Origin of the sequence: Kitasatospora sp. NPDC057940 (assembly GCF_042887425.1) — a bacterium.
Classification (GTDB): Bacteria; Actinomycetota; Actinomycetes; order Streptomycetales; family Streptomycetaceae; genus Kitasatospora.
Window position 1 is genome coordinate 108368 of record NZ_JBHVPH010000017.1, and the last position, 56927, is coordinate 165294.

The following is a 56927-nucleotide window of genomic DNA, read 5'->3' on the forward strand; positions in this document are numbered from 1 at the left end:
TGAAGGCGGTCCATTCGGCCTGGTCGAAGGCGAGGTGGGGGCGGTTCGGGTTCTTGTCGTCACCGAGCCAGACGTCGCCGTTGTCGAAGCGCGCGATGATTACGCAGCTGCCGTTATCGTCAGCGGAGAAAGGGGACTTGATCCAGGCGGCATCAGTCGACTTGTGGTCGTAAGGGTTGTGATTCTCGCTCACGTCAGCTCTTCCAACCTGCGCTCAAGGGCGGTGATGGTGTCCTCGGGTGACAACGCGCAGCGCTCAACACGGCCAATGGCCCGCTCGGCTCGTCGTACGTCGCGTCCCGTTCTACGCGGGAGCATACCGCCGACTGCTTCGATGAAGACGAATCCCCCTTCTGGATCTCCAGGGAAGCGCATCAGCACCACGCCTGATGCCAGAATTCCAGGCCTGCCAGCACTGAGTGGCACCATGCGGACGGTCACGTTCGGGTACTGAGTCACTTTGATGACGTGCCGGATCTGATCAGCCAGAACCCTCTGATCTCCGGCCACCAGCAGGGCGACCTCTCCGAAGTACGCCTCGAAGTTGAGCGGGTGGCTGTCGGTGAGCCTGCGCTGGCGACGAATCCTGACCTCTGTGGCGGCCTCAATCTGTTCGTCATTGGGGGCGCTGAGGCTGGCCGCGATCATCTCGGTTGCGTAGCCCTCGGTTTGAAGCAACCCGGGGAACGCGGCAGGGAAGTATTCGGAAATGTGCGAGGCGTCGGCTTCGAGGTCAAGGTACTCCGCGAAGGCTGAGGTGATGCTGTCGGCAAAGTCCAGTCCGCGCCACCAGCGCCTTGCAGGGCCGTCGCTGAGCAGGCTCTCGAAGTCCTCGCGTTCTCGCCCCTCGATGCGGTAGTGATCGAGCAGCGTCTTCAAATCGGCCGCGCTGATCTGCTGGTGGGCACGCTCGATTCTGCTGAGGCGAGCGGCGTTCCAGCCCTTCAGGCCCTCTGTGACCTCGGTCAAGGTCTTGTTGTTGTACAGCCTCCAGTTGCGCAGCTCGTCGCCGAGGCGGATCTGCCTGATCGCTGACAAGTCCTTGCTCAAGTGGCGCCCCTCCCTCTGAGTTTGGGTCCAGTCTCGCCATGATGCGCGGGCGACTCAACCCGTTTCAAGATCCACGGATTTGTGATTGCGTTCGGGTTGCGAGTTCGATTTGATGTCGGCCACACTCACCGTGACCGCACGAACACGCCACTGAAGGTGTGGGGTGACTCATGTCCACCTTGCGTAACCCGGTCCTCCGAACCTGGGAGACCACCCTCACCGAGCACGAAACCTCGGTCCGTACCGCCCGCCGCCTGGTCCGTGACCAGCTCACTTCCTGGGGCTGGGTCGGTGACCCGGTCGACGACCTCGTCCTCATCGCCTCCGAGTTCGTGACCAACGCCGTCGTCCACGCCTGTCACGGCGACGGCGAAGTCCGGCTCTACCTCCAGGAGTTCGACGGCGAATGCCGCCTCGAAGTCTGGGACCCCCGCGGCGACCTCCCGCTCCTGGAGCGGCGGCCGGGCCGTCTCAACGAGTGCGGCCGCGGGATCGAACTCGCCCGCCGGCTCGCCGTCGACTTCGGGGTGATCGCGCGGTGCGGCACGGGCAAGCGCGTCTGGGCGCGCGTCCTCCGTGCCGCGAACAGCAACGTTCCCTCGCCCGAAAGTTGAGCGTCATCAAGCTCGCCACCACGGCCGCGATCACCGCCGCCAGCCTCGCCCTCGCCTGCTTCGCCGCGGACCTCGTTCCGCCGCGCGAGCCGGCCACCGCCGACGTCGTCTGGTGGACCACCCTGGCCGCCGCCCTGATGACCGGCATCAACCGCCACAGCGACAACTCCGACGACGACAACGACTGAACCGAGGCCGCTCACCCCATGACGACCATGCACCCCGCCGCCATCGCCTTCCGCGACCCGGCGGCCCTCCGCGCCCGCTGCGACATCGGCAACGTCCGCAGAGTCCACGGCGAGCTCGACTACGAGAACGGGGCCGTCGTCCCCGCCGGCGACTGGTCCCCGCTCCCCGAGGACCACCCCGAGCGCTACGCGCCGGGCCCCTTCACCAAGGACAGCGGCCTGATCGAGTTCTTCCGCCTCCCCGGGACCGTCACCGACGTCCACACCGTCGCCGCGCTCGTCGACCTCCTCGGTGATCCGCTGCACGTCGCCCTCGAACCGGCCGAGGACCCGCCCGGCGAGCTGGTCACCCACCGGTTGCCCGAGAACGGCCGGTGCCTCGGCCTGCATGTCGACAACCACCAGAACCTGCCGTACCCGGACCGCGACACCGCCCGCCGCCGCCTCTGCGTCAACCTCGGTCCCGGCAGCCGCTACCTCCTGCTCGCGGACACCGACATCAAGTCCATCTGCCGTACCGTCCACGACCGTTACGAGACCCACTGCCCCCACACCGACGACCTGCGGATGTTCGTCGCCCTGCGCAGACCGCTCAAGGTGCTGCGGGTCCGCATCGACCCGGGGGAGGGCTGGCTCGCCCCGACCGCCGTGCTGCCGTACGACGAGTCGACGGAAGGTGCGGAAGGTGCGGAAGGTCGGGCCCGGTGGTCGACCACCGCGTCCTGGCTCGGCCACTGGGGGCGCGACCTCTTCGACCCGCTGATCTGATCGTGCGCCGATCACTCTCCGCACACACCCCGATCGGCGGGGCGGGCGCGGGCCGCGCCGTTGCGCACTTTGGAGCGCGGCAGGTCTGAGGGGCGCGCAAGAGGTGCCACGCGCCTTTGTTCGCGCCCCTTCATGGTCGAGATCCCTCGCGTGCCCGGCCTCGACGATCCGGGGCTGCCGGCGACTATCTGACCGCGCGTTCGGGCAGGCTCGGGCGGACACCGATCGAAGGAGGCCGTGATGGCCGCAGTGCACGAATCCGTACTCGACGCGATCGGCGGGACGCCGCTGTTCCGCCTCGCCCGGCTCGGCGCCGGGCTGCCCGCGCCGATCTACGCCAAGGCCGAGTTCCTCAACATCGGCGGCAGCGTCAAGGACCGCGCCGCGCTGTCCATGGTGCTGGCCGCCGAGCGGGACGGCCTGCTGCGGCCGGGCGGGACGATCGTCGAGGCGACCTCCGGCAACACCGGCATCGGGCTGGCCATCGTCGGGCGGCAGCGCGGCTACCGGGTGATCGCCGGGGTGTCCGACAAGTCGGCGCCCGAGAAGTCCGACATCCTGCGGGCGTACGGCGCCGAGGTGGTGCTCGCTCCGACGGCCGTGCCCGCCGAGGACCCGGCGCACCTGTTCAACGTCGTGCAGCGGCTGGTGGAGGAGATCCCCGGCGCCTGGCTCGCCAACCAGTACGACAACCTGGCCAATCCTGACGCCCATGTGCGCTCCACCGGCCCCGAGATCTGGGAGCAGACCGGTGGCCGGGTCACCCACTTCGTCGCGGGCGTCGGCACCGGCGGGACCGTCACCGGCACCGGCGGGTACCTCCAGCAGGTGTCCGGCGGCTCGGTGACCGTGATCGGCGCGGACCCGGAGTCCTCGATGTACGGCGGCGGGGACGGCAGCCCGTGGTTCGTCGAGAGCATCGGGCACTTCCTCCACCCCGGCACCGTCGAGGACCGCTGGCCGCAGGCCTACCGCTCGGAGGTGGTGGACGCCTTCGAGTGCATCCCCGACCGCGAATCGCTGCTGACGGCCCGTCGGCTCGCCCGCGAGGAGGGCATCCTGGCCGGGCCCTCCTCGGGCACGGCGGTGGCGGCGGCGCTGCGGGTGGCGCGGGGGCTCGGGCCGGACGACCTGGTGGTGGTGCTGCTGCCGGACTCCGGGCGGTCCTACCTGTCCAAGGTGCACAGCGACGACTGGATGCGGCAGTGGGGCTTCCTGGAGTCGGAGTCGGAGTCGGAGGCGGGGTCGGAGGCGGCGGACGGTCTTCGGCCGCTGCTCGCCGGGGCCGGCCCGCTGGTCGCGGTCGACGCCGGTGCGACGGTCGGCGAGGCGCTGGAGGCGCTGCGCGCCGTGCCCGGCGGGGTGGCGCCGGTGGTGCTGGCGCGGGCGGCGAGGCCGTACGGGGTGAGCGCGACGGAGGTGGTCGGCTCGGTGTCGCGGGCGGTGCTGGAGGCGGCGCTCGCGGACGGCGGCGCCAAGCCCGGCGATCCGTTGGGTGATTCGTCGGGAGATTCGCCGGGTGGTCCGTCGGGCGCGCTGGTCGGGCCGGCGCTGCCGGCGGTGGGCGTCGGGCAGTCGCCGACCGAGGCGCGGGCGGCGCTGGGGGGCGCGCACGAGGCCGTGTCGGTGCTGGTCGACGGGCGGGCGGTGGCGGTGCTGTCGCGGGCGCGGCTTGAGGACGCGGTCGGCTAGCGGGGCCGGTCAGCGGGCTCGGCGGTTTCAGCGGGCCCAGCGGTTTCAGCGGGGCGTCGGCGTGGCCAGGATGGCCGTGATCACCCGGTCCAGCGAGCGGTCGAAGGCGGCGTCCGGATCGGAGGGCGGTCCGGACGCCGCGAACGCCTGGGCCAGGTGCGGGTATTCGCCGCTCATGGCGGCCCGGGTGAGGTAACCGACCAGCTCCGCCTGCCACTTGGCGCCCGAGGCCGCCGTCTGCTCGTACTGGGCGTACTGGCAGACGAAGCCGTTGAACAGGGCCATGGCCTCCATCCGGGCGCCGCCGTCCAGGCCGGTGGAGGCCGTGACGGCGAGGAAGTGGTCGGTGTAGCGCAGGGCGTTGGGGCCGATGCCCGGGCGGGCGAGCACCAGGGCCGGCAGCCAGGGGTGGCGGCGGAAGATGGCGAGTTGCTGGCGGGCGAGCGCCGCCAGGTCGGCGCGGACGTCGCCGCTCGGCGCGGCCGGCAGCTCGTACTCGGCGGTGACGGCGTCGAGCATGAGGTCGAGCAGGTGCTCCTTCTTCGGCACGTAGTTGTAGAGCGACATGGTGCCCGCCCCGAGGGCGGCCGCGACCCGGCGCATGGAGGCGGCGTCCAGGCCCTCCGCGTCGGCGATCTCGACGGCCGCGGCGGCGATGGACGTCCGGCTGTGGGCCGGTTTCGGTCCGCGGCCGGTGCGTTCGGGGCGCAGCCAGATCAGTTCGGGCGCCTCGGGGGCGGCCGGGCGCTCGCTGTTGCTGGGGGGTTCGTTGGACGGCACTGGATGATCACCTCGCCCCCATCTTAGATACGTACGACGTACGTAGTAGCATCTGACCCACGCTTCTACGTACGCTGTACCTAGAGAAGGGGCAGAGCCATGTCCGACACCGCCCGACCCGCCATCGAGATGGCAGGCGTGGAGAAACGATTCGGGACCACCGAGGCCCTCCGCGGCCTCGACCTCGCCGTCCCCGCCGGCACCGTCTGCGGGTTGCTCGGCCCCAACGGCGCCGGCAAGACCACCGCCGTCCGCGTCCTCGCCACCCTCGTCGCCCCCGACCGGGGCACCGCCCGCGTCGCCGGACACGACGTCGCCACCGCCGCCGAGGACGTCCGCCGGGCCATCGGCCTCGCCGGGCAGTACGCCGCCGTCGACGAGGGCATCACCGGGCGCGACAACCTCCACCTGTTCGGCCGGCTGCACCGCCTCGGCGCCCGCCGCGCCCGCGCCCGCGCCGACGAACTGCTCGAACGCTACGGCCTCACCGAGGCCGGCGACCGGCTCGTGCGCACCTACTCCGGCGGCATGCGCCGACGCCTCGACCTCATCGCCAGCCTGGTCACCAGCCCCCCGGTGCTCTTCCTCGACGAGCCCACCACCGGGCTCGACCCGCGCAGCCGCCAGGAAATCTGGGACACCGTCAAGGAGTTGGCCGACGGCGGCACCACCGTGCTGCTCACCACCCAGTACCTGGAGGAGGCCGACCGGCTCGCCGACGACATCGTCGTCGTCGATCACGGCGCCGCCATCGCCACCGGCCCACCGGCCCGGCTCAAGGCCGCGATCGGCAGCCAGCTGTCCGTCACCCTCGCCGACCCGGCCCAACTCGCCGCCGCCGCCGTGGTGCTGTCCACCCTCTCGGGCGGCGAAGCGCAGGTGGACGCGGCCGAACGGACCGTGACGGTGCTGACCCGGCCCGGCGTCTCCGTCCTGCTGCCCTCGCTGGTACGGGAGTTGGACACCGTCGGGATCACCGCCGAGGACGCCGCCGTACGGGCCCCCTCGCTGGACGACGTGTTCCTCGCGCTCACCCGCGAATCCGCCGAGAACCCGAGGAGGGCCGCCTGATGGCCGCCATGTACGCCCCCGCGCCGATGCCGTCCCGCCCCGCGCCGACACCGTCCCGACCGGCCCGGCTGGCCGTCGACACCTGGACGTCGATGCTCCGCATCCTCCTCAACTACCGCCACTCGCCGGGCCTGTTGGCCGCCTCGCTGGGCGTCCCGGTGATCATGGTGGTGGTCTTCGGGTACGTCTTCGGCAGCGCCATGCGGATCCCGGGCGGCGGCGACTACCGCGAGTTCCTGATGCCCGGACTGTTCGCCATGGTCGCCACCAACGGCGTCATGGTGACCATGGTCGGCGCCGCCCGCGACGTCGGCCGCGGCATCACCGACCGGCTGCGCTCCATGCCGGTCTCCCGCACCGGACTGCTGCTCGGGCAGACCCTCGCCGACCTGCTGGTCAGCGTCGTCGTCCTGACCCTCCTCGCGCTCGTCGGCCTCGCCGCCGGCTGGCGCGTGCGCGAGGGCGCCGGTGCCGCGGCGGGCGCATTCGCCCTGCTGCTGCTCTTCCGCTTCGTGATGACCTGGGTCGGCACCTGCCTCGGCCTGGCCATCGGCAAGGAGGACGCCGCCGGCCAACTCTCCGTCGCGGTCTTCCCGATCGCGATGGTCACCAACGCGTACGTCCCCACCGGCGGCATGCCCGGGTGGCTGCGGGTCGTCGCCGACTGGAACCCGGTCAGCGCCGTCGTCCAGGCCTGCCGCGAACTCTTCGGCAACCCCTCCGCGGCCGGCGACGCCTGGCCCATGCAGCACGCCCTCCTCGTCGCGCTGCTCTGGAGCGGTCTGCTGCTCGCGCTCTGTGTGCCGCTCGCCGTACGGAAGTTCGCCACGCACGGGCGCTGAGCGGGGCGGTCGGACGTTCGTCCGCCAGTTCGCCCGCCAGTCCGTCCGTCCGCCTGTTTCGTCTGACGGAATGTGCTGGACACCGACGCCGGTACGGCCGAAGGTGGGCGCCATGGAGTACACCCACCTCGGCCGCACCGGCCTGACCGTCTCCCGACTCTGCCTGGGCACCATGAACTTCGGCCCCCACACCGAGGAGTCCGAGGCCCACCGCATCATGGACACCGCCCACGAGCGGGGCATCAACTTCTTCGACACCGCCAACGCCTACGGCCGCGACAGTGAGGGCAACCTCAGGGGCCGGACCGAGGAGATCATCGGCCGCTGGTTCGCCCAGGGCGGCGGCCGCCGCGAACGCACCGTCCTCGCCACCAAGGTGTACGGGCCGATGGGCGACTGGCCCAACGAGGGCAAGCTCTCCGCCCTCGGCATCCGCCGCGCCGTCGAGGCCAGCCTGCGGCGCCTGAACACCGACCACATCGACCTGTACCAGATGCACCACATCGACCGGGACACGCCCTGGGAGGAGATCTGGCAGGCGATGGAGGTCCTGGTCACCCAGGGCAAGATCATCTACGTCGGCTCCAGCAACTTCGCCGGCTGGCACCTCGCCCAGGCCCAGGAGGCCGCCCGCTCCCGCCACTTCCTCGGCCTGGTGAGCGAGCAGTCCCTCTACAACCTCCTCGACCGCACCATCGAACTGGAGGTCATCCCCGCCCTCCAGCACTACGGCCTCGGCCTGCTGCCCTGGTCCCCGCTGCGCAGCGGCCTCCTCGGCGGCATCCTCCGCAAGGAACGCGAAGGCACCCGCGTCCGCGGCGCCCTGCCCCAGACCGACGCACTCCTCGCCACCCACCGCGACCGCCTCCAGGCCTACGAGGACCTCGCCGCCGACCTCGGCACCGAGCCCGCCGACCTCGCCCTCGCCTGGCTCCTCACCCGCCCCGCCGTCACCGCCCCCATCATCGGCCCCCGCACCCCCGCCCACCTCGACGCCGCCGTCGCCGCCCTCGACCTGAAGCTCGACCAGAAGACCCTCGACCGCCTCGACGAACTCTTCCCCGGCCACCAGCCCGCCCCGGAGGACTACGCCTGGTAGCCGCGCCCGGGCGCTGTCCTGCCCCGGCGGTACGACCGGGGCAGGACAGCGGGGCGGGGGCGACCCCGGGGCCGTCTCAGGGAGCGGGCGAGGCGGCCGCAGGTCCGGGCGCGGTGGTCGCGGTGGTCACGCGAGGTCCTTCCAATCGAGCCCCGGGAGCGGGGGAGCGATCACCGAAGGCGACAAGTCGTCCTCATAGATGGGGAGTTCGTCGATACCGAGGGTGCTGAGCAGCCCGACGGTGGGCACCCGGTAGCGGCGTCCGGTGCGGACCACCGGACAGGGGAAGGCATCGCGATGGACGAGGCTGTAAGCGGTGCCCAGGCACATCCCGAAGGCACGGGCGGCGGTTCGCAGGTCGACGGCCAGCGGGAGGCCGAACAGTTCGGGGAAGGTGAGCGGACCTTCGGCGTGGACGGTCATCGACCCGCCCCCGCCGAACGGAGGGAGAGCGTCCCGAGCCGCGGTCCGCGGTGGGGCCGACGGGTGCGCTGGACCACCTCGCGCAGGCCGAGGTGGTCGGCGAGTTCGCTGAGCCGCGCACCCTCGACCGCCGAGCGAGAGGTGAGGCGCAGCGGCGCGGCCAGGCCGCCCGGTGGCGGGATCGTGAGATCCCGGAAGTCCTCGGTCGACCCCGAGGTGCGGGCGTCGGCCACCGCGACGATGTCCTCGACCGGTCGCCCACCCGAGGCCGAGCGGCGGGCGAAGTCCCATCCCCGGCGGCCCGCGGCTTCGAGCAGTCGCGGGCCGACATCGGGATCGTCCGGGGAGACTTCGGCCAGCCGTTCGACCAGGGCGAGCATGGCCTCGGACTCGACATCGCGCCGGTCCGCGCCCAGACGGGCCGAAGTCTGGCGGGCGACCCGCTGAATCCGAGGCAGGGCGAGCCACACCACGGCCTCGACCCACCCGGTGACCTCCGTCGAGCCGATCGCAGCGGCCAACGAGTCGTGTTGGGCGAGTGCGACGGCACGACGCCAGACCTCGGAGCGCAGCGCCTCGTCCCCCGGGCGCTCGTACAATCCTGCGCGGGCCTGCGGCAGGTCGAGGTGGACGGCCGTTCCGCCGAGCTCGACCGGGAGGACGTCCGGCCGCAGATGGGCGGCGGTGGTCACCCGCTGGTGGATGACGTCGAGCACGCTGTTGTACGTGATCAGAGCCATGGGTCGGTTTCTCCAGCCGAACGGTGCGGGTCGAGGAGGTTGTCGGAGGGGGTGGGGATGTGCGGCCCCGCCCGGTGGGTGAGTTCCTTGCCGGGCTTGCCGGGCTTGCCGGGCATGCCCGGCGGCTTGGTGAGGCCCTTCAGCTCGACGCAGTGCAGGCCGGAGATCGGCGGCAGGGGTCGATTGACGATGTCGGGCAGTGGCCGGGGTTCGGGCATGGCGGCCTCCTGGAACGTACGGTCCGGGCGCGTCGACCGGGCGGTCGAGCTGATGACCAGGAGTCTGCGGCCCGGCGGCGAGAATTAGGGGGCCGGAGGCCTCTTGACGATGTGGGGTGTGCCACAGCTTCATTCGTGGACGATCCAAAGGCGCGGCAGGGTAGCACCCGATCCGGGGGAGGTGCCCGGGTGTGTGACAACTTTCCTGACGTGCAGCCTGGTTGGGGTGCGGTGCCCCTAATCTCTCGCCATGACCTTGTGGGGAAATTCGACGGCGGAAAAGGCGTTCGCGCTGAATCGAACATTTCGGGATCACCTGTCCGGCGCCGATTGGGAGGGAATCCTCGGTTCCGCCAAGGTGAGGAGGCTTCGCAAAGGCGGACAGTTGATGCGGCAGGGCGCCGAGGGTGACACGGTGTCCTTCCTGAAGGAGGGCACCGTCCGGATCGACCAGGACGGGAAGCTGATCGTCCTCCGGCACAGTGGCGATCTCCTCGGGGACATGGCCGTGTTCGGCCGCCGCCGACTGCGGACGGCCACCGTGACGGCGTACACGGACTGCGAAGTGGTCACCCTTGCGGGGGAGCGGTTCAGGAGTCGCGCGTTCCAGGACGCGTACGGGCCGGCGATCTGGTCGTACGTCATCGGCCGGCAGTGGGAGACCCAGGTCCTGTCGCGGTCCGACGACAACGTGGCGCGGCTCGCGTGGCTCCTGGCGCCGCTGCTCGACAACGAGGAACTCGCGGTGAGCGGGCCCGACGGCGTGCACCTGCGGGTCGCCCAGAAGGACCTCGCGGACTGCTTGGCCATCGGCCCCAAACTGCTGCGGCAGCTCACGGCGCAGCCGCCGTTCGGCGGGATGCCGGAGGGGCGTCGCAAGCTGACCCTCGTGACCGACCCGGAGGGCCTGCTGGCGGCCGCCGCGCGGCTCGGCGGGCTGCCGTGAGCGGTTGACGGCCGCTGTCACGTCGCGTGTCACGTCGCGGCGATCAGGGCGGCGCCGGTCTCGAACACGTGGTGCCAGGCCTGGTCCAGGAGATAGGCGCCGTTCATGCCGTGTTCGGCGAGGCGGAGGAAGTCGCCCCGGCGGGTGAAGTCGGCGGCCCGGCGGAGGGGTTCTCGGCGGTCGGCGAGGTAGTGGGTGGCGGCGGACAGGGCGAGGGCGGCGAGGAGGCGGCGGGGTTTGGGGCGGAGGCCGAGGGCGCGGGTGCCGAGGAGGAGGGCGGTGGCCTGGGTGGCGGTGTAGGCGGCGACGTGTGCGGTGCATGCGCGGCGGCCGGCCGGGGTGGGTCGGCCCTTGGCGCCGGCCTGGTGGTCGGTCTGGATCCAGTGGTCGGCGAGGGTGGCGGAGGCGCGGAGGAGGGCGTAGGCGGCGGCGAACGCGGCGGCGCGGGAGGCGGGTTGGGGGGTGGGGGTCGGCGTGGACGTGGACGTGGGCGTGGGCATGGGTGCGGGCATGGGCATGGGTGTGGGCATGGGCATGGGGCTCCGATCGGTGGGGTGAAGGTTTCCTGGTGGGGCGGCCTGCTGTGGTAGCAAGGCAGGCATGACGGAACGGCCGGGCGGGCGCAGCTCGTACCACCACGGATCGCTGCCGGAGGCGCTGGTCGCCGCGGCGTTCGAGCTGCTGGACGAGTACGGGCAGGAGAAGGTGAGCATGCGGGAGGTGGCGCGGCGGGCCGGGGTGTCGGCGGGGGCGCCGTTTCGCCACTTCGCGGACCGGCAGGCGTTGTTGACGGCGCTGGCGGACCGGGTGCTGGCGGACTTCGCGCGGTGCCAGGAGGCCGAGGTGGCGGCGGTGGATCCGGCCGAACGGTCGGCCAGGGGGTCGGTGATGCGGGCGGTCGGGCTCGGGTTCGTCCGGTACGCGCTGCACCATCCGCACCGGTTCGATCTGGTGCGTTCGCGGGTGTTCGTGGCCTCGCGGGAGCCGGAGCTGCGGGATCAACTGGAGGGCATGGACCGGGCGTTCACCGGTCTGATCGTGGCGGACCAGGAGGCGGGCCGGTTGCGCCCGGGGGATCCGGGGCTGATGGGGCTGGCCGGGCAGGCGCTGGTGTTCGGGCTGGCGCAGATGATCGTGGACGGCTACCTGCCGGAGGAGGAGGCGGAGGAGCTGGCCGGGAAGGTGCTCGACACCTTCGGCCAGGGAATCGCCAACCTTCCTTCGCAGTAACCGATTTGTGCGTGCAGCGAGCCTTGACCGGGTTTTCCGGCCCTGATGTAATCACCGATTACATGGGGTGCGGGAGGCTGAGATGTCCATGGGAACGACGTTCGTCCGATCGATGTTCGCCAAGCCGACGCCGGGCTACACCACCGCCGGCGCCACCGGCGACACCGTGGTGCTGCTGATCGGCATGCGGATCAACCGCTTCTGGGCCGTCCACCACTGGGGCCCGGTGATGTTCGCGATGTTCCGGATGCTGTACGAACTGGGGCGCAGCCCCGAACGCGGCCTGCGCGGGCGGATCCTGCTCACCGCCTCGCCGCGCACGTACTACGTCGTCCAGTACTGGGAGTCGAAGGAGAAGCTGTACGGCTACGCGAGCGCGCCGGACGGCTTCCACCACAGCGTCTGGGGCATCGTCAACCGCAAACTGCGGGAGGGGAAGGCCCGTCGGCACGTCGGGCTGTGGCACGAGACGTACGTGGTGCCGGAGGGCGGGTACGAGTCGATCTACTTCGACATGCCGCCGTTCGGTCTCGCGGGCGCCACCGGCTCCCTGCCGCTGGAGGCGCGCGGGCGCCGCGCGTCGCAGCGACTGGCCTACCGGTCGGGGGAGGGCCCGCAGGAGGGCTCGAACGAGGGCCGGCAGGAGGGCGCCCAGGAGGGCGCGAAGGAAGGCTCGAAGGAGGCCTCAGGGGAGGCCTCGGGGCAGCGCGTGCCCGAGTAGGGGTGCTCACCGGGCGCTCAGGGAGTGTCGCGGGTCGGCCCGGGCGCCGCGGCATGAGAGCGTCGGGGGATGGCGGAGGAGCAGGGCGGGATGCCGACGGGCGCGCCGAGAGGTGTACGGGCGGGCGCGCCGACCGGCGCACCGACCGGAGCACCGGCGGGCGCACAGCTGGGCGGGCCGACGGGCGGGCCGGTGGTGCACGAGGTGCCGTACCACGCGCAGTGGGAATCGGCCGAGCTGGTGCGGGTGATCATCGACGGACAGGTCGACGCGGCCGAGGACCCTCGGTGGGGGCAGTCCGGTGCGGCCAGCCCGGAGGAGTACGCGTGGTGGTCGTGGCGGCTGTGCGGGGTGGCCTGCCTGCGGATGGCGCTCGACCACTGGTGGGGCCTGGCGCCGCCGGCGCTCACGCTGGCCGGGGAGTGCGTGGCGGCGGGGGCCTACGTCCGGGACGGCGAGAGCCTGCGCGGACTGATCCACACGCCGTTCGCCGACTACGTCCGGCGGCGGTGGGGACTGGCCGCGCAGGCAAGGGAGTTGGCGCCCGCGGAGCTGGCGGCCGAGGTGGCCGGCGGGCGGCTGGTGATGGTGTCGGTGCACCCCGCGATCCGGGAGCCGGCCGGTCCGGCGCCGGTGCGGCGGGGCGGACACCTGGTGCTGGTGGTGGGCGCCACGGACACGGCGGTGGTGATCCACAACCCGTCCGGATTCCCGGGGGAGTCGCAGTCCTTCGCGCACGTCCCGTGGCGGTCGTTCGAGCGCTTCTACGCCGGGCGGGGGATCGTCCTCGGCCCGCCGGGCACGGGTGGAGCGGGTGGCGCCCGATCGGTCCCCGACCAGCAACCGGTCGGGAGCTGACCGGCGGCTGGTCGGGACCTCGTGAGGAGCTGGTCAGGAGCTGGTCGGAGGCTGACCAACCCCCGGTCGGGGGCTGATCATGGGCTGACCGACCCCTGGCCGGGGGCTGATCAGGGGTTGTCCGGCAGGCCGGCCGGGTTGACCGGGAGCTGGCTGCGACAGAGCGTCGATATCGGCTTCAACGCGCCAGCCAGGCGGTCGAGTTCGGCGCGCGGGTAGTCCTCCCAGACCCGCGCCGCCGCCAGGTCGGTGGCGGCCTCCAGGGACTGGTGCCGGATCCGGCCGAGTTCGGTCACCGAGCCCGCCGTGGTCAGCCATCCCCGCTCGACCAGGCGCGCCGCGGCCGCGTCCCACTCCTCGTCCGTCCACCCGCGCATCGGCTGGAGCATCTCGCGCCGGACGTCCATCGCGCACCGGATCACCAGCGCCTCGCACCCGTCCAGGCCGGCCGCCACCAGGGCCGCCACGTGGCCGTCCCCGCGGTGCTCGCGCATCACCGTGGCGGCCTGCCACAGCCGTTCGTACAGGCCGGAGGGGCGGGGCAGCGCGGCGTTGGCGGCGGCCAGCACCCGGCCGACGCAGTCGAGCCGGCCCGCGGCCCGCTCTAGGGCCTCCACCACCAGTTCGACCTGCGCCGGGTCCACGTGCTCCAGCAACCGGGCCAGCGCCGCCGCCGAGCCCTTCAGCCGGGCGGCCAGCGCCTCCTCCGGGCTGGCGTGCGTCCACACCTCCGGCAGCGCGCGCTCGACCATCGCCGGGGAGAAGCTGAAGAACGCGGCGATCACCGGCGGCGCGTCCACCGCACCCAGCGGCGCCGACCGGCTGGCGAAGTAGCCGCGCCAGCCGCCGCGCAGTCCGGCCGCCTCGTAGGCCTCGCGGCTCTCGGGCAGGAAGTAGGTGACGGAGTGCACCGGTTCGAAGAGCCACCACAGTGCACGGGCGGGGTGGACGAGATCGGCCATCGAAGGACCTTCCTCGGAGAGGGGCGGGGCGAACCCGGCCGGACGGGGCGGCTCGGCGGGCGCCGACGGATCGGGCGCGCGCGGGCCGCTTCAGTGCTGATGACCACGGCGGCGGCCACGGTAATCCCGGACCGGGTGTGATGACGGTCACGGGGAGGTCCCGGCGTGCGCCCGGCGGGGCGGCGGCGCGAGATGATGGGACGAGGTGCCCGCTCCCGGGACGCCGCAGCCCTCCTGTGACCCCTCGTGTGAAGGTAGTCGGTAATGGCGCAGATCAACCCCAGCATCCTGTCCGCGGACTTCGCCCGGCTCGCCGACGAGGCCGAGGCCGTCAGGGGCTCGGACTGGCTGCACGTCGACGTGATGGACAACCACTTCGTCCCCAACCTCACCCTCGGCGTCCCGATCGTCGAATCGCTCGCCCGCGCCACCGACATCCCGCTCGACTGCCACCTGATGATCGAGGACCCGGACCGCTGGGCCCCCCAGTACGTCGAGGCCGGCGCCGGCTCCGTCACCTTCCACGTCGAGGCCGCCGCCGCGCCCGTCCGCCTCGCCCGCGAGATCCGCGCCAAGGGCGCCCGCGCCTCCATGGCCCTCAAGCCGGGCACGCCCATCGAGCCGTACGAGGACCTGCTGCCCGAGCTCGACATGCTGCTGATCATGACCGTCGAGCCCGGCTTCGGCGGCCAGGCGTTCCTCGACATCATGCTGCCGAAGATCCGCCGCACCCGGGAGCTGATCGCCAAGCACGACCTGGAACTGTGGCTCCAGGTCGACGGAGGCGTCTCCGCCGCCACCATCGAGCGCTGCGCCGAGGCCGGCGCCGACGTGTTCGTGGCCGGCTCGGCGGTGTACGGGGCCGAGGACCCGGCCGAGGCCGTGCGCAAGCTGCGGGAGCTCGCGACGAAGGCCTCGGCGGACGCCTGGTGGGCCTGCGGGCACTGAGCCCGGACGATCCGTTCAGGGGCCGGGGCGTTCAGGGGCCGTTCAGGGGCAGGGTCGGGCGTGCTCCAGGGGTCCGGCCAGGCCCGGCCCCGGCCCGGCTCCGCCCGGCGCGGGGTGGAGGATCCACCGGCCGTCAGGGATGATCGTTGGCGAACGCCCCTCGCCCGGCCCCTCTCGCACGGTGGTGGAACCGCACATGAGCAACCTCGATCGCAAGCCCTCCCCGACCACCTGCGGCCGCGAGGCCGACACCGGACCGGTCAAGGACCTGCTGACCGGGCGCCAGGTCCAACTCGGCGAGAGCACGATGGTCCGCCGCCTGCTCCCCAACCTGGGCCGCCGGATGGTCGGCGCCTGGTGCTTCGTCGACCACTACGGACCCGACGACATCGCCGACGAGCCCGGCATGCAGGTCCCGCCCCACCCCCACATGGGCCTCCAGACGGTCAGCTGGCTCCACCAGGGCGAGGTGCTGCACCGCGACAGCCTCGGCAGCCTCCAGACCGTCCGCCCGTACGAACTGGGCCTGATGACCTCCGGCCGGGCGATCTCCCACTCCGAGGAATCCCCGCGCCCGCACGCCCGCTTCCTGCACGGCGCCCAGCTCTGGGTCGCCCTCCCGGACGCCCACCGGCACACCGCCCCCACCTTCGAGCACCACGCCGACCTGCCCGTCGTCACCGCCCCCGGCCTGCACGGCACCGTCATCCTCGGCACCCTCGACACCGCCACCTCGCCCGGCACCGCCTACACCCCCCTCGTCGGCGCCGACCTCGCCCTCACCGAGGGCGCCGACCTCAAGCTCCCGCTCGTCCCCGACTTCGAGTACGCCGTCCTCTCCATGTCCGGCAGCGTCGACGTCGACGGCGTCCGCGTCGAACCCGGCTCCATGCTCTACCTCGGCTGCGGCCGCCCCGAACTCCCCCTCCACGCCCGCACCGACGCCGCCGTCCTCCTCCTCGGCGGCGAGCCCTTCGACGAGAAGATCCTCATGTGGTGGAACTTCATCGGCCGGTCCGGTGAGGAGATCACCCAGGCCCGCGAGGACTGGATGTCCACCGCCCGCTTCGGCGACGTCCACGGCTACGCCGGCGACCGGCTGCGGGCGCCGGAGCTCCCCGCCCTCCCGCTGAAGGCCCGGGGGCGCGTGCGCTGACCCGCGAGGATGATGCCGAAGTGGCGAATCCGGCCATCGTTCTCGACGGGTCCGGGTGGATATGCGCCGGCCCCGGCGGAGGGCGGCCATTCCTCGGCTCGGCATCTCCGTGGGATGCGATACGGGTGTACTCTCAACTCCCAATTTTGGGCGTCTGTCGCAAGGTCTGCTCGTACTGATGCCGACCTCTTGCTGACTCTTCTGACTGAACCATCAGCGGATGGCGGCTGGACATCGTCGACCTCGACCCGCCGGATCCCGTGCGCGTCCAGTCCGTCCTTGACCGCGCGAGGAACTGCAACGGCTTGAGCGCCTCCGGCGGCGCCTTCCGGTTCGCCTTGTACTCCTGGTTGGTGGCTGTGCGGTTGGTGGAACCGTGCTCGCCGTTGAAGACGACCAGGACCTGGGGCTCCGTGATGTCGAGGTCGTCGCAGATTGCGGCGCGCAGGAGGGCGAAGATCGCGAAAAGTCCGGTCAACTCACGAGTCTTGTCACGGGACAAGATCGGAGCGGGAACCCGAAGGTGCCGGCACACAGAAGGTTGAACCCGTCCTCCTCGCCTGGCTCGGTTCACGGTCTCTGTACAGCCGAAGAGCACTGTCGGGGCCCAGCACTAAAGTCGAGACCTCGTAGCGTCGTGCAGAGAGAACAACCGATGGCCACCCTTCCACCGAATCGTCGGATCGAACTCGCTGGCGCGAACGCCCTTCAGGCGCTTCTCCAGGACCACGACCATGTCGTGTACCCGATCGACGGCGGAGCAGATCTGGGCGAGGACTTCCTCGTCGCCTTCACCCGAGACCGGGTACGGACCGGACGGATGGTGGCCGTACAAGTCAAGACGGCCGGGAGCAGGTCAAGTAAATATCGGCGGGCCCGGGGCTATGCGATCCCGGTGGACGAGCATGCGGACGACTGGCGAAACAACGTGCTACCAGTCATCGGGGTCGTCTACGACATGGAGATCCGCAAACTGTTCTGGGTCAACCTGACGAAGGTGCTGAGCGCATCACCCGCCACCTCGCGTTGGGTGAAGGTCTCGCCCGAGAACGAGCTGCGGGCCGGAACAGTCGACCAGTTCATCGCCGAGATCGAAACCTACGCCGATACCCGGGGCACCCCCGAGGAGAGCGCCCCTCAAGCGGCCCTGTATCACCCTACGAACGCCACCGCGCGGACCCGGCGTCCTAAGGTGCGTTGGCAGGTCCCGCTCTCGGAGAAGGCGTACCATCCGGTCAGATCAGCGCAGTGGGTTGTGGTCTGGGATCCGCCATACCTGCGGGTCATCGACGACGCGCAGGGCAAGCTGCAACCCACCCTGCTCAAGCCGTCCTCCGGACAGCACTCCGTCGTGGGCGACAATGCCGTCTACATTCCGATCGCTGGCAACCGGCTCCGGGCTTTCGGACTGCCCGATTTGAAGATGCGCTGGGAGGCAGTACTCCAGATCGACCACGCACTGGCGCGTTTCACCGACGGTACGTTGTACGTCCCGGGTAGAACGGGCGGTCTCCACGCCCTGAACCCCGCCGACGGACGACCCCGGTGGCGGACACTGCTGGCAGACCACCCTGTTCTTGCTCCGGCCCGCCTTCATCGAGGCAAGCTCATTGTGCTCGGTGGTCCGGCGGGCAGCCGAAGCAGCGATTCCGGCTTCGCAGCGGGCCGCGTCCTGGCTGTCGACCCGTCCGACGGGCAGACCATTTGGTCCTATGCCCCGAGGAACCCGCTGTTCCCTCAGTGGGGCGGAAGCGAAGGCCTCCTGTTTCTGGTCGAGCAAACCGCCACTTTCCGGCACTTGCTGGTGACTGTGGACCTCATAACCGGCAAGGAGGTGTATCGCAAGAGGCTTCCGGAGCCCGTGGTCGGCGCCCCCGTGGCCTCTGCCGCAGCCGTGCACCTCGTGGACGCCGAAGGTACGGTCCACACCCGCGATGCCGCCAGTGGCCGCCTGCGGTGGCAGCACCCCACCCAGCACCGCACCCAGGTGGCTCCCGTCCCCGTCGGCGATTTGGTCGTCCTGGTGAGCGAGCCGAGGCTGCTCGTCGCTCTCGATGCCGCCACCGGTGCCGAGCGATGGCGGGCAACCGCGCCGGGGGACTTCACGACCGCCCCTCTCGTAGTGGGAGGCATCGTCTACGTGGGGCACCGCGGTGGACGTCTGCTCGCCTTCGAAGCATCGGGGGGAGGACAGGTGGGCTCGGGGCCGTGCAGCGTGTGGGAAGAGGGCGAGCGCGGTCGGCCGGTGGTCGTGGGTGGCACGTTGTACATCACAGGCCGGTACGGCAAGGTGAGTGCGATCTCTCTAGCGTGAGGCCGGGCTCCTGACGGCGCGCCTGGTCGCTGCTTCCGCAGTGGCGTTCAACCCTCCGAAGGTCGGCGCAGGGCCCGCGGAATCGCTGCGAGCGTGCCGGACGCGGCCGGCAGGGGAGTTCGTCAGGTCATGATCCCAGAGGGCTGTTGGCACCGGCCAGGTGTGCGGCCAGGGCGCGGAGGTCCGTCAGGAGCTCGTCCGGGCTGGCATTCAGTTCGAGGGCGTGCCGGTAGAGCCTGATACCGCGTCCGCCGGGGCCCGCGGCGCCGCGCACCTCGTGGACGCGGCTGTCCGTCTGGCCCGCCGCGTACACCAGGTGGCCTTCGTTCAGGCTGAGGGCCGTGCAGTAGGCGAGCATCTGGTAGAGGTCCTCGTTCGGGTGGGCACCGTTCTCCTCCGTCTTGTACTTGGCGTCGACGACGGCCACCGGGGTCCGGCCGTCGGCGGCGTACACGACGAGGTCGGGGCGAAGCCGGACGAGGCGGGCGGTGTCCAGGTGGTGCCGGTCCTGGAGGCGGGCGGAGAGCCCGTGCTCGCGGACGGCTTCCCGCAGGGCGCCGGTGACGAAGTCCTCGAAGAGCGAATTCATATCGAACAGGAAGCCGTTCAGGCGGAGTTCGCCCGGCCGGTGCTCCGGCGTGGTGCCGGCCAGCAGCGCCTCGGCCAGCCGGAGCGCGGGCTGGTAGCGGGCGTTGAGGCGGGAAGCGGTCCAGTCCGGCAGGGTACGTCCGCGCACCAGCGGCTCCGCGTCGACCAGACGGACCCGCTGGTGCGCCAGGCGCCGCCGTACCGGACCGGGTACGCCCGGCAGCCGCAGCAGCGTCTCGGCGGCGGCCCGCAGGATCCGGTTCTCCGGGATGTCGGCGGTGTACTCGTCGTAGGTGATCTCCACGGGTGGGGTGCGACCGAAGTGCCGGCGGATCTGTTCCGCCTCGCGGATCCGGCCGCGTACGACGAGCGCGGACTCCTCGGTCCGCCGGTAGCCCTGGACGACTCCCTGCAGCAGTGCCGCGTCGATCTGCCGCTCCACGGCGTGTGCGAGGGCTGGCACCACGTCCTCGTACGTTCCCGCGTCGACCGTGCCGTCCCGGCCCTGCCGCCAGGCCTTCGCCGGGTCAACACTGAAGCCGAGGAGGAAGAACAGGCGCCGCACGGGCGTCTTGGGTGCTATCCGGACGGTCAGCGCGGGCCCGGTCCCGGGCACCGGGATCCGGACCGCGCCGACCAGGCTTCCGGCCCGAAGCAGCCAGTGCCCGTCCCGGTACGGGTCAGGCACGGCGCTCTTCAGGACGCCCGAGGCGGCCAGCGCCCGGCCGGTGGCGGCGTCCAGCGGCACCGAACGGGCGGGGGCGTGCTCGCGCAGTGAGATGTCGGCGGGCGTGCCAACGTTGGGGTTCACGGCAGCGACTTCCGCAGGGCGTCGAGCCCGTAGCGGGCCTCGATGTCCTCGCCCTCGCCGTAGTGGTGCTCCTCCAGCAGCGGCAGGATCTTCGTCCGCCAGACGCGGCGCAGCCGGTCGTCCGAGTCGATGCCCGGCCTCATCAGGTAGGAGGGACCGATGGCGAAGTCGGGGTCGCCTATCCGGTCGTTGAGGGCGTCGAGGAGGTGAGCGGGCTCAGGGCTGAGCTGCTCGCGCTCCAGCCAGCGGTGCAGCAGGCCGGCGGTCGGCTCTATGCGCGGGGACAGCTCGACGAAGGCGAAGCGGCGGCGCATGGCGGCGTCGACGAGCGCGATCGAGCGGTCGGCGGTGTTCATGGTGCCGATGACGAACAGGTTGGGCGGGAGGGCGAAGTCGTCGCCCGAGTACGTGAGCCGGACCGACTTCTTGCGGTATTCGAGTAGGAAGTAGAGCTCGCCGAAGACCTTGGCGAGGTTGGCCCGGTTGATCTCGTCGATGATCAGGAAGTGGGGAAGGTGGCGGTTGCCCTCTAGGGAAGCGAGATCGGCGAGTTCGCGCAGCGGGCCGGCGGTGAGTCGGAAGGCGACCTCGTGCGTCTCCGGATCCTCGGTGGGCCGGAAACCCTCGAAGAAGTCCTCGTAGGCGTAGGAGGGATGGAACTGGACCAGCTTCACCTGCTCCGGGCCGCCGCCGAAGTGCTCGGCGAGCTTCAGGGCCAGGTAGGTCTTGCCGGTGCCGGGCGGACCGTAGAGGACGAGCTGCCGCTCCTCCCAGAGGAGTTCGCGAACCTCGTCCAGCCATGCGAGGCCGTGGACGAGCAGATCGTCGGCGAGGGCGGCCGTGACCGGCGGGAGGGAGAGGTCCTTCGGCTGCTCCAGGTCGGCGGCGGGTACCGAGACCGTCACCGGGGTGACGAGCCGGGCGAGCACGTCCGCGACCGGGGTGAGGTCGACGACGTCGTGCTGGACCGACAGCTTCTGCTGCACCTCCTCCGGCAGGTCCTCGTACGGAAGGCCGTCCGGCTGCCAGACGGTCTTCCGCCGCAGGTTGGACAGACCGCCCGGGGAGTCGCTCTGCTGGGCCGGGCCGTCGATCTCCCCGAGGTGGAGCATGCCGTCGGCGAGGGTTACGACGGTGTCGCCGGGCCGCATCTGGGTCAGGAAGGCGTGGATGTCGTCGACCAGGCCGCGCTTCTGGTTGTACGTGGCGGAGCCCTCGTAGCCCTCTTCGACGTAGTTGCGCAGGGCGCTCTTGGTCGGGTCCGCCTCGTCGAGCGGCGGGAGGTGGGCACCGGAGAGCGAGACGATCCCGTCGGCGAGCCAGAGCCGCCGCACCAGGTTGTGCCCGGACACGTTGGAGCCGCGCACCAGCCACGCCTTGTGCGGGATGCGCCAACTGCCGGGCAGGTAGTCGGCGAGGGGGTAGCCCTCGGTGGTCCGCCAGGTCTCGGGGCCGCCGGCGTTGTAACCGAGTACGACGGTGGCGGCGGCGGAGGGCGAGTTGCACTCGATGTCGCGGTTCGCCACCCAGTACCCGGGGCGGTCGTCCACGAGCGACCAGTCGGTCCGCAGTTCGGCGCGCAGCCGGCGGCCGTAGTCCCCCAGCTTGGGCCAGTCCGTCGCCGCCGCCGACGATCCCTCCAGCAGCAGGAACTTGGGCGAGCCGTTGTTGCCGACCTCGTCGAGGAGCCGCCCGCGTGCGACGAGGTCCACGCCGGGAAGCTTGATGTGGAACTCGGGGCGATCCGGGTGGGACATGAGGGGCCTTTCCTGCGTCGGTCTGGTGGGCGGCGGCGCCTCAGCCTACGTGGCGGCGGGGGTGAGGGAAGTCTGTGCGGCGTTCTGCCTCTGCTGCTTCGCCCGCTGCTTGTCCAGGCGGTCCTGGGTGGCGCGGGCGCGGTAGTCGATGGGCTGGATGTGGACCTCGATGCCGAGGCGGCGCAGGGCGCGGGCCGTCTGGAGCAGCGAGATCTTGGACACCGTGAAGAGGGACTCCGGGGTGAGGGCGGTACCCGTCTTCAGGGCGATGGCGAAGACCACCCGGCGCGGCGTGAAGTGGCCGTCGGGGAAGTCCGGGGACTTCGCCCGCACGGCCTCGACGAAGGCCCGGTTCGCGTCGACGGCGGTGTGCAGGGCGTCGGCCGAGATCCGGCCCTGGACGGCGAGGTGGCTGAGCGGTCCCGATTCGCCGGCCCGCTTGACATGCACCAGGGTGCCGTCCGGCGCGACCAGGTCGGCCGCCTCGAAGCCGCGCACCGGGTGGAGCTCACAGCGGATCATGTTCTTGTCGAGCACGTACCAGCCCAGCTTCCTGGCCACCAGCTCGTTGTAGCCGGCCTCGTGTGCGTCCTTGAGCCCCTCGGCGTCGGCCTCGGTCTTCGTCGGCCACGGGGGGAAGCCGTGGTCCGGCGAGGCCGTGAAGAGTTCGCGCAGTTCGGTGTCGATGAACTCCTGGTGGTCGGCGCCGATCCTGCGCCACTTGTTCTCCTGGCGGAGGTAGCGACCGCTGTCCAGCGAGATCTCGGCCGCGACCCACCTCAGCGCCGAGGTGGAACCGACAGTCGTCTCGCCCGCGGGATCGGACACCACGTGGATCCTGGCCTTCCTCAGCGCCGCCAACCGCTTCTCCGCAGGCAGGCGGTCCAGCAGCTCGCGGAAGGTCTCGGCCGTCACCTCCTCGGTGAGGAAGTACTGGCCATTGCCGGCCGGGTGGACGCGCAGCGCGGAGAACTCCGGCAGGTGGTCCAGCAGCGCGGTGGGCCATGCGAAGGCGACTCGCCCCGAGCCCTCCGGGTCGCCGAGCGCCTCGGCGAGCCGCTGGTCGAGGTCCCCGACCAGCGGGTCGGTGTCCGGAAGACCGTCGATGCGCGAGAGCACATCGAGGCCCGGATTCGGCTTCTGGTCGAGCGTCGCCGCGATGGTGCGCAGGTCCGAGACGAGGTGGGTCGCGTCCACCGCGAGCGGGACCTTGAGGGAGGAGCTCCCGGCGACCCGAAGCCCGGCCCCCGGCTTGAGGGCCCGCTCGGCGGTCAGCCCGGTCCCCCGGGCGGTGGCGACCATGCGCGAGCAGATCTCGCCGTACTCGTCGAGCTCGAACTCCCGGGCATGCCGGCCGCGCGCGGTGGAGGTGCGGTCCGTGTACACACGCGGGTCCATCCGGGTGTGCGTCAGTTCCTTGAGCGTGTCCGGGTCGGCGGTACGCCGCACGTAGTCCATGCCGAAGGAGGGGGCGATCGAGTCGGTCTCCAGCAGCAGGTGACCGAACCCGAAGCAGACCGCGAAGACCCGGCCGGCCACGGGCAGGAGGATCACGGCACCAGCACGACGGCTTGTCAGTTCGACCAGCTCGTCCACGAGTCGGCTCAGCGCTCCCAGCCAGGGCGGCTTCCCCGTCGCGCCGAGGTATCCGTACGCGGAGACACAGGGAATGCCGTCGACCGAGATGTCCCGGACCTGGAACTCCTCCCCCTGCTCGGAGCTCCGGCGGAGTGCCCGGCGCAGAGTCCTGGACGAGGAGCCCACGCCCTGGAGCAGGTAGAGCGTGGGCTCGGCGATCTCGGCGGGGGTGGCAAGGAGGGAGAGCTGTTCGTGCATGGCGGTACCAATCGTCGACAGGGAGCTCTGGCGTTAACCAGAGTAGCAGTTGAGTATGTTGGCGATGCTAACAGGCGTGTGGCATATGATCTGTGAACTGGCAGTGCTGCTCGGTGCGCTGGCACCGTGCCAGAAGCCGACGTCGACGGCGGCGCGCTGCCGGATTCGGCTGCCGACCGTACGAGGGCGCCGCTAGGATCCGGAACTCGCTACAGAACCATGGACGGAGTCAGGGCGTGGAGAACGAGAACGAGGCCAGGATCAAGCGGGCGCTGGGAATCCCGTCCTGGAGGCACCTGTCCAAGGACAAGGTCGTCAATTTCGTGGCGGCGATGCCCGAGATGAGCACCGAGGTGCGCCTGAAGCTCATCGAGAAGCTCCCCGTGTTCAAGGATCTCGCCAAGAACTCCGTGGATTCGATGGTGGAGGCACACAAGTCGACGCTCTCGGCCAACGAGAAGAGCCAGGAACACTTCCACCAGGCTGCCCGGCAGCACAGGGACGCCCTCCAGAAGGACCTCGACAGGGACGACCTCAGCTGGGAGCAGCGACGGTCACTCCATGAGTTCTTCCAACAGAACGTAAATCAGGAAGCCCAGAAGGACAGCGAGAACAAGCCGTTCCTGGAGAGGACTTCCAGGACGGTGGCAGTCGGCGCCGGCGCCGCAATGCTCCTTGGCGCCGTCTTCGTGGGCGCCAGGATCATGGGTGGGAGCAAGGAGAGCGCCGAGGACTCCCCGGAAGTCTAGTCGCGGGTCTTTGGGTGGGTCGTGGCTCATGCGGACACCTCTGGCGCTTTGTCGAACTGCGTGATGCGATCCGCCGTTTCGCGAGGATTCGTGCACCCGCGGTCCGGTCGCCCCGGGCAGGCCTGCGGCGGTACCGGTTCGGGTTCCGGTGGCGGCGGGTCCTCCGAGGGTGGCAACACCTCGAACGGCAAGGGCCCAGCCGGACCGTCGTGGTCGACGGGAACGCCCACTCCTCGTGGTGCGACGACTGCCCTGCTTGATCGATCAGGGCAGTCGTCGCACCGGGTGTCAGACCTCGCCGAACTCGCCGAACTCGCCGGCCTGGACGGCGGTGATGAAGGAGGTGAAGGCGTCGGCCGGGAAGGTGAGGGCGGGGCTCTGCGGATCCCTGGAGTCGCGGACGGGGACGATGCCGTCGGTCATGAGGTTCCGCGCGACCTCGACGCAGTTGCCGCCGTTGCTGCTGTACGAGAACTTGAACCACTGAGGTTCGGTGGTCACGGTAGTTCCTTCCTTGGCTGGCGAATCACAGCCACGGACTCGGCCTGGGAGAGTGCGAGGGCCTGCAGCTGATAGTAGGCCGTCAATACGGGTGTCACTGCGTCGTTCTCCCGCTCCAGATGCCCTTGCTGGGCGGAATCCGCATAGGACATGAGGGGGCGGTTGGGAAGCGTCAGCGCGTTCACCGGGAGGTCGAACGACCGACCGGTCCTCGCCTATGGCGACCGGTCTGCGGATGCAGCTCTCATCCAGGACGACGTACACCAGGGAGAGGGCTCTCGGCGAAGCTGCGCCTGTCGGCTGGCAAGTACCCTCACGCGCTCGTTGGCCTGTTCCGGCGAGATGCTGCCCCGGCGCACTGCCCCTGCCGCGATGGCAGTCGCATACTCCTTGGTCTGGAGCAGGCCAGGAACGATGCCGAGATCGAAGAGCCTGAGCTCGACGGCGCGGCGCTCCTGGCTGACGTACTCCGCGAATCCCTCCAGCAGGGCCGTGCACTTCACGTCGCCGGTCCGTCGCTTGAACACGCCATCCGTGCCGAAATGCCGTGTCGAGTCGCAGCGCCAGGCGAAGAGTTGGCGGCCGTCGACCAGTTGCGACAGCCGAGACGTGCTTGGAAGAGTAGCCCGTGGCCTCTGAGAGATCGTCCTGAGTTCAGCCCCGGGCCTCGCGTGTGGCGCGAAGAAAGGCCCCGAAGGCTGCTGTGGGAGACGAATCGGGGTCCAGCTCAAGCTTGTGCACAGGCTGGTGTCCTCACTCTGCGACCACGTCTGACACGTTGAAGGCCGTTTCGACTGTATGCCAATGTTGGCCACCCCGGGTAGTGAACCGACTGCAGAAGGGAGTGGTCGTCATGCCGCGAAAGAAGTCGACCCTCCGTGTGCCGTCCCCAAATCGGCGAGATCGTCCTCGACTTGGCCAAGCTAGGGTCGGGAGGTGGGCCGGCGGAAGGCGTTTACATGGACTGCCTGGCCGGGCTCCTACTACCTCCGCTCCGGGCGCGGTGGCTGCGAGTGGACCACCAGACCGGAGAACCTCCAACAGCTGGACGCTGCCCGCTTCATCAACGTGCAGCACCTGAGCCCGCCGCGTACGGCGGGCTCGATCGGAGGCGTCGCTTGAAGCCCCGGGTGTGATGGCGCCGCTGTTGTACGCCGTCGTCGTGGCGCTCAGCGCACTCGCCGCCCTCGCGGTCGGCTGGTCCATCCGGCACGGGCCCGTCGGTCCGTGGCTCCTGGTCGTCGGGCTCGTCTTCGCGACCGGGGTGATTGGCGCGTTTCCGGTCTCGGCAGCATGGATCCACTGACACGTGGTCGCCGCCGCCACGGGCGTACGCAGTCGGCCTGACGACCTCAGGCCCTCCGCAACCTACTTTGCTGGAGAAGCCGCGATGACCTCACTGCCCAGGATCCTGACCGACCCGCCGGGCCGGCGCCTCGGCCACCAGGCCCTCGTCCTCAACCGGGACGGTGCCGTGCTCCTGATCGGCACCAGCTACAAGAACGGCCTGATGCTCCCCGGCGGTAGCGCCGAGCGCAACGAACTCCCGCACCTCGCCGCCCGACGCCACACCGAGACCGAGACCGAGACCAGCCTCGCCCTCCCGCTCGCCCGCGTCCTCGCCGTGGACTACGTGAGCATGCAACTCCTCCTGCCCGAGGGCGTGAACTTCGTCTGCTGGGGCGGCCGACTCGTGCCGCCCAGGAGGAACTGGTGAGACGCCACCGGCCGCCGGCGGAGATCGTCGAACTCCGCTGGGTCCACCGCGCTGAACTCGGTGAGGTGATGGAAGCTGACCAGCGCCGTCGGGTGGAACAGACCCTTGACGTGTTGAGTCGCGGTGCCCACCTGCCCATGCTTCTCCGGGGCCTCCTGGCGGCGTAGGAGTGGCCTTGCCTGCCCGGCGTACGGCGCCAGGCGGGCAAGGCCGTTGACGGCTACGCGTCGGTGGCGGGGTGACGGGGCCCCTGGCCGGGCGGCGGGTTGAGAGTGGAGCGGTAGGTGCCGGACTCACCCTTGGTCAGCGGGTTCTCCAGGGTCAACCCGGCAGCGGCCATCCGGTCGTACTCGGCGAGGATGAGTTCCTTGGTGCGGTAGGTGCCGTGGGCCTTGACGTCGTTGTCGTGAGTGACGTTGAAGGTATCCAGGATGTACGTGGTGTCCTCGCGGTTGATCCCGTAGAGGTGGAAGAACAGCGCGTCCAGCTCGGCACGGATCACGCGCCGGCGCTCGGGGTCCCAGTGGAACGGCGCACCCGCGTCACCGAGGTCGGCGGCAAACGGCGCCATGTCTACGGAAGTATAGGTGAGTTCGAGCAGCCTGGGGATAACGTCCTGAGCGTGGGGGAGTAGCTGGGACGGCGTCGGAACCGGCGTCTGTTCGACGTAGGTGTAGGTGAGGTGCGTACCGCCGATTTTCTGGCGAACGGCGTAGTCGCACGCCATGGAGGACATCGCTGCTGCGAGGAGTGGCGAGTTGCTCGGCAGGGCCGGAAGGCCGATCGGGAAGGGGTGTCCGAAGCCATGGGCGGGGGCAATAGCCGCGATCATGGTTCGTTCGTCGCTGGCTCGGCAGATGTCGCGCCAGCCGAGCAGCCAGCCGCGCTCCCATCCTCTCGCGGCCAGGCGTGAGGCTACGCCGGCCTCTTTGATTTCCTCTCCGCTCTTTTCGTAGCGACCCGTCGAGACATCCTGCTCCGGTACCCAATAGCGCGGCACTGGAACTGCTGATACATCCTGATGCTGTTCGACGGTAAACCGTGGCAAGGTGCCCTTGTTGAGTTGCTTCTCGGTGGCGCTCTCGTATGTAGAGAAACGGTGGTCGTAATGGTGAAGCATCTTTGCCTCGTACAGCGGAAGCAGGCGCTCGTTGCCGCGCATCAGGACGTTGCCATTCGGTACCCATCCGTCCTTGAGGAGGTCATCGAAAGTCTCCCCTGCTTCGGCGTTTGGTCGGAAGAGACGCGAGTCGTTCGACATATGAAACATGGTCATGAATGAAATGTCCCATGGATTTCCGTCCTCCCGTCCTTTGTGAATGAGTACCGGGATGCGGCGGTAGATATCGAGGGCAATCTCCGCATCGCGACGACTGCTGAATGTGGGACAGGTTCCCGTGTTGGGGTTCATGCGGAGGATGTCGGCCGCCGTCAGCTGATATCGGCGCTCGGAAATCTGTTCGGGCTGGCGCACCTTGAAGACGATCCGGGCCGGGGTTTCGAGGTCGCCCTGGCTGCGCAGCATGAAGAGGCAGAAGCGGAGTTGGTTGTGGACCTCCGGGAAGATCTTGTCTTCGTTCTCGAAGTCGTACAGCGCTGCCAGCTGTCCCTGAGTGACCAGGTCCTTGAAGAAGAACTGAGTGGTGGCGTCCGTGGCAATGCCGGAAGGGACGATCACGCCTGTGCGTCCCCAGATGCTCGTCAGTATGCGGTCGGTCTCCGTGAAGACCGCGTAGGTATTGATGTCGCCACGCCCCGTGAGTGGGAAGCGGTTGCTGGTCCGAAGGAAGTGGCTCTCGCCTTCCGCCCTACGCTTGGCGTCCTCGAATTCGGTGTAGAGGTGTGCGAGGTCGGGGTCGTCGCGCAGGCTAGCGATCAGGCTCTTGCGGGCTGCTGCGTTCTTGGCATTCGCAATTGCTGGATCGCGCTGGGCGAAGAACTCCTGCTCCTGGAGCTTGACGCGCTCCCATGGCGGGTTGCCGACCACGGCATCGAAGCCGCCGACCCAGCCCGTATTCGCCTGTACTCCCGCGCCGGACTCGGGGACCGAGAAGACCTCCGGGAACTCCAGATGCCAGTGGAAGAAACGGTACTGGTCGCGGAGTCGAAGGATCTCGGCGTGCGTGGTGGCTGGGACGGCGGACTGGTTGCGGCTGCGAAGAGCGCGGAAGAACTGATCCGTCGGTGCCTCGGGCGCGCCGACATACTTGGGCCACACGAATGCGGCGCACCAGGCGTCGGCGGCATGCAGATCGTGGATGTAGGCGTCCGATTCGATGTGCTTGCGGTAGGCGTCCTCCTGGCCGCGTACCTGCTCCAGACGGTCTGAGGGTGCTGCCGTGATGCGGGCGAGCTCGGCCGCGTACCCGTCGTTGTCCGGGAGTGTGTTCGCGTCGAACGTGAGCTCGTTGGCACCTCCGCGCTGAGCCTTGTTCCGCTTGACAAGAGCGGCCGCGTACTTTCTGTCGTCACCCTCAATCGCCTTAAAGGCGTCTTCGGGGATGCCGTCGGCCAGCAGCTTCGGTGTTGCGCCGATCAGGCCGTTGCCGTGCTTGATGTGCGCGTCCAGGAAGCCAAGGGGCTTGCCAGGCTCCAATGCCTCCAGCCACAGCGACACCTTGGCCAGCTCGACAGCCATCGGGTTGAGGTCAACGCCATAGATGCACCGAGCGACGACCTCGTGCAGGGCGTGCCGGACTGCGTCCGTCGTGGGCTCGGGGTTGCGCTCGCGCACAGCCGCGATGCGCTTCGCGATGCGCCGGGCCGAGGCGACCAGGAAGTGTCCGGACCCGCAGGCCGGGTCGCAGACCGTCAACGACAGCAGCTCCGCGACGATGTCACCCGTCGCGTCGGCACGCTCGGCGTCCTTCGCGTGCTGCTCGCCACGCTTCACGGCATCGTCTATCACCGGGTTCAGTGTGGTGTCGAGCAGGCACTCGATGAGTGACGAAGGCGTGTAGTAACTCCCGGTTGTCTTCCGGCTGTTGCCGGCGACCTCGACCAGTTCGAAGCTGCGGTCCGTCGCCGAGTGCTTGGGCTCCAGTTCCAGCAGGGATTCGTAGACCGACCCCAGTTCCTCCGCGTCGAGGTGCCGGTAGTCCACCGCCCGCCACCGCTTCGCACCGACGTCCCGGACCTGGGCGAGATGCCGCACTGCCGTGAGCAGTGCCTCGTTGGAGAGCTTCAGTCCGTCGAGCGGTGCATCCGCGTCCGTGTGGGAGAAGAGGCCACCGAGGCCCGGAAGCCCCAGCTCCTCCCGGCCGCCTGGGGTGCCGAGCGCGGTGAGGACGATCCGCAGCGCCTCGTACAGGTCACCGTGGGCGGTGCCCTGACGCCGACGGGCGTGGGCGCGGAGCCGCGCTGACGAGAAGTACTTCTGATAGGTCTCGCGCTGCCGCTCGGTCGCATCGGGGTGGACCAGGGCCTCGCGGTCCTCGGCGACGAAGACGAACAGCAGCCGGTAGACGAGCCGGAGCAGGGCCGCCTGCAGCTCCTTGGGGCGGACATCCTCCCGCAGCGCACCGTTGTCCGGGTGGCGCAGAAAGCCGGTGCCCAGCACGGTCAGCGCGTTCTGCACACCGAGGCGCAGCTGGTCGAGCGCCCGGGCTCCCGAGCTAACCGCCTCCGTGCGCCACTTCTCCAGCCAGCAGGCCGACGCCGGGGAGCCCTCCGGCAGAGTGAACCGCGAGGCGTGCAGCACGCAGTACAGCAGCACGAACTCGCTGAACAACTCGCCGTCGAACAGCGCTTCGAGATCGAACTCGACGTACGCAGCCGTGGCGAAGGACGACGAATCGCGCAGCAGGCGCAGGCGGCGGCCGTTTGTGAGGACGGCCCACTGGTGGGCTTCCGTCCGATTCAGACAGTCCTGGAGCATGGACTGCGGGGGCACCTGCCCGGCTGCGGCCCGCTTGTCCAGCTCCTGGTTCCACGGGATCTGGTGGATCAGCGCCGGGCCGTGACGGTGGCTGACCGGGAAGCGGTGCCCAGCATCCCCGTCGGCCTCGATGCCCTCCGCGCCGACCACCGTCAGCGTGCCGAAGTCGAGCTTGCGGAACAGCTGCGCAAGCCAGTCCCTCCCCGCCCGCCCGGTTGGGTCTGCGGCCGGCGCACCCGTCTTCGGGTCGGACGGCAGGGCCTCGCGCAGCTCGCGCCAGAGCGGCTTCAGGTACTCCCAGGCCCGCTCGGCCTCGTCGCGGACCGGAATGGACACGGGGAGCCCGTAATCAGCCGGCTTGGTGCCCGGCAGGTTCCGGGCCTCCGCGATGCGCAGCAGCATGTCGTTCGGCAGCAGGCCGCCGACCGTGGTGACAGTGGTGAAGGCCGGGGCAGTGCGGGTGGTGGCGGCGGACATCAGGCGACGGCTCCAGCGGACGGGACGGCGGCGGGCGCGGGATTGGCGGGCAGGTACACGTACACGCCCAGGACGTCGGCATCGTCCTGCGGCACGACCTTCAGGCCGCGGACGATCTCGTCGCTGGCTTTCCGGACTCGTCGGTGCGACTCGTCGAGCTCGGCGGCGAGGCTCGTCCCGTACCCCTTCAGGTGGTCCGTCAGCTCGCCCAGACCGTCCAGGGTTCGGGCGGTCTGGTTGCGGGCCAGCTGAGGGCTGGTGTTGGCCGAGGCACGCGCCGCCAGCAGCTCGGCTGCAGCCTCGTCGCTCAGCCAGCGGGCCCGGGCCGGCATGCCCTCGAAGGCGAGCAGCCTCGCGTCCTCTGCGACGACCTCCTTCCCCCGCTTCTCAGTACGGGACGGCAGCGTGAGGTGGAACCGATATCGGACCAGCAGCAGCGTCGTCCGCACTGTCACCGCATCAGTCGTGACCACGCCGCACCGCCGTGCCGGCCGCGGTCCGGGGGTGTTCGCGTCGAGCGCCGAGTCGAGCACGTACGCTGCGATCGAGCTGACCGCCGGATCCGTACGCACCAGCGCCGCCTCGCCCCGGCCGATCGCCGGTTCGGTGCGGAACGGGATCTCGCGGTCCTCTTCGACGATCCGGCCGCCCAGCGTGGCGGCCAGCGCGTCGCGCAGGCCCGCCGGAGTGCCGCCGACCTGCGCCGTGAAGTCCCCGGAGCCGTCCCGAGGATCACGGACCAGGGCCTCAAGACCGTGCAGCGCCGCCAGGGTGAACTCGCGGACCTCCTCCGCGCCGCCCAGCGCCGCCCGGACGGCGGCCACCTCGCGGGCGACCTCCTCGGGGTGGATGGACCGCTGCGCGTACTTTGAGCGGGAGGTCCGCTCGCGCTCGGCCGCCGAGTTCCACTCCCGCTCGGCGCGGTCGAAGGATTCCTGGGCGCCGGGCAGGTCGAACAGGCTGTCCTGGACGCCCTGCCGCCCGTGCAGCAGCAGCCACTCCACGATGGCGTCGGTGACACCCGACGCGGTCTCATCCGGGACGGACACCGAGATCCCGAGGTCCTTCTGGATCTGCCGGTGCTTGGCGAACAGCACCTCCAGGACCTTGCCGTCGATGCCGTTGTCCTCGCCGAACATGGTGATGACGCGGACCTGGTCGCGCTTCTGCCCGTACCGGTCGACGCGGCCCTCACGCTGGTCGTGGCGGGTCGGGTTCCAGGCGAGGTCGTAGTGGACGACGGCGTCGAAGTGGTGCTGGAGGTTGACGCCCTCCGAGAGGCAGTCGGTGGCGACCAGCACGCGGCGGGCGGCAGGGTCGTCGGCGGCCTCGGCGGCGAGCTCCTCGATGCGCTCCAGCCGCTGCTGCGGGGAGAGGGTGCCCGTCACCGCGGCGACCTTGGCCTTCCTGCCGAGCGCGCCGCTCAGCTCCTCCGCGAGGTACTCGGCGGTCGGGATGTAGCGGCAGAAGACGATCGGGTGGTAGCCGTCGGCGAGCAGTGACTTGAGGTGCTTGACCAGCGCCTTCAGCTTGGCGTCCTGCTGCGTCCCCTCCAAGGCCTTGGCCCGCTCGGCCAGCTCCCTCAGGCGTGCGCCGGCGTCTTCGGTCTCGCTGGCGCCGGGGGCGACGTCCAGGCCTTCGAGCGTGTCGCTGTCGGCGGCGTCACTGTTCAGCGGCGCGCCCAGTGCGTCCGCCTCCTGCGGAGTGCGGGCGGCGGCCGAGGCCGAGCGGGTCTTGAGTGTCTGGGCGGCGGCCCGCGGCGAGGAGACCATCGAGCGCAGCAGCGCGATCACCGACCACCAGGCGATCCGTGCCTCACGCTTGCCCTCGCCGCCGGCGGCCCGGACGCGGTTGCCCGCGTAGGTGATCGCGTCGTCGAGCAGGGCCCGGTAGCCGGGGGCGAGCTTGTACGGCTCGTCCTTCGTCCAGCGGTCGGACGGGAAGGCCGTGCGCTCGGCGAGTGAGTCGTCGGCGAGGCCGTCCTCCTTGGTGAGGTAGCTGCGGACGTCGGCGCGCTTGCGGGCGACGAAGTGCTCGGCGAGCTTGGCCCGGCCCACCGGGCTGTCCAGGTTCACGTTCGCCAGCTCGGGCTTGACCAGGCCGAGCAGGTTGCGGAAGGCGGACTCCTTGCCGGAGTGCGGGGTCGCGGTGAGCAGCACCAGGTGCCGCTCGGGATCGCCGGCCACGCGCTTCAGCAGCTCGTAACGGAGCTGGTTGGCACCGGACTTGGACCCGGTCCGGTCGTCGTCGGCGGCGACACAGGTGTGTGCCTCGTCGACGATGACCAGGTCGGGGCAACGGCGGTAGAAGTCCTCGCGGTGGCGGGTGGACTTGATGAAGTCGGTCGAGATGATCGTGTACGGGTGCTTGTCGAAGATCGACTGGCCGAGTTCCAGACCGCGCTCCAGCCGGGAGACGGTGGACGAGAGCACGAGCTCGGCGTCGATGCCGAACTTCTCGCGCAGCTCGCCCTGCCACTGTTCGGCCAGCGCGGGGGAGCAGAGCACGGCCAGTCGGCTCGCCTCGCCCTGCTCCAGCAGTTCCTTGGCGATCAGGCCCGCCTCGACGGTCTTGCCGATGCCGACGTCGTCCGAGACCAGCAGCCGGACGGTGCTCTGGCGCAGCGCCATCAGCAGCGGCACCAGCTGGTAGGCGCGCGGCTCCACCGCGATGGAGGCCAGCGAGCGGAAAGGGCCGGCGCCCGAACGGAAGCCGATCCGCAGGGCGGTGCGCAGCAGTCCGGCGGCGTACTGGCCGCCCAGGTCCTCCGGGCCGGGGGCGGCGAACTTGGCCTCCCGGACGTCCTCGAAGGCCGGGAAGACGGCGGCGATGTCGTCGTCGCTGCCGCCCAGCGGGCGCAGCACCAGCAGGTCGGCGGCGCTGTCGGGCAGTACCACCCAGTCCCGGCCGCGGGCGGTCACCAGCGAGCCGGCCGTGTACGTGGGGCTCATGGAGTGTCTCGGTTCCTTACGGTGTGGTCGGCGGGTCGGGACGTCAGCGGGTGCGGAAGTAGTCGGCGTTCTTCTCGACGATGGAGTCCCAGTCTCCACCGACGGGGAAGCGCAGGACGTCCCAGCTCATCTCCTGGAGCCGGTCCGCGGCCTCGTCGTCGCGGGCGGCGTCGTCGCCGTGGGCCGGGCCGTCGACGAACACGGCCACGTTGGCGCCGTCGACCCGGAAGATCAGGTCGGGTTTGGCGGCGGCCTCCGGAACGAACCGGGCGACCTCGTCGGGCAGTCGGTGCCCCTTGGCCTTCAGCCAGGCGAGCAGGTCCCCGGCTGCGACGAGCGCGACGAGATCGGTCTCCAGCGCACCGGCCGGCGCGGCCCCGGCAGCGTCGCCGGGAGCACTGGCCGCCAGCAGCCGGTACCGCTCGCTGCGCGACCCGCCGCGGGCCTCGCGCTCGGTCCGTGCCGTCGCGAGCCGCAGCAGCAGCGGACGGGCCGTGTGGCGGCTGAGCTGGCGGTGGTGGCCCTGGTTGCCGTAGGTGAGCAGGCACTCGTAGCAGCCGCGGGCGCACTCCTCGCCCTCGGCGGGGCCACCCCGGTCGGCTCCGTCCACCGGGTCGAAGTGGCAGAGGTCCAGTGCGGTCCGGGCCGCCCGGGCGAGCGCGTCACGGTCGTGCTGGAGCCGGCGCAGCACACCCGCGCCGCCCTCCGCGGCCTCGGTCAGGAGGATCCGGCGGCGCGGGCCGTCGTCCGGGGGCAGGAGTTCGGCGGTCAGTTCGGCGTCCTCCAGCTCGAAGGCGGCCTCGATGCCGCGCTCCAGCGCGTACATGAACGACAGCGCGATCGGCTCCGGCTGGGCCTCGTCGAGGGTGACGACGAGGATGTTGCGGCGGTCCTCGACGTAGGGCAGGACCCGCTTCTTGCGGCGCTTCTCGTTGCCCTCCTCGTCGACGACCGGCAGACCGGTGCCCTCGATGGCCTCGGCGGCGGCCTTGTCGTTGAGCCAGCGGCCGTCCCCGAGGTCGAGCCAGTACCCGTCCGGCACGTCCTGCCGGTCCCGGACGCGGCCCAGGTTGGTGATCCGGACGGTGGCGGAGTCGCCGTAGTCGACGGTGAGCACCGGGGCGCCCTCCGCGTCGGCGACGTGCGAGGTGAGGCGGCCCTTGCGGTCACCGTGGTCCTGGAAGGCGTACGAGGTCTCCAGGCGGAAGCCGGCCCGGCGGCGCTCCTCCTCGTCGGAGGAGATCCGCTCGCGCGGGGTGGTGTAGACGGTGCGCAGCTGGAGCAGGCCGCCGCGCGGGTTGGGCAGGCGTTCCCCGCACATCTCGCACACGTCGATGCCGGGCTGCACCTCGTGGTGGTAGCCGCAGCCGGCGCAGCGTCGGGACTCGGCCGTTGCCAGGTCGCCCGAGGCGTCCGGCGGCAGCTGGACCCGGGTCACCTGGTAGCGGGCGCCCTCGTGGTAGATCAGGGCCCCGGGGCCGAACTCGCGGATGGCGAGGAAGCGGGGACGCTGGAGGTAGTCGCCGTCGGCGTTGCGGCGGCTGCCGGAGCGCGCGATGTAGGCGGCCAGCGGCAGGCGCGGGAAGCTGTAGCCGGGGAGGAAGCCCTCGGAGGCGAGGTAGCGGTAGGGATTGAAGTCGCTCATCACGGACTTGGCGTCCGTGGAGCGGTTCAGCAGCAGGTCCCGCTGGGTCTCGGCCTCGCGGCGGCGGGAACGGGCGCGCGCCTGCTCGCCGTTGCTCAGGGTGGTGTCGACGACTCGCCGGTTCTGCTCGTACTGGTCGAGGACGGCGGCGCGGAACAGCAGCCGCCATCGGCCGAAGGCGGCGTCGAAGGTACCCGGGGCCTGGTCGATCTGGATCTCGATCCAGTCGTCGTACCACCAGGTGGTGTCCTCGAAAGCGGGGATGAGTGGGGCCAGCACGCTACGGGCGGCCATGACCGCGCGGCGCCGCGCGGTCTCGTCGAGCGACAGGTCCCGGACGTCGGGGCGCAGCGGCAGCGGCATCCCCGGATCGGGGCGCTCCTCGCCGTCGGGGTCGTAGGCGACGTCGATCACGTCCGGGACGGCGCGCCCGAGCTTCATGCCCGTCTCGGCCAGCCAGATGGCGTGGAGGTGGGAACGGACCAGGTCCTCGTTGGCGAGGTCCAGACGCGGCGGGGCGACCTGGCCGGCGACCATGTCACGCGAGCGACGGAAGTAGTACTGGTCGTGGCTGTTGCCGGTCGCGCAGTAGGTGGTGACCAGCGCGGGCTGACCGGATCGCCCGGCGCGGCCGGAGCGCTGGGCGTAGTTGGCGGGCGTCGGCGGCACGTTGCGCATCATGACGGCGTTGAGGGAGGAGATGTCCACACCCAGCTCCATCGTCGGCGAGCAGTAGAGCAGCGGCAGGTCGGCCTCGTAGAAGTCCTTCTCGCGCTGCTGGCGCTCCTCTGGGGTGACCTGCGCGGTGTGCTCGCGGGCGAACAGCCCGGAGAGCCCGGTGGCCGCGTCCCGGTACAGGCGACGGAAGAAGGGGTTGACGCGCGGCCCCTCCCCGCTGTTGTAGGTGCGGGTCAGCGGGTCGAGGGCACCGGTGTCCCCGGTGCCCGCGCGCCAGACGAGCACGGCGGCGGAGACCCGGTACCCGGTGCGCCTCTCGGTGGCGCGGCGGCGGTAGGCGGGGCCGGCGTTCTCGGGTGCGACCTCCACCTCGTGCACCAGGCCGGCGTCGCGGAGCACCCCGAGCAGCTCCGCGATGATCTGCTGGAGGTCCACCGGGTCGAGTCCGCGAAAGGCGGGGGCCGTGCGCCGCAGGTACTTGCCGAACTTGCCGCGCGCTGACAGGAACAGCGCGGACCGCTCCAGGCCGGGCCGGGAGGCGGACGGATAGGCCGTGCCGATGGCGGGTTTGTCGCTCTCCGAGAGCACCCAGGCACCGGTCAGCCGTTCCTCGCTGGCGCGCTGGAGGGCGTCGAAGTCGTCGCGGAAGTACTGCACGTCGACGGCGAGCGCCCGGCGCATGAAGTCCAGCAGCGTCCGTGCGATCTCGGCACGCAGCGCCGGCTCGGCGTCGCGCAGGGCGGCGTGCGAAGCCTGCCAGCTCTCCTGGTCGCCGGCGATCCACTCCAGGTCCTCGTAGTCGATGCGGAGCAGGCCGGTCTGCTCCAGGTTCGGCATGGTGATCCGCCACCCGCGTTCCAGGTCACGGTAGAGCCGGTGGCCGACGACGTCGCGGAAGGTCTTGGTGGCCCGCCGCTCGAGGGCGGGGGCCAGCTTCGGATTGCCGGTGTACTCGTGCGGGGCGAGGCCCATCACGTCGGTGACCGCCTGCGCCAGGTCGTCGTGGTGCAGGCCGTCCTCGCCGGCCTGCACCGCCGCCTGGTACAGGGCGCCGCGCAACTGTGTGACCTGGGCGAAGTCGTTGAAGTGCCCGGCCTGGAGGGAGGCGTCCTGCCGGTTGTCGACGAAGGTCAGCAGCTTGCGGGCCCGCTTGGACAGCACCTCCGCGGGGACCTCGCGCAGCGACTTTACGATCGTCGCGGAGACTACGGAGGTCGCGGAGGAACGGCCCTCCTGGTCGAGGGTGGCGAGCTTGGCGAAGTCCCGGCCGCGGGTCTGCTCGTAGGAGATCTGGCAGTGCAGGCAGAACAGGAAGGGCGCGGGGACGAACGCGGCCACCAGCCCTTCTCCTGACTCCCGGCCGTGCGGGTCGACCACGACGCGCTGCGGCAGCCGTGGACGGTAGGACTTCTTGACCGTGTTCACACCCTGGGCGTCCGGCTCCAGCCAGGATTCGGGGAGCCGGCGGTCGTCGACCGCCCGTTGCGGGTCGGCCGGCCACTCGTAGTCCTCACCCGGCACACCGATGCAGAGGTAGCCCTCGCCGTCGCGCCCGCCGGAGGCGGAGGTGTCGCGGCGCGGCTCGTAGCGGACCGTGCCGTCCTCGGTGGTGCGCCACACGGTGACGTATTCCTGGCCGCACTCGCGGCAGAACGCCAGCGGGAACAGCGGCCTGCCGTCGCTGCCGGGCTGTTCCAGCTGGTAGGTGCGGGTCAGCGGGCGGGTGAGCGGGTCCTCCAGGGTCGTGTAGACGGTGTCGCCCTTGGAGAGGAACTGGTGCAGCCGGAACGCGAACAGCGGCCGCTCGGTGATCGGGTGCTTGGCCTGGGAGCCGGCTTCCAGCGTTGCCCTGATCGCCTCCTGGGCGGTTTCCTCCGGGACCCCGGACGCTGCGAAGAGTTCGGCCGCGGCCTCCTCGATCCTGCCGGGAGTGCGACGGCGGAGCCGGCCGGTTCCGTCCTCGCGCTCCAGCCCGAACCGCGACTCAATCCAGCGGGCCAGCGGGTCCTTCGTCAGTGCCTCGTAGCCGCGGGGTGCGGCGACGGCCCGCAGCCGCTCGGCCGGGACAGTTGTGGGCGGCTCCTCGGTGGCGCGGACGAGCGTCTCGCCGATCACCCGCCGGGGCAGGATGGTGGTGCCGAACAGCCGGCCGGCGACCTTGGCGACCTCCCGCTGCTGTTCTTCCCAGCTTCCCTCGGTCGACATGGTTGCGGACGTGCCGATGCACTGGAGCGTGTCCGCCGCCCGGCAGGCCTCGCGGACCCGGCGGATGAGCAGGGCGACATCGGCGCCCTGCCGGCCCCGATAGGTGTGCAGCTCGTCGAAGACCAGGAACTGCAGCCCCTCGGCCATCCGGACCAGGCTGTCCCGGTCACCGGGGCGGGTGAGCATCAGCTCCAGCATCACGTAATTGGTGAGCAGGACGTCCGGGGGATTCTTCCGGAGGGCCTCGCGCTGTTCCTCGCTCTCCTGTCCCGTGTAGCGCGCGAAGGTGACCGGCTCGCCGCCCTTGCCGAATCCGTACCGCAGGTACTTCTTCAGCTCCTGACGCTGGGAGTTGGCGAGCGCGTTCATCGGGTACACGACGATCGCCCGCACCCGCTTGGGCGCGCCCGGCCGTTCGGTCGCGCGCTCCTTCAGCACCCGGTCGACGATCGGGACGATGTAGGAGAGCGACTTTCCGGAGCCGGTGCCCGTGGTGAGTACGTAGGAGTCGCCGGCCTGCGCAGCCTCGATGGCCTCGCGCTGGTGGCGGTGGAACGTGAGCGGCCGGCCGTCGGGGCGCGGCGAGGTCTTCTTCTTGTCGGCCTGGAAGATCTCGGCGCACTTCGGGTCGAGGATGCCGTCCCGGACGAGGTCGGTGACCTGGCCTCCGTCCGCGAAGAAGGGGTTGAGGGAGAGCCACGGATCGGGCCACTGCGACTTGCCCGCCAGGTCGTCCTCGATGAAGCCGGCGATCCGGCCGTCCCGGACGACTGTGGCGCCCTTGGTGAAGCGCTCGTACTCGTCAATCAGGGTCCTGTGGATGCCGAAGACGTCCATCGCGTCCGGCAGCCTGCGGGGCGGGCGCGGAACCGGCACGGGGGCGGCCGAGGTGGGCTCGGGGAAGTCGGCGCGCAGCCGCTCGACCGGGTCCATCGCCGTCCAGTGCGGGGCGAGCAGGGCGGCCGTCTCGTCCGGGGCCAGGGCGAGCGGGACCAGCGCCTCGCGGACCAGGGTCGCGTTCTCCGGCCGGTTGGCCTGGTCCTTCTCCAGCAGCCGGGAGAGGAGACGGACCAGCTCGGGCGGCAGGTCGGGGCGGATGACCGTGACCGACGGCGGAGTGTCGTGCTTGTGCTGCTCGGAGAGGTCGAAGGCCGTCTTCGCGGCGAAGGGGGGCTTGCCGATCAGCAGCTCGTAGAGGATGCAGCCCAGCGCGTAGAGGTCGGCGGGGGCCGTCACCTGCTCGGCCCGGAACTGTTCCGGGGCCATGTAGCGGGCGGTGCCGACGCCCACCCCGGTGCTGGTGAGCCGGACCTGATCGGGGTCGTCGACGATCCGGCCCATGCCGAAGTCGAGGATCTTGACCGTGCCGTCGCGGGTGAGCATCACGTTGGCCGGCTTGAGGTCGCGGTGAACGACACCCGCCGCGTGTGCCGAGGCCAGGCCGGCCGCGATCTGCGCCGCGATGGCGGCGGCCCAGGAGACCGGGAGCTGGGGCTCCTCCTCGATCAGGTCACCGAGCGGACTCCCGTCGAGGAGTTCCATCACCAGGTACGGCAGGCTGCCGCCGGTGGCCGAGGTGTCCACGCCACCGGCGACGAGGCGGGTCAGATTGGGGTGGCGGGGGGAGAGGCGGCGCATGATGTCCACCTCGCGGCGGAAGCGCTCGACCTCCTTGCTGTCCTCGGACGCGTCGATCGCGAGGCCGGTCCGGCTGCGCAGGATCGTCTTCAGGGCGACCTTCCGGTCCCGGGAGCCGTCCGGGGCGTCGAGGTCGATCGCTTCGTGGACTTCCCCCATGTTGCCGCGACCGACAGGCCCCACGATGCTGAACCTGCTTGCGACCGTCCCCAGACCCACCGGCGCTCCCCTGCCTCACGTGTCTTGTTCTCGTCGTGCGCAGCAGACGGGCAGCCTGCCGGCTGCCAGCTTACTCGACGAGCTGTGCACAAAATCAAATGCATGTTGACTATGTCAACTCGCTTCCATGTAAAGTAGTTCCCACCTGCTTTTTGCGCCGGCAGTGCCACTACGGGAGGAGCTGGTGCGTGAGTGGTGTCAACACAATGAGAGTCTCCTGTGTATGGGGGGAGCAGCGTGTACGGTGGTGGCCATGGCAGACCCTGCGACGTTCGGACCGGTCAGCGACGATGCGCCACCCTCACTCGTCACCAGTGCCGAGATTGCCCGCTTGGCAGGTGTCACCCGAGCCGCGGTCTCCAACTGGCGGCGCCGCTACGACGACTTCCCGACCGCCGCCGCCGGAAGTGGTTCGAGCCCGCTCTTCGACTGGCCCGCCGTCCAGGAATGGTTGCGTCGACGCGACCGGCACCAGGAGGTCTCCCTGGAGGTTCAGACCTGGCAGGCGCTGCGCACGGCGTACGGCGACGCGACTGTGGCTGCCGTGGCGGCTGCGGCGAGGTACCTCGCGCAGACCGGCCGCTCCGAAGGCGACGCCGGTAGTGACGCCACGGGGACGACCTCACCTCTGCCGGTCGCTGTGCAGGTCCTGCTGGACCGACTCGTCGAGGAGTCGGACCCGAGCATCGTGCTGCGTGCACTCACCGACCGGATGGCCGACTCCGTCCGCCGGGCGGGGTCCGATCAGGTCACCTCGCCGCTGATTGTCCGTGCTGTCGGCCACTTCGCGCCCACGCCCCAGTCCGGCTGGACCGTGTTCGACCCGGCGTGCGGGATCGGTGCCCTGCTCTTCGCGCTGGAGGCCGAGCACGATCTCGTCCGGGTCGGCCAGGACATCGACATCGACGCCGTGGACATCTCCGTTGCTCGTGCCGGCCTCGCCTGCCAGGGCGAGGTCCGGATCGCCCACGGCGACTCCCTGCGGGGTGACCACTATCCGGGGCTCGCCGCGGACCTCGTGCTCTGCGACCCGCCCGTCGCGGCCGGGGATTGGGGACGGGATGAACTCCTGCTCGACCACCGCTGGGAGTTCGGTACCCCGTCCCGTGCGGAGGGCGAGCTGGCCTGGCTCCAACACGCCTACGCACACACCGCCCCGGGCGGCCAGGTCCTCATGGTGATGCCTGCCTCCGTCGCCTACCGCAAAGCCGGGCGTCGGATCCGCGCCGAGCTGGTCCGCCGCGGCATCGTCCGTCAGGTCGTGGCCCTTCCCGGTGGGGTGGCTTCCGGCCATGTCCTCCCTGTTCACCTATGGAACCTTCGGCGACCGGTGGACGCCGAACCGCGCCCCGATAGCGTCCGCCTGATCGACCTGACGGGGAACACCCCCAACGGTCCGCTCCGGCCGACCGACGCACAGACTGTGGATGTTCCGCTGGTGGACCTCCTGGACGACGTCGTCGACCTCACCCCTGCGGTCCACCTTCCCACTGTCCGGCGGGATTTCGCCCACGCGTACGAGCAGGCGCGATCCGAACTCGCCGACGCCCTTGCCGGATTGCACGGCCGGTTGCCCGAGCTGCGGCGCGGCAACGGCGCCGACCTGTGGGACGGAGCCACCGTCACCGTTTCCGACCTCGTCCGTGCCGGACTCGTCGAACTGCGTGACGGCGAACCCCGGGTGGTGGGCAGCCAGGTCGACCCCGAGTACCTTGACGGATTCCTCCATGCCAGTCCCAACGTCCGCCGGTCCACCTCCCAGAGCGGTTCGCACCGTCTGGACGTCAAGGGTGCTCGTATTCCCCAGCGCGAACTCTCCGTCCAGCGCCGTTATGGCCTCGCGTTCCGGGCGCTGCGCGACATGGAACGCGAGGCCACCAGGCTGGCGCAAGCCGCGCAGCGGCTCGCCGAGATCGCCCGGGAAGGACTGGGTACCGGAGATCTGGAGCCTGACGGGACGTGAACGGGGACCTGCGGTCCCGGTCGCGCACTCCGGCTGAGCGACGAGTTGCCAGCCCGTACCGGTCCGTGAGGCCTGCGGGCTGATCGGAGACGAGGTCGCCGCGGGTCATTGGGGGAGTGCGGGCCTCATGCTGACGATTTGCTGACCGCGGATGGTCCACCAGGCCCCTGATCTGGGAGGAACCGTGGATCGCGTGGTATGTGGTGGAACTTCATCGGCCGGTCCGGTGAGGAGATCACCCAGGCCCGCGAGGACTGGATGTCCACCGCCCGCTTCGGCGACGTGCACGGCTACGCCGGCGACCGGCTGCGGGCGCCGGAGCTTCCCGCCCTCCCGCTGAAGGCCCGGGGGCGCGTGCGCTGAGGCGGGGAGACGGGGGGCGCGGTCGCTGGCTAGCGTTCGTCGGTGAGGTCGCGGACGAGGGTGCTGCTCATCTGGGGGAGTTCGCCGTACTCGGGGTCGTCGGCGGCGACGGGGAGTTGGTGGATGACGGCCGCGAGGCGGGGAGGCAGCTTCACGTCGAGGCCGTAGTGGCAGCGGGCGAGGATGTCGGTGAGCACCTGGGCCGGCAGCAGTGCGTGAGGGGTGCTCAGGACGTGCTGCGGCGGGCGGGGTTTGGTGGCCAGCGCTTCGGCCTGTTGGCGCCATACCTCCGCGTCCAGGAACTCCCCGAGGCTGCGGTGCAACAGGCTCAGGAACGATGCGGAGGTGTAGGAACCGCCGCCGGCGGCGAACTGCCACCAGAACTGGGCGCCGTCGCGATGGCCCGCGACGTACAGCAGCGCGCCGAGGACGAGGGCGCCCTCGGGGTGGATCTGCTCGCCGTTGACGAGGAGGCCCAGGGAGGCCGCGGCGGACGGCATCGAGAGGACCAGGGACGCGGCGAGGTCGAGTTCGTGGGCCGCCTGCTTGTGCTCGGAGGACAGGGGGCTCGGGGCGGTCAGCAGCCGATCCCAGGAGACGCCCGTGCCCCCCGGCTGTGGCCGCGGGGCCCGGGTGGGCAGGTGGATGCCGGCCATGTTCGGGTGCAGGGCCCGGTCGTGCTCGGTGCTCACCGGTTCTCCCCGCGTCGGCCGCCGAGCGCCGCGGCCAGACGGTCGAGAGCCTGGCTCGCGGTCGAACGGACGTTGGCCTCGGTCGTCCCCAGGCAGTCGGCGATCTGCTCGTCCGGCAGGTCGAGCAGGTAGCGCAGCACGATCACGTCGTGCCGCCGCTCGGACAACCGCCGCAGTGCGACGTACAGTTGCTCGTGAGTGCCGCCGGTCTCCATCAGGTGCTGCGCCCGCTCGGCGGCGATCCGCACGGCGTAGACCCACCCGGGGACGCTCGCCTGGGTGGGCAGCGGCTCGCCGTTCATCATCAGTTCCGCGAGGGCGGCGCCGATCTCCTCCTTGAGGATCGTCCAGGCGTGGAACGGTGGGATCTTCTCTCGGAGGATGCGCGGCCACTCCTTCCACACGCGGACCTTCGCGATCTCCACCGCTCTGTGTGCGGCGGCGTCGTCGCGAAGGCGTGCGCGGGCGAATCCGCTCCACGCCCCCTCGTGCGTGTCGCAGAACGCGTCGAACGTCAGGCGGTCCCGGTCTCCGACCACCCAGTCGCTCTCGGTCACGTCCCATTCCTCCCCTGCGGCACGCCTGTCGGCGGCCATCCGGCGCGGGCCGCCGACCGTGGTCGAACCCCACGGCCGTACGGCGGTCACAGTGTGAACTCGCTTCCCTGGTAGGAACATTAAGGCGGATTGGATGCCGAGATGTTAAACCGCGACAAGGTGTTTCGAGATCAGACATAAGGTGCGGCGGATGATGGAGATACCGTGCAGGAACATGGTCAGAGTGAGTCACCACATGCTCTGATTCGGTCGTCCTGCTTCACGGTCGCGTCGTCACCGGTGGCGGCCCTTGCTTGGCCGTTCGGGCGTGTGGGCATAGTGGAAGGGGCCGCGCCAGGGGCCGCCACCGCTCGCCACGGTGGCGCGGGCGCGGATCGGTCCTGTCCTGCGCAGGGCGAGTCGATGACGTATCAGGGGGAACGCATGACGGACGGCACCGCCAGGACCGACGACGTAGAGGTCAACCTCGACATACACCTGGCCCACTCCGCACGGATGTACGACTACTACCTCGGCGGCACGACGAACTTCCCCGCCGACCGTGAGGCCGCCGGCCGGGCCCTGGCGGTCTTCCCGTACGCCCGCTCCGCCGCGCGCGCCAACCGCGCTTTCATGCGCCGGTCGACGCAGCTGCTCGCCGAGGCCGGGATCCGGCAGTTCCTCGACATCGGCACCGGGATCCCCACCTCGCCGAACCTGCACGAGGTCGCGCAGTCGGTCGCACCGGACGCCAAGGTCGTCTACGCCGACAACGACCCGATCGTGCTCCTCCACGCCAAGGCGCTGCTGCACGGCACCGAGCAGGGCGTCACCGCCTACGTCCAGGCCGACGTGCGTGAGCCCGGAGACCTGTTGGACTCGGCCCGGGCCGTCCTGGACTTCACCCAGCCGATCGCGCTCAGCATGAACGCCCTGCTGCACTTCGTGCCGTTCGACGCCCAGCGGATCACCGAAGGGCTCAAGGCACAACTGCCCAGCGGTTCCGCGCTGGTGGTCAGCCACTTCACGCAGGACTTCGCCGCCGAGGAGACCGCCCGGCTCATCCAGGTCTACACCGCCGCGGGCACCCCCGTCGCCGCCTGCACCCGCGACGAGTTCGCGCAGTTCTTCACCGGCTGGAACCTCCTGGAGCCGGGCGTCGCGGCCACTCCGCGCTGGCACCCGGCGCCTGCGGACGACGCCGAGCACATCACCGACGCAGCGGCCTCCTGCTACGGGGCCGTCGCCATCCGCCCCTGAGTCGTCCGCTCCTGAGCCGTCCGCCCCTGAGTCGTCCTCCCCTGAGCCGTCCTCCCCGTCCGGTGGCTCCCCGTCCAGCAGCTCCCAGCCCGGCAGTTTCCAGTCCGACGGCTTCCAGTCTGGCAGCTCCGGAGCCCGGATGTTCAAGCCCGTACACCGGCATTCCGGGGCCCGGGCGCGCTCGCCGGGCGGCTCACTCGCGCCCGCCGATCGCGTCGACCGGCGCCGGCCGCAGGGCGGACCGGGTCGCCACCGCGATCGAACCCCAGGAGAGCGCGACGGTGAGCGCCACGATCGCGACGAGGCCGACGGGGGAGACGGACGGAACGGGCGACCCCGTCAGCCCGAGGCTGATGCCGACCAGGGGCGGGATCGTCGCCAGCAGGCCGAACAGCAGCGCCGAGAAGACCACGATCCTGGCCTCGCCGTTCATCATCGCGCGGACCTGGGCCCGCTCGGCGCCGATGAGGCGCAGCATCGCGAACTCGCGCACCCGCGCGGCCGTCGCCATCACCAGGGTGTTCACCACGGCGATGGCGATGTAGCCCAACAGCACGGTCTGGAACAGGAGGTTGAGCGCCCAGTCACCCGAACCGCCGCCCCCGGGCGCGGCCTTGAACGCCTCCTGGCCGCCCACCTGGACCGTCGGGTAGCGTCCGACGGCGCCGCGCAGCGCGTCGGCGAGCGCCTTCGGGTCGGTCCCGTCCGCGGACCTGACCAGCACGGCGGTGTCGACCCGCGCGGTGGTGTGCGCGACGACGAGGTCGTTGGGCAGGGTGACGTCCCCGAAGCCCGGGCCCCGCTCGTAGACCGCCACCACCCGCGGCCTGACCGCCGTGCCGTCGCCGAGCCGCAGGTCGACCGTCCCACCGCGCCGCGCGTGGACGGTCTCCGCGACGGCCCGGCTCAACGCCACCGTCTCGCCGCGCAGTTCCGCGGTGTCGCCCTCGACCACCCTGAGGTCCATGGTCTCGGAGAGCCGTTCGGGCGCGACGCCCTGGGCGGTGAAGACCTTGGTCGCGGTGCTGTCCTCGGACGGGAACGTCAGCAGCACCCGCATCCGGGCCACCGGCGTCGTCACGGCGGCGCCGGGCACGCCGCGCACGGCGTCCACGACCTCCGGGGACACCCCGGCGCCGGACGACGAGGTCAGCACGTGGTCGGCCCGCAGGCCGGCGTCGAGTTGGTCCTGCGCCGCCGCGACCGTCGTGGAGGCGCCGAACACCTGCACGGCGGCCAGGGTCACGCCCATGGCCAGCGGGGTGACGGCCGAAGCGAGTCGCCGCGCGTCGGCCCGCGCGTTGGCCTGGGCGAGGAAGCCGGCGGCCGTGGACTGCCGGTTCAGGCGCGGGCCGAACAGCACGACGGCGCCTCTGATCAGCAGCGGGCCGACACAGCCCAGCGCCACGACGAACAGCAGGACCGCGCTCGCCGCGGTGTCGGCGGCGGAGTCGCCCGACACCGCCACCTCGCCCGAGGTCAGCAGCAGCCCGAGCGGGACGAGCAGGAAGCCGACGGCCAACCGGACCCGGCCGATCCTCCCGGGCTCGACGGCGGCGTCCCCGAGCGCCTCGACCGGGCTGGTCCCGGACACCCGGCGCGCGACCAGCCAGCCGCCGAGCCGGGCGCCGGCCATGCACAGCACCAGCGAGGCGAGGAAGGGCGGCCACCCCACGTCCATCCGGAAGTCCGCGGGCATCGCGCCCGCGAGGACGAACACGCCGCGCATCACGAACGCGATGACGACGCCGGGGACCGCGCCGACCAGGGCGCCCGCCGACGACACCAGGGTCATCTCGGCGCCGATCATCCGGTGGATCTGCCGGGGCGTCGCGCCGATGGCACGCAGCAGGGCCAGTTCGCGCCTGCGCTGCCGCACCGACAGGGCGAGCGTGCTCGCCACCACGAACACCACGATCAGCACCATGGTGCCGCCGAACGACGCCGACGTCTCGACCACCAGGCTGCGGGCGTCGCCCACGTCCAGGAACTCCACGTCGCCGCGCTCCGCGCCGGTGTGCGCCACCACGCCGGGCACGGCGGCCGTGATCCTGCCGGCCAACTGCTCCGGGGTGACGTCGGGCCCGGCCCGCACACCGATCGCGTCCACCCGGTCCGGACGGCCGGACAGCTCCGCCGCCCGGCCGTCGGTGAAGAACACCGCGGACTGGCGGCCCAACCCGCCCCCCGGCGGGGAGGCGACGCCCACCACGCGGTACGGCGACGCGACCGAGCCGACCACCAGCCGCACCGTCGCGCCGGGCGACACGTGGGCGCGCGCGGCGAGGCCCGCGTCGAGCACGACCTCGTCGGGCCCGGCGGGCGCGCTGCCCGCTTGCACCGCGAACGGCCCGAGCACCGCGGCGGACCAGCCGTGCCCGACCACGGGGAAACCGCCCGGACCGCCCACCGCGCGGCCGTCCGGGGCCAGCACGCCGAGCTCGACGTCGACATCGCCGACGGCGGACCGGACACCGGGCACGGCGGCGACGGCGGCGACCTTGTCGGCGGGCAGCGTCACGCGCTCGCCGTACCGGACCTCGGAGCTCTCGTCCAACCAGTACGACTGCTCCGCGCCGAGGACCACCGCCGCGCCCGAGTAGCGTTCGGGGGCCACCCCGGTGCTGAGCCCGGACAACAGCAGGATCCCGCAGGCGGTGATCACCGCCGAGCCCGCGACGATCGCGACGAAGGAGCCGACGAAGCCGCCCTTGCGCCCCCTGATCGTGCTCCACGCCAGCGCCAGGTCCCTGCGCTCCGGCACCACGAGGCGCACCAGCCGTCGGACGCGGCGGATCACCACGTGCCCAGCTGCGTCATGCGCGCCGCGATCTGCCCCGCGGCGATCTCCTCCACGGTCGTCGTGGTCATCGGGCCGCACAACCGGAGAAGGCACTCCTGCCGGAATCGGACGGTCCCATTACGGGAGGGAGGGAGCCGCGATTCGCTCCGGTGCGTACGGCATCCGCTCCCGGTATCAAGAGTCTTGACGCACCGTAACTTCCGGACGCCGTACCCGATCGGATCGACCAGCCGGCGGATGCGGCACCCCACGCAGGTTGAGACATGCTCGGGGAGCCTACCCGAGGCCCCGCCGTGCCCCATCGTCGTGGCCGGGGAGCGCACGGGGGCGGCCGCCCGAAATCCCCATGGGCGAGATTGTGGCGTCGCAGTAATCACTGACAAGATTTCAGCACGGCATCCAGCTGCGGGAGATGCCGCCGAACCGACCGTGGCTCGACGCACGCTAGGAGGACCCATGGCACGGGTGAACCTGAGAGCCGCATTCATGAGCGGCCTGTCGTCCACCGTCACGGCTCAGCAGGTCTTCACCAACCGGGTCGACGAGGTGGCCGCGTTCGCCCGGTCGGTCGACGAGCTCCACCGGATGCTGGACGAGGCCGAGGTCACGCCGGTCGTGGACCGCGGGCAGGGCCGCCGCAATGTGCTGACCTTCTACGGCGTCGGCGGCATAGGCAAGACGACGCTCTCCCACGAGTTGGAGCGCCGCCTCCTCGCCGAAGCGCGGGAGAAGGAGCGCGACGACGTGGTGACCGTGCGGATCGACCTCTCGGAGGAGGGCGCCGGCGACATCGAGAGTCTGCTGCTGCGCCTGAGGGCCGCCCTGGGGCAGTTGGGGAACCGTTGGCCGGCCTTCGACCTGGCTCTGGCCTCCTACTGGGCTCGCGCCCACCCCGGTGAGGCCTTGCAGGAGTTCCTGGACGCCTCGCCGGCGCTGCGGCGCGCCTCGCGGAGCATCGCGCTGGGCGACCAGATCGCGGAGGCCGTGAAGCAGGTCGACCCGGGCGGTCTGGGAGGTCTGACCGGACTGGCCCACCGGGCCGCGCTGGTCACGTACCGCGCTGTCCGGGACCGGGTGCGGGAGGGCCGGCTGCTGGCCGACTGCGACCTGTTCGCCGAACTGGTCGAGGCGGACGCCGACTACGAGACGCTCTCGTACTTCCCGTACCTGCTGGCCTGGGACCTGGAACGGCAACCCAGGGGCGGTCGGGCGGGCCGACGGCCCCGGGTGTGTGTTTTCCTCGACACCTTCGAGGTGGTCAACGGTCAGGCCGATCGCGCAGTGGAACGGCTCGTCCAGCGCTGCGCCTATCTGATGCCGAACGTGCTGTTCGTCATCACCGGCCGGAACCGGATCGACTGGGCCGACTCGGGCGCGGGCGGAGAGCTGGACTTCGCCGGCCCGGAGTGCTGGCCCCACCTGCACTTCAGCAACGACACGGCCGAACCACGGCAGCACCTCGTGGGGTACCTGTCGGACTCCGACGCGGACAGCTATCTCCGTGAGGCCCTCGTCCGGGACGGTGAGCCCGCGATGTCGGCGGAGATCCGGGAACGCGTCATCTCCGGCGGCCAGGGGCTTCCCCTGTACCTGGACCTGTCGGTCTCCCACTGCGCCGCCCTGCTGGCACGCGGCGGGCAACCTTCCGTGGCGGACTTCGGCGGCTCGTTCACGGCCGTCGCGACCCGGTCGATCAGGGACCTCCCCCGGGAGGAGCGCGACCTGGTCCGAACCGCAGCGCTCACCGACCGGGTGGGCGCAGAGCTGCTGCGCGCCGGCCAACCCGGAGTCTCCGACGGGAGCGTGGCGCGGTTCCTTCGCCGACCGTTCCTGACACACGACGACGCCTATGCGTTCCCGTACGCGTTGCACGTGGCGTTGCGGCAGGCCATCGGCGAGGCGGACCGGACGCTTCCGGACGGCTGGTCGGATCGTGACCGCAGTGAGGTCGCCGCCCGGCTGCTGAGCTGGCTGGGCGAACGCCTGGGCCCCTCCGGCGGGCGGGTGGCGACGGCGCAAGCCCTCGAAACCGGGCTCAAGCTCTCTGCCGAGCACGGTGTCTTCGACGACTGGATGGCGTTGGCCACGCAGCGGCTCGTCGAGGCCGGCCAGTGGTCGGAGCTCGGCGCCGGCCTCACCGGCGGCCCGGTGGGACTCCCCGAGTACCGGGCGATCCGGGCCGCCATCCGAGGAGTCCAGCTCCGCCGGACCGGCCGCGTCGAGGAGGCGATCGAGTTGCTCGGCGGCGCGGCCGGAGACGTGCGGCACGGTGGCCGGACGGCACAGCTGGTCCGCATCCACCTGGCCCACGCCCTGCGCAACCACGGCGACTACACGCAGGCCGCGGAGATCTACCGGGGTTTGGTGGGGGGCGAGTTCGACGCGGCCGCCCGCTACTGGCTCAGCGACTTCGACTACCTCAACGGACGGTTCGCGACCGCTCTCACCTCCCTGCACGAACAGCCGGTCCGTGGCCCGGAGGACGAAGGCGAACGACTCCGGCTGACCGGGCACATCTGGCGGGTCAACGCCCGCTTCGAGGAGGCGACTTCCGTCTACCACGAGGCGATCGACCTGGCGAGGCGCGAGGGACTGGCCGCCGCAGAGGCGAAGGCGCTCGCCAACCTGGCGCAGACCGCCTGCTGGTCCGGGGGCACGGCAGCGGTCGCCGACGCGGCGGGCCGGGCCCGGGAACTGCTCGACCTGGTGCCCAACCCCGTCGAACTGGTCAAGCTCCGGTCCGCCGAGGCGGTGGCCCACGCCATGGCCGGCGACGCCGGTGCCGCCCGGTCCGCAGTGGGAGACACTCGGCACCTTGCGGACGGGATCGCCTACCGGGGCGGCCACAACCTGGCGGACGTGGCCGAGATCCTCCTCGGCGTGCTCGCCGGTGACCACGAGAGTGCTCGTCGCACGCGGTCCGAGCTCGATGCGCGCACCCGTACGTCCGGGGGCAACACCTACTGGGTTCCCATCGCGACCTCCTGGATCGACGGCTCCCTCGCCGCCGCGGAGCACCTGCCTGCCGTCGGCTGGGTGGACGGCCCCGCCGCGTCGTTGGGCCGCTGGGCAGCGGTGGTGGCACGTCGATGACGCTCCCCGGCCCCACACCTCGGCCGAGTCGTCCGCAGAAAGCAGAGTTCGATGACTGACCTCGTAAGCGTCGGCCTCGTCGGCGTCGGCACCATCGCGCAGACCCATCTCGCGGTCCTGGCCGAACGGGCCGACGTGCTGGTCGAGTTCACGGTCGATCCGCACCGGGCGGAACCGCCCCCGTTCCGTGGAGCCACCCCGCGTCACTACGCCGGCCTGGACGAAGCGCTCGCGGAGCACCGACCCGATCTGCTCGTGCTCGCCACTCCCACGCACACGCACGCGGAGCTGGCGGCCCAGGCTCTCCGGCTCTCCACGGCCAAGGTGCTGGTCGAGAAACCCCTCGTCCACGACCTCGCCTCGCTCGGGCGGCTCCGCGCGCTGGACGAAGCGGTCGACGTGCGGGGCCGGTTGTTCACCGCGCACCACTTCGCCTTCTCGCCCGAGGTCGGCTGGGCGGCGGAACTGCTCGCCGAGCACCCCGAGTGGGGGCCCGTCACAGCCGTCACCTCCGCGTTCTACGACCCCTACGTCCTCAAGGGCGCCGACGCCTACGAGTCCTACGGCTCCAGCTGGATGGACTCCGGGGTGAACCAGCTCAGCATGCTCACCCGCCTGGTCGACCTCACGGCGCTCACCTCCGCCCGGCAACTGGACGGCGGCGCCAGCGCGTGGTGCACCGCCGAGTACCGGTCCCGGGGCGAGTCGGGCACCGCACGTCTGCGCAGCAGCTGGCTCACGGGCTCCAGCAGCAAGGAGAGCACTCTGGTCCTCGGCCGGGCGGGTGTGGAGGTGTGGATCGACCACACCTCCATGACCGGCTTCGCAGCCCGGGACGGTGACCTGCTCGCCGCCTTCGGGACGGACGGTCGGACGGCCCGGAAGGTGGCCCACTACCGGCCGCTGTACGAGAGCCTGCTCTCCGACCGTCCGGACCCGGTCCTCGGGTTCGACGCGGCCGCGAGGATCACCGAGATCCATCACGCGGCGCCCGGCGCGGAGTAGTCCCCGGGGCGCGCACGCCCCCGTGCCCGCGTAGGCGGGTGCGGGGGCGTCGCGGTTCCTGAAGGGGTGCTCAGACTTCTTCAGCGGATCTTCAGCGGGTTGGTCGGAGGCTTCTGGGGTCACTCCCCGTCCGCCCCGTCGCAAGTGAGCTCCCGTTGCCCCTGAGCCCGATCCGTGCAGCCCGCGCCACGGCCGAGACCCGGCCCGTGCCCGAACGGCGGGGGTCCGCCGCCGAGGGGGCGGGGGTGGCGCTGCTGCCCTGGGTGCTCGCCGCCGTGCTGTTCGCCGCCTACACCGCGCTGTCCGTCTCCCGTCACCTGCACCTGCGGACGAACGGCTTCGACCTGGGGATCTTCGAGCAGGCCGTGCGCGGCTACGCCGAGGGCCGCGCGCCGGTCTCCGAGTTGAAGGGGCCGGGCTTCCACCTGCTCGGGGACCACTTCCACCCGATCCTGGTCACCCTCGCACCGTTCTACCGGGTCTTCCCCTCCGCGCTCACCCTGCTCGTCGCCCAGGCGGCGCTGCTCGCCGTGTCCGTCGTCCCCGTGACCAGGGCCGCGGTGCGGGCGGTCGGCCGGTGGGCGGGCGCGGGCATCGGGGTGGCGTACGGGCTGTCGGTCGGCCTGCAACAGGCCGTCGGCTTCGACTTCCACGAAATCGCCTTCGCCGTACCACTGTTGGCGTTCTCGCTGGAGCGGCTGATGCTCCGGCGGTGGCGGGCGGCGGTCGGCTTCGCCCTGCCGCTGCTGCTGGTGAAGGAGGACCTCGCGGCGACGGTCGCCGTCATCGGCTGCTACCTGTTCTGGCAGGGCCGCCGCCGACTGGGCGCGAGCGTCGTCGCGCTCTCCGCCGCCACCCTGCTCCTGGTGCTGCTGGTCGTCATCCCGGCCCTCAACCCGGACGGCGCCTACACCTACCTCTCCAGTGTCGATGGCCCGGCCGGCGACCCCGTGACGAGGCTGCTCCTGCCCGGCGAGAAGTGGCACACCGTCGTCACGATCCTGGCCCCCACCGCGTTCCTGGCGCTGCGCTCCCCGCTGGTCCTGCTCGCCCTGCCGACGTTGGGCTGGCGCTTCTGGTCCACCAACCCGTTCTACTGGGGGACGGGCTTCCACTACGGCGCCGTCCTGATGCCGATCGTGTTCCTCGCCTTCGTCGACGCCCTGACCCGGCTTCGGCTCCGGTTCCGGGCCCGGCGCGGCCTGCGGCGGTGGACGGTCCGCGGTTCCGTGGCCGTCGGGCTCGCCGTGACGGCCGCCGCCCTGCCCGCCCAGCCCCTCGCGGAACTGGCCCGGCCCGCCACCTGGCAGCGCGACGCGACCGTCGACGCGGTGAGCGCGCTGCTGCGCCGGATCCCGGACGGTGCCGAGGTGGCCGCCGCCAACGGCTTCGCGGCCCAACTCACCGGCCGCACCCGGGTCTACCTCTTCCCCCGTTACCCGGGCGGCCCCGGTGCGCGGCCCGACTGGGTGGTGGCAGCCGACCGTCCGAGGGACGGGCTCCTCCCCGCCCGCGACGAGGTCGAAGCCCTCCGCGCCCTCCCCGGCGCCGGCTACCGCCCCGTCGCGAGTGCCGCCGGTATCACGGTCTACCGGCTCACCGACCCTGCGGGCTGACCCGGGGCGGTGGTGGGACGGCGGGAGGCGTGGCGACAACTCGACGCCGACGTGCGGTGGTTGCGTCGACGCGCGCAGGACCCCCCGGTTGCGGGGTGGCCCTGCGCGCGCCGGAGGGACGACAGCCAGCGGGACGGGACGGCAGGTCGGCCTGGTGTCAGCTGAAGGAGATGTCGGCGGTCAGGGTCGAGTCGGCGATGGGCCGGCCGGTCCCGAGCAGGACGTCGACGCAGTTGTCCACGAGCGGCTGGTCGCTGGTGACGTCCACGAGCGCGGTCAGCTTCTGCCCGGCCAGGCGGCTGGAGGAGTCGGTGACGGTGCCGGTGAGGGTCCCGGAGCCGTCGACCTCGACGATGGCGATGTCGGTGACGGTGCTGGTCGCCTGCGTGCCGTCCTTCAGGTTCCAGGTGAAGGTCGCCGAGGAGTCCGGCGCCAGTGCCGGCGGCGTCGCCGGGCTGCAGCTGAGCGTGCCGAACCTGAGCGTCGCGGCGACGGTGCCGCCCGTCACGGCCGTCGGGCCGTCCAGCGAGTCCGTGCACCCGCTCGCCGTCCCGTCGACCGCCATGGTGATGGCCTGCGGGTCGGCCGAGAGCGGCGGGCTGAAGGTGACGGCGGCCTTCACGGCGCAGTCCAGGACTTCCGGGGCGGCCGGCGGGGCTGCGTCGGCGGCGGGGGCCACGCCGGTGGACAGCGCGGCGAGGACGGCGGACACGATCACAACGCTTCGGCGTACGGACACGTGGGTTCCCTTTCTTTCGTCGGACCGGAGGGTGCGGTCCGCGCGTGGGGCGAGGCGGGCCGCAGGGCGTCGAGGAGTGGCGTCGGAGGGCGACACCGAAGGGTGACGGTGGCACGGCGCGACGGATCCCGGCCGTCGCCATCCCGGGAACCCCGCCGATGCGCCTCGAATGGTCCAGGACCGGGGCCCGGCCTCGCGGGCCCGAGGGCGGCGGGGACGGACGACCGCCCGGTCGGTCGTCCGGGCTTGCGGGACGGGGCGGCCGCGGACACCGTGAGTACGCGATCAGTCGCGCGTGCCACTGCTGAACGGCCCGGTCCCTCTCCCACCAGGAGGCTTGTGATGTCCCCTCTCGTCCTTGTGCGTGGCCGCGTGGCGGCCGTGGTGTGCGCGTCGGCCGTCGCCCTCGGCGCCCTGGCGGCGGTCGGCGCCCCGGCGTGGGCGGACAGCGGGCGGCCGGACACCGGGCAGGCGGACACCATGACCGCCACGCGGCCGGCGGAGGGCCGGCGCGCTTTGATCAACTTCGGCACGGTGAAGTGGTTCAACGCCGAGAAGGGGTTCGGGTTCATCGTGCCGGACGTCCCCGGCCCGGACCTCTTCGTCCACTACTCGTCCATCGTCGGGGTCGGGTACCGGACCCTGGAGGAGGGCCAGCGGGTCGAGTACCAGGTCGAGCAGGGCCCCAAGGGCCCGCAGGCCGTCGACGTCATCGGTCTCTGAGGCCGCCGCGGGGCCCGTCAGGCCACGTGGTCGAGGGCCCGCGCGGCCGTCGGCTGCGCCGTGGCCCCGGCGCCCTCGGCCTGCGCGCCCCAGCGGCGGGCCAGCACGGCGCAGACCATCAGTTGCAGCTGGTGGAAGAGCATCAGCGGCAGCACCATCAGCCCGGCCGCCGCGCCCGGGAAGAGGACGGCGGCCATCGGGACGCCGCTGGCCAGGCTCTTCTTGGAGCCGCAGAAGACGATCGCGACCAGGTCTCCCCGGCCGAACCCGAGCCGGCGGCCGACCAGCAGCGTCGCGGTCAGGACCACCCCCAGCAGCGCCGCCTCCACCCCCAGCAGTGCCGCCAGCCGGGGCAGCGAGAGGGCGCCCCACACCCCGCCCACGACGGCGGCGCTGAAGGCGCTGTAGACGACCAGCAGGATCGAGCCGCGGTCGACCAGGCCGAGGACGGCGCGGTGGCGGGCCATCCAGGCGGCGATCCAGCGGCGCAGCACCTGGCCGGCGGCGAAGGGGAGCAGGAGCTGCTCGGCGATCTCCAGCACGGTGCCCGGCGAGACGCCTCCCTCGGTGTGCAGGAGCACGGCGGCGAGCAGCGGGGTCAGGACGATGCCGAAGAGGCTGGAGAAGGTCGCGCTGCAGACCGCCGCGGCCGTGTTGCCGCGGGCGATGGAGGTGAAGGCGATCGAGGACTGCACGGTGGAGGGCAGCAGGGTCAGGAACAGCAGGCCCTGGTAGAGCTGCGGCGACAGCACCGCCGGCACCAGCAGGTGGGCGGCCACCCCGAGCAGGGGGAAGAGGCCGAAGGTGACCGCGAGCACGGTGCCGTGCAGCCGCCACTGCTTGAGCCCTTCCCAGGCCTCGCGGGCGGAGAGGCGGGCACCGTAGAGGAAGAACAGGACGGCGACCGCGCCGGTGGCGGCGTCCGAGAAGGCCGGTGCGGCGGCGCCGTGGGCGGGGAGCAGGGCGGCCACTGCCACGGTGCCCAGCAGGGCGGCGATGAACGGGTCGACCCGGAGGCGGGCGGGGCGCCGGGGCAGGTGGGAGCGGAGCGGGCGGTTCGGGCGGGGCATGGTTCTCCGCGGTGGCGGTTCGGGTGGGACGGCCCCAGCCTGCCGCCCGCCGGGGTGATTGTGAATCCCGCTGGCGGCGATCACTGTCATCATGATCCGTGATATCAGCGGATAGAATGGCCGCGTGTTCGATCCGGTGCAGTTGAGGTCCTTCCTCGCGGTGGCCCAGACCGGCGGCTTCACCCGGGCCGCCCAGCGACTGGGGCTGCGGCAGTCGACGGTCAGCCAGCACGTGCGGCGGCTGGAGACGGCCGCGGACCGGCAGCTCTTCCTGCGCGACACCCACTCCGTGCAGCTCACCAGCGAGGGCGAGGCCATGCTCGGCTTCGCCCGGACGATCCTGGAGGCGCACGAGCAGGCGCTCGGCTACTTCGCGCAGACGCAGGTGCGCGGGCGGGTGCGGTTCGGCGCCTCGGAGGACTTCGTCCACACCGAGCTGCCGCAGATCCTGCGGAGCTTCCGGCGGAGCAACCCCCAGGTCGACCTCGAACTCACCGTCGGCCTCAGCGCCGTGCTCTACGAGCAGCTGGCCGACGGACGGCTCGACCTGGTGCTCGGCAAGCGCCCGCCCGGCGACGGCTCGCAGGGCCAACTGGTGTGGCAGGACAAGCTGGTGTGGATCGCGGCGGAGGACTTCCGGCCGGACCCGGCGGAGCCGCTGCCGCTGATCGTCTACCCGCCGCCCAGCTTCATCCGGGTCCGCGCCCTGGAGGCCTGCGAACGCGACGGGCGGCCCTGGCGGATCGCCTGCACCAGCACCAGCCTCTCCGGGGTCCGGGCCGCCGCGCTGGCCGG

General features: G+C 71.2%; 45 protein-coding genes and 2 pseudogenes (1 of these 47 cut by a window edge). 25 read left to right on the forward strand and 22 right to left on the reverse strand.

Annotated features, from left to right (window positions below; translation table 11 throughout):
- Together ACFVTF_RS24455 and ACFVTF_RS24460 are read right to left on the reverse strand one after the other, a co-directional pair.
- On the reverse strand, positions 1–193 hold a 193-nt coding region (locus ACFVTF_RS24455; protein WP_387816453.1), incomplete at its 3' end, for a DUF397 domain-containing protein.
- A complete protein-coding gene (locus tag ACFVTF_RS24460; RefSeq protein ID WP_387816455.1) occupies positions 190–1050 on the reverse strand; it encodes a helix-turn-helix domain-containing protein in 861 nt (286 codons plus the stop codon). The genes ACFVTF_RS24455 and ACFVTF_RS24460, both read right to left, overlap by 4 nt.
- Positions 1051–1220: 170 nt before the next feature.
- On the opposite strand from ACFVTF_RS24460, the gene ACFVTF_RS24465 reads away from it, so the two are divergent.
- The 4 genes from ACFVTF_RS24465 to ACFVTF_RS24480 all read left to right on the forward strand — a co-directional run bounded on the left by ACFVTF_RS24465 (position 1221) and on the right by ACFVTF_RS24480 (position 4312).
- Complete coding sequence (locus ACFVTF_RS24465; RefSeq protein ID WP_387816457.1) at positions 1221–1664, forward strand: ATP-binding protein; 444 nt, start codon at positions 1221–1223, stop codon at positions 1662–1664.
- The gene (locus ACFVTF_RS24470) at positions 1661–1852 is read left to right on the forward strand and encodes a hypothetical protein (protein ID WP_371516163.1); all 192 of its coding nucleotides are present in this window, start codon (positions 1661–1663) and stop codon (positions 1850–1852) included. The genes ACFVTF_RS24465 and ACFVTF_RS24470 overlap by 4 nt, the downstream gene beginning before the upstream one ends.
- A gap of 18 nt (positions 1853–1870) precedes the next feature.
- Positions 1871–2620: a hypothetical protein gene (locus ACFVTF_RS24475; RefSeq protein WP_387816459.1), complete on the forward strand. Its 750-nt coding sequence runs from the start codon at positions 1871–1873 to the stop codon at positions 2618–2620.
- Positions 2621–2860: 240 nt separating this feature from the next.
- The gene (locus ACFVTF_RS24480) at positions 2861–4312 is read left to right on the forward strand and encodes a pyridoxal-phosphate dependent enzyme (RefSeq protein WP_387816461.1); all 1452 of its coding nucleotides are present in this window, start codon (positions 2861–2863) and stop codon (positions 4310–4312) included.
- A gap of 45 nt (positions 4313–4357) precedes the next feature.
- On the opposite strand, the gene ACFVTF_RS24485 is transcribed toward ACFVTF_RS24480, so the two are convergent.
- The gene (locus ACFVTF_RS24485) at positions 4358–5092 is read right to left on the reverse strand and encodes a TetR/AcrR family transcriptional regulator (RefSeq protein WP_371516160.1); all 735 of its coding nucleotides are present in this window, start codon (positions 5090–5092) and stop codon (positions 4358–4360) included.
- Positions 5093–5191: 99 nt separating this feature from the next.
- Here ACFVTF_RS24485 and ACFVTF_RS24490 point away from each other — a divergent pair, with 99 nt between their 5' ends.
- The 3 genes from ACFVTF_RS24490 (at position 5192) to ACFVTF_RS24500 (ending at position 8104) form a co-directional block, all read left to right on the forward strand.
- Positions 5192–6163 (forward strand): ATP-binding cassette domain-containing protein, encoded by a 972-nt coding sequence (locus tag ACFVTF_RS24490; RefSeq protein WP_387816463.1) that lies wholly within the window; start codon positions 5192–5194, stop codon positions 6161–6163.
- Positions 6163–7005: an ABC transporter permease gene (locus ACFVTF_RS24495; protein ID WP_387816465.1), complete on the forward strand. Its 843-nt coding sequence runs from the start codon at positions 6163–6165 to the stop codon at positions 7003–7005. Before ACFVTF_RS24490 ends, ACFVTF_RS24495 begins: the two co-directional genes overlap by 1 nt.
- Before the next feature lie 112 nt (positions 7006–7117).
- Complete coding sequence (locus tag ACFVTF_RS24500; protein WP_387816467.1) at positions 7118–8104, forward strand: aldo/keto reductase; 987 nt, start codon at positions 7118–7120, stop codon at positions 8102–8104.
- A 126-nt stretch (positions 8105–8230) separates the two neighbouring features.
- On the opposite strand, the gene ACFVTF_RS24505 is transcribed toward ACFVTF_RS24500, so the two are convergent.
- From ACFVTF_RS24505 to ACFVTF_RS24515, 3 genes are read right to left on the reverse strand one after another with little or no spacing between them, the layout of a single operon-like run.
- Complete coding sequence (locus ACFVTF_RS24505) at positions 8231–8527, reverse strand: DNA-binding protein (RefSeq protein WP_387816468.1); 297 nt, start codon at positions 8525–8527, stop codon at positions 8231–8233.
- A complete protein-coding gene (locus ACFVTF_RS24510; RefSeq protein ID WP_387816471.1) occupies positions 8524–9267 on the reverse strand; it encodes a hypothetical protein in 744 nt (247 codons plus the stop codon). Before ACFVTF_RS24510 ends, ACFVTF_RS24505 begins: the two co-directional genes overlap by 4 nt.
- Positions 9258–9485: a hypothetical protein gene (locus ACFVTF_RS24515; RefSeq protein WP_387816472.1), complete on the reverse strand. Its 228-nt coding sequence runs from the start codon at positions 9483–9485 to the stop codon at positions 9258–9260. The genes ACFVTF_RS24510 and ACFVTF_RS24515 overlap by 10 nt, the downstream gene beginning before the upstream one ends.
- Before the next feature lie 250 nt (positions 9486–9735).
- On the opposite strand from ACFVTF_RS24515, the gene ACFVTF_RS24520 reads away from it, so the two are divergent.
- Entirely contained in the window at positions 9736–10431 is a 696-nt protein-coding gene (locus ACFVTF_RS24520; protein ID WP_387816474.1) for a Crp/Fnr family transcriptional regulator, read from the forward strand.
- 29 nt (positions 10432–10460) lie between these two features.
- Here ACFVTF_RS24520 and ACFVTF_RS24525 read toward each other — a convergent pair whose 3' ends face one another.
- Positions 10461–10931 (reverse strand): hypothetical protein, encoded by a 471-nt coding sequence (locus ACFVTF_RS24525; RefSeq protein ID WP_387816476.1) that lies wholly within the window; start codon positions 10929–10931, stop codon positions 10461–10463.
- A gap of 100 nt (positions 10932–11031) precedes the next feature.
- Here ACFVTF_RS24525 and ACFVTF_RS24530 point away from each other — a divergent pair, with 100 nt between their 5' ends.
- From ACFVTF_RS24530 to ACFVTF_RS24540, 3 genes are all read left to right on the forward strand, one after another.
- Positions 11032–11661 carry a TetR/AcrR family transcriptional regulator gene (locus ACFVTF_RS24530; protein ID WP_371516149.1) on the forward strand — a complete coding sequence of 210 codons (630 nt, stop codon included), beginning with the start codon at positions 11032–11034 and terminating at the stop codon, positions 11659–11661.
- Positions 11662–11773: 112 nt separating this feature from the next.
- Entirely contained in the window at positions 11774–12382 is a 609-nt protein-coding gene (locus tag ACFVTF_RS24535; protein ID WP_387816557.1) for a DUF4188 domain-containing protein, read from the forward strand.
- Between the two features lie 69 nt (positions 12383–12451).
- Positions 12452–13240: a C39 family peptidase gene (locus tag ACFVTF_RS24540; RefSeq protein ID WP_387816479.1), complete on the forward strand. Its 789-nt coding sequence runs from the start codon at positions 12452–12454 to the stop codon at positions 13238–13240.
- A 110-nt stretch (positions 13241–13350) separates the two neighbouring features.
- On the opposite strand, the gene ACFVTF_RS24545 is transcribed toward ACFVTF_RS24540, so the two are convergent.
- Positions 13351–14202 carry a hypothetical protein gene (locus ACFVTF_RS24545; RefSeq protein ID WP_371516147.1) on the reverse strand — a complete coding sequence of 284 codons (852 nt, stop codon included), beginning with the start codon at positions 14200–14202 and terminating at the stop codon, positions 13351–13353.
- 264 nt (positions 14203–14466) lie between these two features.
- Between ACFVTF_RS24545 and rpe the strand changes: the two genes are divergently transcribed.
- The gene (gene rpe, locus ACFVTF_RS24550; protein ID WP_387816482.1) at positions 14467–15150 is read left to right on the forward strand and encodes a ribulose-phosphate 3-epimerase; all 684 of its coding nucleotides are present in this window, start codon (positions 14467–14469) and stop codon (positions 15148–15150) included.
- 196 nt (positions 15151–15346) lie between these two features.
- Entirely contained in the window at positions 15347–16306 is a 960-nt protein-coding gene (locus tag ACFVTF_RS24555; RefSeq protein WP_371516145.1) for a pirin family protein, read from the forward strand.
- Positions 16307–16439: 133 nt separating this feature from the next.
- On the opposite strand, the gene ACFVTF_RS24560 is transcribed toward ACFVTF_RS24555, so the two are convergent.
- Entirely contained in the window at positions 16440–16784 is a 345-nt protein-coding gene (locus ACFVTF_RS24560; RefSeq protein WP_387816484.1) for a hypothetical protein, read from the reverse strand.
- 177 nt (positions 16785–16961) lie between these two features.
- Here ACFVTF_RS24560 and ACFVTF_RS24565 point away from each other — a divergent pair, with 177 nt between their 5' ends.
- Positions 16962–18620, forward strand: coding sequence for a PQQ-binding-like beta-propeller repeat protein (locus tag ACFVTF_RS24565; RefSeq protein WP_387816486.1), 1659 nt, complete (start codon positions 16962–16964; stop codon positions 18618–18620).
- Positions 18621–18747: 127 nt separating this feature from the next.
- Here ACFVTF_RS24565 and ACFVTF_RS24570 read toward each other — a convergent pair whose 3' ends face one another.
- The 3 genes from ACFVTF_RS24570 to ACFVTF_RS24580 are packed head-to-tail and all read right to left on the reverse strand — an operon-like array spanning position 18748 to position 23612.
- A complete protein-coding gene (locus ACFVTF_RS24570) occupies positions 18748–20019 on the reverse strand; it encodes an McrC family protein (RefSeq protein WP_387816487.1) in 1272 nt (423 codons plus the stop codon).
- Complete coding sequence (locus tag ACFVTF_RS24575; protein WP_387816489.1) at positions 20016–21776, reverse strand: DUF4357 domain-containing protein; 1761 nt, start codon at positions 21774–21776, stop codon at positions 20016–20018. The genes ACFVTF_RS24570 and ACFVTF_RS24575 overlap by 4 nt, the downstream gene beginning before the upstream one ends.
- 45 nt (positions 21777–21821) lie before the next feature.
- Positions 21822–23612, reverse strand: coding sequence for a DUF6119 family protein (locus tag ACFVTF_RS24580; protein WP_387816491.1), 1791 nt, complete (start codon positions 23610–23612; stop codon positions 21822–21824).
- Positions 23613–23848: 236 nt separating this feature from the next.
- Here ACFVTF_RS24580 and ACFVTF_RS24585 point away from each other — a divergent pair, with 236 nt between their 5' ends.
- On the forward strand, positions 23849–24361 hold the full coding sequence (locus tag ACFVTF_RS24585; RefSeq protein ID WP_387816493.1) for a hypothetical protein: 513 nt from the start codon (positions 23849–23851) through the stop codon (positions 24359–24361).
- A gap of 288 nt (positions 24362–24649) precedes the next feature.
- Here the strand turns inward: ACFVTF_RS24585 and ACFVTF_RS24590 are convergent, their stop codons facing one another.
- Positions 24650–24862 (reverse strand): DUF397 domain-containing protein, encoded by a 213-nt coding sequence (locus ACFVTF_RS24590; RefSeq protein ID WP_387816495.1) that lies wholly within the window; start codon positions 24860–24862, stop codon positions 24650–24652.
- Positions 24859–25603 (reverse strand): annotated as a pseudogene (locus ACFVTF_RS24595) (Scr1 family TA system antitoxin-like transcriptional regulator). The gene ACFVTF_RS24590 and the pseudogene ACFVTF_RS24595 overlap by 4 nt, the downstream one beginning before the upstream one ends.
- A gap of 391 nt (positions 25604–25994) precedes the next feature.
- Here ACFVTF_RS24595 and ACFVTF_RS24600 point away from each other — a divergent pair.
- On the forward strand, positions 25995–26168 hold the full coding sequence (locus ACFVTF_RS24600; RefSeq protein WP_387816496.1) for a hypothetical protein: 174 nt from the start codon (positions 25995–25997) through the stop codon (positions 26166–26168).
- An 84-nt stretch (positions 26169–26252) separates the two neighbouring features.
- Positions 26253–26579 (forward strand): NUDIX domain-containing protein, encoded by a 327-nt coding sequence (locus ACFVTF_RS24605; RefSeq protein WP_387816498.1) that lies wholly within the window; start codon positions 26253–26255, stop codon positions 26577–26579.
- A gap of 220 nt (positions 26580–26799) precedes the next feature.
- Here ACFVTF_RS24605 and ACFVTF_RS24610 read toward each other — a convergent pair whose 3' ends face one another.
- The 3 genes from ACFVTF_RS24610 to ACFVTF_RS24620 are packed head-to-tail and all read right to left on the reverse strand — an operon-like array spanning position 26800 to position 40269.
- On the reverse strand, positions 26800–30933 hold the full coding sequence (locus ACFVTF_RS24610; RefSeq protein ID WP_387816500.1) for an Eco57I restriction-modification methylase domain-containing protein: 4134 nt from the start codon (positions 30931–30933) through the stop codon (positions 26800–26802).
- The gene (locus tag ACFVTF_RS24615; RefSeq protein WP_387816502.1) at positions 30933–33884 is read right to left on the reverse strand and encodes a helicase-related protein; all 2952 of its coding nucleotides are present in this window, start codon (positions 33882–33884) and stop codon (positions 30933–30935) included. Before ACFVTF_RS24615 ends, ACFVTF_RS24610 begins: the two co-directional genes overlap by 1 nt.
- A 43-nt stretch (positions 33885–33927) precedes the next feature.
- Positions 33928–40269, reverse strand: coding sequence for a protein kinase (locus ACFVTF_RS24620; protein WP_387816504.1), 6342 nt, complete (start codon positions 40267–40269; stop codon positions 33928–33930).
- Positions 40270–40522: 253 nt separating this feature from the next.
- On the opposite strand from ACFVTF_RS24620, the gene ACFVTF_RS24625 reads away from it, so the two are divergent.
- The gene (locus tag ACFVTF_RS24625) at positions 40523–42232 is read left to right on the forward strand and encodes an N-6 DNA methylase (protein WP_387816506.1); all 1710 of its coding nucleotides are present in this window, start codon (positions 40523–40525) and stop codon (positions 42230–42232) included.
- Positions 42233–42430: 198 nt separating this feature from the next.
- A pseudogene (locus tag ACFVTF_RS24630) lies at positions 42431–42595 on the forward strand (pirin family protein); the annotation flags it as partial.
- Positions 42596–42624: 29 nt separating this feature from the next.
- On the opposite strand, the gene ACFVTF_RS24635 reads toward ACFVTF_RS24630, so the two are convergent.
- Both ACFVTF_RS24635 and ACFVTF_RS24640 read right to left on the reverse strand, forming a co-directional pair.
- On the reverse strand, positions 42625–43287 hold the full coding sequence (locus ACFVTF_RS24635) for a hypothetical protein (protein WP_371516144.1): 663 nt from the start codon (positions 43285–43287) through the stop codon (positions 42625–42627).
- Entirely contained in the window at positions 43284–43844 is a 561-nt protein-coding gene (locus tag ACFVTF_RS24640; RefSeq protein ID WP_371516143.1) for an RNA polymerase sigma factor, read from the reverse strand. The genes ACFVTF_RS24635 and ACFVTF_RS24640 overlap by 4 nt, the downstream gene beginning before the upstream one ends.
- A 423-nt stretch (positions 43845–44267) precedes the next feature.
- Between ACFVTF_RS24640 and ACFVTF_RS24645 the strand changes: the two genes are divergently transcribed.
- A complete protein-coding gene (locus tag ACFVTF_RS24645; protein ID WP_387816508.1) occupies positions 44268–45083 on the forward strand; it encodes an SAM-dependent methyltransferase in 816 nt (271 codons plus the stop codon).
- Between the two features lie 193 nt (positions 45084–45276).
- On the opposite strand, the gene ACFVTF_RS24650 is transcribed toward ACFVTF_RS24645, so the two are convergent.
- Positions 45277–47886, reverse strand: a complete 2610-nt coding sequence (locus ACFVTF_RS24650) for an ABC transporter permease (protein WP_387816510.1) — start codon at positions 47884–47886, stop codon at positions 45277–45279.
- A 456-nt stretch (positions 47887–48342) separates the two neighbouring features.
- Between ACFVTF_RS24650 and ACFVTF_RS24655 the strand changes: the two genes are divergently transcribed.
- The 3 genes from ACFVTF_RS24655 to ACFVTF_RS24665 all read left to right on the forward strand — a co-directional run bounded on the left by ACFVTF_RS24655 (position 48343) and on the right by ACFVTF_RS24665 (position 53600).
- Positions 48343–50979 (forward strand): hypothetical protein, encoded by a 2637-nt coding sequence (locus ACFVTF_RS24655; protein ID WP_387816512.1) that lies wholly within the window; start codon positions 48343–48345, stop codon positions 50977–50979.
- A gap of 51 nt (positions 50980–51030) precedes the next feature.
- Positions 51031–51984 carry a Gfo/Idh/MocA family protein gene (locus ACFVTF_RS24660; protein ID WP_387816513.1) on the forward strand — a complete coding sequence of 318 codons (954 nt, stop codon included), beginning with the start codon at positions 51031–51033 and terminating at the stop codon, positions 51982–51984.
- A 206-nt stretch (positions 51985–52190) separates the two neighbouring features.
- On the forward strand, positions 52191–53600 hold the full coding sequence (locus ACFVTF_RS24665; protein ID WP_387816515.1) for a DUF2079 domain-containing protein: 1410 nt from the start codon (positions 52191–52193) through the stop codon (positions 53598–53600).
- A 157-nt stretch (positions 53601–53757) separates the two neighbouring features.
- On the opposite strand, the gene ACFVTF_RS24670 is transcribed toward ACFVTF_RS24665, so the two are convergent.
- Positions 53758–54312 (reverse strand): hypothetical protein, encoded by a 555-nt coding sequence (locus ACFVTF_RS24670; protein WP_387816517.1) that lies wholly within the window; start codon positions 54310–54312, stop codon positions 53758–53760.
- 507 nt (positions 54313–54819) lie between these two features.
- Between ACFVTF_RS24670 and ACFVTF_RS24675 the strand changes: the two genes are divergently transcribed.
- Positions 54820–55062 (forward strand): cold-shock protein, encoded by a 243-nt coding sequence (locus ACFVTF_RS24675; RefSeq protein WP_387816559.1) that lies wholly within the window; start codon positions 54820–54822, stop codon positions 55060–55062.
- Between the two features lie 17 nt (positions 55063–55079).
- Here ACFVTF_RS24675 and ACFVTF_RS24680 read toward each other — a convergent pair whose 3' ends face one another.
- Complete coding sequence (locus tag ACFVTF_RS24680) at positions 55080–56132, reverse strand: bile acid:sodium symporter family protein (protein ID WP_387816519.1); 1053 nt, start codon at positions 56130–56132, stop codon at positions 55080–55082.
- Positions 56133–56256: 124 nt separating this feature from the next.
- Between ACFVTF_RS24680 and ACFVTF_RS24685 the strand changes: the two genes are divergently transcribed.
- Positions 56257–56927, forward strand: the 5' portion of a protein-coding gene (locus ACFVTF_RS24685) for a LysR substrate-binding domain-containing protein (RefSeq protein ID WP_387816521.1). 208 nt of this gene lie beyond the right edge of the window; only the first 671 of its 879 coding nucleotides appear in the window; the start codon lies at positions 56257–56259; its stop codon lies beyond the right edge, outside the window.

Coding starts and splice junctions, on each gene's coding strand:
- ACFVTF_RS24465 (WP_387816457.1), top strand. CDS start 1,221: ATGTCCACCTTGCGTAACCCGGTCCTCCGAACCTGGGAGACCACCCTC.
- ACFVTF_RS24475 (WP_387816459.1), top strand. CDS start 1,871: ATGACGACCATGCACCCCGCCGCCATCGCCTTCCGCGACCCGGCGGCC.
- ACFVTF_RS24480 (WP_387816461.1), top strand. CDS start 2,861: ATGGCCGCAGTGCACGAATCCGTACTCGACGCGATCGGCGGGACGCCG.
- ACFVTF_RS24490 (WP_387816463.1), top strand. CDS start 5,192: ATGTCCGACACCGCCCGACCCGCCATCGAGATGGCAGGCGTGGAGAAA.
- ACFVTF_RS24495 (WP_387816465.1), top strand. CDS start 6,163: ATGGCCGCCATGTACGCCCCCGCGCCGATGCCGTCCCGCCCCGCGCCG.
- ACFVTF_RS24500 (WP_387816467.1), top strand. CDS start 7,118: ATGGAGTACACCCACCTCGGCCGCACCGGCCTGACCGTCTCCCGACTC.
- ACFVTF_RS24505 (WP_387816468.1), bottom strand. CDS start 8,527: ATGACCGTCCACGCCGAAGGTCCGCTCACCTTCCCCGAACTGTTCGGC.
- ACFVTF_RS24510 (WP_387816471.1), bottom strand. CDS start 9,267: ATGGCTCTGATCACGTACAACAGCGTGCTCGACGTCATCCACCAGCGG.
- ACFVTF_RS24515 (WP_387816472.1), bottom strand. CDS start 9,485: ATGCCCGAACCCCGGCCACTGCCCGACATCGTCAATCGACCCCTGCCG.
- ACFVTF_RS24520 (WP_387816474.1), top strand. CDS start 9,736: ATGACCTTGTGGGGAAATTCGACGGCGGAAAAGGCGTTCGCGCTGAAT.
- ACFVTF_RS24525 (WP_387816476.1), bottom strand. CDS start 10,931: ATGCCCACGCCCACGTCCACGTCCACGCCGACCCCCACCCCCCAACCC.
- ACFVTF_RS24530 (WP_371516149.1), top strand. CDS start 11,032: ATGACGGAACGGCCGGGCGGGCGCAGCTCGTACCACCACGGATCGCTG.
- ACFVTF_RS24535 (WP_387816557.1), top strand. CDS start 11,774: ATGTTCGCCAAGCCGACGCCGGGCTACACCACCGCCGGCGCCACCGGC.
- ACFVTF_RS24540 (WP_387816479.1), top strand. CDS start 12,452: ATGGCGGAGGAGCAGGGCGGGATGCCGACGGGCGCGCCGAGAGGTGTA.
- ACFVTF_RS24545 (WP_371516147.1), bottom strand. CDS start 14,202: ATGGCCGATCTCGTCCACCCCGCCCGTGCACTGTGGTGGCTCTTCGAA.
- rpe (WP_387816482.1), top strand. CDS start 14,467: ATGGCGCAGATCAACCCCAGCATCCTGTCCGCGGACTTCGCCCGGCTC.
- ACFVTF_RS24555 (WP_371516145.1), top strand. CDS start 15,347: ATGAGCAACCTCGATCGCAAGCCCTCCCCGACCACCTGCGGCCGCGAG.
- ACFVTF_RS24565 (WP_387816486.1), top strand. CDS start 16,962: ATGGCCACCCTTCCACCGAATCGTCGGATCGAACTCGCTGGCGCGAAC.
- ACFVTF_RS24575 (WP_387816489.1), bottom strand. CDS start 21,776: ATGTCCCACCCGGATCGCCCCGAGTTCCACATCAAGCTTCCCGGCGTG.
- ACFVTF_RS24580 (WP_387816491.1), bottom strand. CDS start 23,612: ATGCACGAACAGCTCTCCCTCCTTGCCACCCCCGCCGAGATCGCCGAG.
- ACFVTF_RS24605 (WP_387816498.1), top strand. CDS start 26,253: ATGACCTCACTGCCCAGGATCCTGACCGACCCGCCGGGCCGGCGCCTC.
- ACFVTF_RS24610 (WP_387816500.1), bottom strand. CDS start 30,933: ATGTCCGCCGCCACCACCCGCACTGCCCCGGCCTTCACCACTGTCACC.
- ACFVTF_RS24615 (WP_387816502.1), bottom strand. CDS start 33,884: ATGAGCCCCACGTACACGGCCGGCTCGCTGGTGACCGCCCGCGGCCGG.
- ACFVTF_RS24625 (WP_387816506.1), top strand. CDS start 40,523: ATGGCAGACCCTGCGACGTTCGGACCGGTCAGCGACGATGCGCCACCC.
- ACFVTF_RS24645 (WP_387816508.1), top strand. CDS start 44,268: ATGACGGACGGCACCGCCAGGACCGACGACGTAGAGGTCAACCTCGAC.
- ACFVTF_RS24655 (WP_387816512.1), top strand. CDS start 48,343: ATGGCACGGGTGAACCTGAGAGCCGCATTCATGAGCGGCCTGTCGTCC.
- ACFVTF_RS24660 (WP_387816513.1), top strand. CDS start 51,031: ATGACTGACCTCGTAAGCGTCGGCCTCGTCGGCGTCGGCACCATCGCG.
- ACFVTF_RS24675 (WP_387816559.1), top strand. CDS start 54,820: ATGACCGCCACGCGGCCGGCGGAGGGCCGGCGCGCTTTGATCAACTTC.
- ACFVTF_RS24680 (WP_387816519.1), bottom strand. CDS start 56,132: ATGCCCCGCCCGAACCGCCCGCTCCGCTCCCACCTGCCCCGGCGCCCC.